The 57671-nt window shown below is 57.8% G+C and carries 46 protein-coding genes, 1 other RNA gene and 6 pseudogenes (2 of these 53 only partly in view); 29 read left to right on the plus strand and 24 right to left on the minus strand.

Annotation, left to right across the window (positions count from 1 at the left end):
- The 6 genes from carB to grpE form a co-directional block, all read right to left on the minus strand.
- Positions 1–897 carry the beginning of a carbamoyl-phosphate synthase large subunit gene (carB, locus tag AB5I78_RS24975; RefSeq protein ID WP_145162157.1) on the minus strand. It extends 2325 nt beyond the left edge of the window, so only the first 897 of its 3222 coding nucleotides appear in the window; it begins with the start codon at positions 895–897; its stop codon lies beyond the left edge, outside the window.
- Positions 898–1002: 105 nt separating this feature from the next.
- The gene (carA, locus tag AB5I78_RS24980; protein ID WP_124418491.1) at positions 1003–2139 is read right to left on the minus strand and encodes a glutamine-hydrolyzing carbamoyl-phosphate synthase small subunit; all 1137 of its coding nucleotides are present in this window, start codon (positions 2137–2139) and stop codon (positions 1003–1005) included.
- A gap of 259 nt (positions 2140–2398) precedes the next feature.
- Positions 2399–3205 (minus strand): 4-hydroxy-tetrahydrodipicolinate reductase, encoded by an 807-nt coding sequence (gene dapB / locus AB5I78_RS24985; protein ID WP_145162164.1) that lies wholly within the window; start codon positions 3203–3205, stop codon positions 2399–2401.
- A 10-nt stretch (positions 3206–3215) separates the two neighbouring features.
- Positions 3216–4340: a molecular chaperone DnaJ gene (dnaJ, locus tag AB5I78_RS24990; protein ID WP_119741042.1), complete on the minus strand. Its 1125-nt coding sequence runs from the start codon at positions 4338–4340 to the stop codon at positions 3216–3218.
- A 315-nt stretch (positions 4341–4655) separates the two neighbouring features.
- On the minus strand, positions 4656–6572 hold the full coding sequence (dnaK, locus tag AB5I78_RS24995) for a molecular chaperone DnaK (protein ID WP_106579264.1): 1917 nt from the start codon (positions 6570–6572) through the stop codon (positions 4656–4658).
- A 102-nt stretch (positions 6573–6674) separates the two neighbouring features.
- On the minus strand, positions 6675–7235 hold the full coding sequence (gene grpE, locus AB5I78_RS25000) for a nucleotide exchange factor GrpE (RefSeq protein WP_017139264.1): 561 nt from the start codon (positions 7233–7235) through the stop codon (positions 6675–6677).
- A gap of 254 nt (positions 7236–7489) precedes the next feature.
- Between grpE and recN the strand changes: the two genes are divergently transcribed.
- Positions 7490–9163: a DNA repair protein RecN gene (gene recN / locus AB5I78_RS25005; protein WP_242200396.1), complete on the plus strand. Its 1674-nt coding sequence runs from the start codon at positions 7490–7492 to the stop codon at positions 9161–9163.
- An 87-nt stretch (positions 9164–9250) separates the two neighbouring features.
- Here the strand turns inward: recN and fur are convergent, their stop codons facing one another.
- The gene (fur, locus tag AB5I78_RS25010; RefSeq protein ID WP_024077449.1) at positions 9251–9655 is read right to left on the minus strand and encodes a ferric iron uptake transcriptional regulator; all 405 of its coding nucleotides are present in this window, start codon (positions 9653–9655) and stop codon (positions 9251–9253) included.
- 98 nt (positions 9656–9753) lie between these two features.
- On the opposite strand from fur, the pseudogene AB5I78_RS25015 reads away from it, so the two are divergent.
- Positions 9754–10280: pseudogene (locus AB5I78_RS25015) on the plus strand (outer membrane protein assembly factor BamE).
- 65 nt (positions 10281–10345) lie between these two features.
- Here the strand turns inward: AB5I78_RS25015 and AB5I78_RS25020 are convergent.
- Complete coding sequence (locus AB5I78_RS25020) at positions 10346–10648, minus strand: RnfH family protein (protein ID WP_369302494.1); 303 nt, start codon at positions 10646–10648, stop codon at positions 10346–10348.
- Positions 10641–11075 carry a type II toxin-antitoxin system RatA family toxin gene (locus AB5I78_RS25025; protein WP_369302493.1) on the minus strand — a complete coding sequence of 145 codons (435 nt, stop codon included), beginning with the start codon at positions 11073–11075 and terminating at the stop codon, positions 10641–10643. Before AB5I78_RS25025 ends, AB5I78_RS25020 begins: the two co-directional genes overlap by 8 nt.
- Positions 11076–11241: 166 nt before the next feature.
- Between AB5I78_RS25025 and smpB the strand changes: the two genes are divergently transcribed.
- Positions 11242–11724, plus strand: coding sequence for an SsrA-binding protein SmpB (gene smpB / locus AB5I78_RS25030; RefSeq protein WP_003176160.1), 483 nt, complete (start codon positions 11242–11244; stop codon positions 11722–11724).
- Positions 11725–11761: 37 nt separating this feature from the next.
- Here the strand turns inward: smpB and AB5I78_RS25035 are convergent, their stop codons facing one another.
- Positions 11762–12529: an FCD domain-containing protein gene (locus AB5I78_RS25035; protein WP_369302492.1), complete on the minus strand. Its 768-nt coding sequence runs from the start codon at positions 12527–12529 to the stop codon at positions 11762–11764.
- Between the two features lie 251 nt (positions 12530–12780).
- Between AB5I78_RS25035 and AB5I78_RS25040 the strand changes: the two genes are divergently transcribed.
- The 5 genes and pseudogenes from AB5I78_RS25040 (at position 12781) to AB5I78_RS25060 (ending at position 19715) form a co-directional block, all read left to right on the plus strand.
- Positions 12781–14475 (plus strand): lactate permease LctP family transporter, encoded by a 1695-nt coding sequence (locus tag AB5I78_RS25040; RefSeq protein ID WP_369302491.1) that lies wholly within the window; start codon positions 12781–12783, stop codon positions 14473–14475.
- A gap of 70 nt (positions 14476–14545) precedes the next feature.
- The gene (locus AB5I78_RS25045; RefSeq protein WP_369302490.1) at positions 14546–17356 is read left to right on the plus strand and encodes an FAD-binding and (Fe-S)-binding domain-containing protein; all 2811 of its coding nucleotides are present in this window, start codon (positions 14546–14548) and stop codon (positions 17354–17356) included.
- A 135-nt stretch (positions 17357–17491) separates the two neighbouring features.
- Positions 17492–17773 (plus strand): hypothetical protein, encoded by a 282-nt coding sequence (locus tag AB5I78_RS25050; RefSeq protein ID WP_106579272.1) that lies wholly within the window; start codon positions 17492–17494, stop codon positions 17771–17773.
- 103 nt (positions 17774–17876) lie between these two features.
- Positions 17877–18273, plus strand: a transfer-messenger RNA (tmRNA) gene (ssrA, locus tag AB5I78_RS25055).
- A 186-nt stretch (positions 18274–18459) separates the two neighbouring features.
- Positions 18460–19715, plus strand: a pseudogene (locus AB5I78_RS25060) (integrase domain-containing protein).
- Between the two features lie 501 nt (positions 19716–20216).
- Here the strand turns inward: AB5I78_RS25060 and AB5I78_RS25065 are convergent.
- Positions 20217–20657: an Lrp/AsnC family transcriptional regulator gene (locus tag AB5I78_RS25065; RefSeq protein ID WP_369302489.1), complete on the minus strand. Its 441-nt coding sequence runs from the start codon at positions 20655–20657 to the stop codon at positions 20217–20219.
- 193 nt (positions 20658–20850) lie between these two features.
- Between AB5I78_RS25065 and AB5I78_RS25070 the strand changes: the two genes are divergently transcribed.
- From AB5I78_RS25070 to AB5I78_RS25085, 4 genes are all read left to right on the plus strand, one after another.
- Positions 20851–21567: a YitT family protein gene (locus tag AB5I78_RS25070; protein WP_369302488.1), complete on the plus strand. Its 717-nt coding sequence runs from the start codon at positions 20851–20853 to the stop codon at positions 21565–21567.
- A gap of 97 nt (positions 21568–21664) precedes the next feature.
- Positions 21665–23149 carry an AmmeMemoRadiSam system radical SAM enzyme gene (gene amrS, locus AB5I78_RS25075; RefSeq protein WP_369302487.1) on the plus strand — a complete coding sequence of 495 codons (1485 nt, stop codon included), beginning with the start codon at positions 21665–21667 and terminating at the stop codon, positions 23147–23149.
- The gene (locus AB5I78_RS25080; protein ID WP_369302486.1) at positions 23146–24291 is read left to right on the plus strand and encodes a PLP-dependent transferase; all 1146 of its coding nucleotides are present in this window, start codon (positions 23146–23148) and stop codon (positions 24289–24291) included. The genes amrS and AB5I78_RS25080 overlap by 4 nt, the downstream gene beginning before the upstream one ends.
- Positions 24292–24352: 61 nt before the next feature.
- Complete coding sequence (locus tag AB5I78_RS25085; protein ID WP_369302485.1) at positions 24353–25621, plus strand: PLP-dependent aminotransferase family protein; 1269 nt, start codon at positions 24353–24355, stop codon at positions 25619–25621.
- A gap of 29 nt (positions 25622–25650) precedes the next feature.
- Here the strand turns inward: AB5I78_RS25085 and AB5I78_RS25090 are convergent, their stop codons facing one another.
- From AB5I78_RS25090 to AB5I78_RS25100, 3 genes and pseudogenes are all read right to left on the minus strand, one after another.
- Positions 25651–26280, minus strand: a complete 630-nt coding sequence (locus AB5I78_RS25090) for a LysE/ArgO family amino acid transporter (protein ID WP_369302484.1) — start codon at positions 26278–26280, stop codon at positions 25651–25653.
- 375 nt (positions 26281–26655) lie between these two features.
- Positions 26656–26914, minus strand: a pseudogene (locus AB5I78_RS25095) (hypothetical protein).
- Positions 26911–27258, minus strand: a pseudogene (locus AB5I78_RS25100) (integrase); the annotation flags it as partial. The pseudogenes AB5I78_RS25095 and AB5I78_RS25100, both read right to left, overlap by 4 nt.
- Between AB5I78_RS25100 and AB5I78_RS25105 the strand changes: the two are divergent.
- The 6 genes and pseudogenes from AB5I78_RS25105 to AB5I78_RS25130 form a co-directional block, all read left to right on the plus strand.
- Positions 27234–27473 (plus strand): annotated as a pseudogene (locus tag AB5I78_RS25105) (tyrosine-type recombinase/integrase); the annotation flags it as partial. The pseudogenes AB5I78_RS25100 and AB5I78_RS25105 sit on opposite strands and share 25 nt — an antisense overlap.
- A gap of 991 nt (positions 27474–28464) precedes the next feature.
- Positions 28465–29520 carry an NAD(P)-dependent oxidoreductase gene (locus AB5I78_RS25110; protein WP_369302483.1) on the plus strand — a complete coding sequence of 352 codons (1056 nt, stop codon included), beginning with the start codon at positions 28465–28467 and terminating at the stop codon, positions 29518–29520.
- 95 nt (positions 29521–29615) lie between these two features.
- Positions 29616–29999, plus strand: coding sequence for an RraA family protein (locus tag AB5I78_RS25115; protein WP_369302482.1), 384 nt, complete (start codon positions 29616–29618; stop codon positions 29997–29999).
- A 277-nt stretch (positions 30000–30276) separates the two neighbouring features.
- Positions 30277–30531, plus strand: coding sequence for a DUF6124 family protein (locus AB5I78_RS25120; RefSeq protein ID WP_262208591.1), 255 nt, complete (start codon positions 30277–30279; stop codon positions 30529–30531).
- 107 nt (positions 30532–30638) lie between these two features.
- Positions 30639–31664, plus strand: a complete 1026-nt coding sequence (locus tag AB5I78_RS25125; RefSeq protein WP_369302481.1) for a hypothetical protein — start codon at positions 30639–30641, stop codon at positions 31662–31664.
- Between the two features lie 127 nt (positions 31665–31791).
- On the plus strand, positions 31792–33225 hold the full coding sequence (locus AB5I78_RS25130) for an ArnT family glycosyltransferase (RefSeq protein WP_369302480.1): 1434 nt from the start codon (positions 31792–31794) through the stop codon (positions 33223–33225).
- Between the two features lie 15 nt (positions 33226–33240).
- On the opposite strand, the gene AB5I78_RS25135 is transcribed toward AB5I78_RS25130, so the two are convergent.
- Entirely contained in the window at positions 33241–33729 is a 489-nt protein-coding gene (locus AB5I78_RS25135) for a TIGR00645 family protein (RefSeq protein WP_106579278.1), read from the minus strand.
- 165 nt (positions 33730–33894) lie between these two features.
- On the opposite strand from AB5I78_RS25135, the gene AB5I78_RS25140 reads away from it, so the two are divergent.
- Positions 33895–35715 (plus strand): hypothetical protein, encoded by a 1821-nt coding sequence (locus AB5I78_RS25140; RefSeq protein WP_369302479.1) that lies wholly within the window; start codon positions 33895–33897, stop codon positions 35713–35715.
- A 4-nt stretch (positions 35716–35719) separates the two neighbouring features.
- Here the strand turns inward: AB5I78_RS25140 and AB5I78_RS25145 are convergent, their stop codons facing one another.
- Positions 35720–36049 (minus strand): hypothetical protein, encoded by a 330-nt coding sequence (locus tag AB5I78_RS25145; protein WP_145162200.1) that lies wholly within the window; start codon positions 36047–36049, stop codon positions 35720–35722.
- Between the two features lie 334 nt (positions 36050–36383).
- Positions 36384–38822, minus strand: coding sequence for a Lon protease family protein (locus tag AB5I78_RS25150; RefSeq protein ID WP_145162203.1), 2439 nt, complete (start codon positions 38820–38822; stop codon positions 36384–36386).
- Between the two features lie 280 nt (positions 38823–39102).
- Here AB5I78_RS25150 and AB5I78_RS25155 point away from each other — a divergent pair, with 280 nt between their 5' ends.
- From AB5I78_RS25155 to AB5I78_RS25165, 3 genes are all read left to right on the plus strand, one after another.
- Entirely contained in the window at positions 39103–39591 is a 489-nt protein-coding gene (locus AB5I78_RS25155) for a DUF3015 domain-containing protein (protein ID WP_083356699.1), read from the plus strand.
- A gap of 90 nt (positions 39592–39681) precedes the next feature.
- Entirely contained in the window at positions 39682–41535 is a 1854-nt protein-coding gene (locus AB5I78_RS25160) for a DUF4105 domain-containing protein (protein WP_369302478.1), read from the plus strand.
- A gap of 843 nt (positions 41536–42378) precedes the next feature.
- Positions 42379–42684, plus strand: coding sequence for a chorismate mutase (locus tag AB5I78_RS25165; RefSeq protein WP_145162207.1), 306 nt, complete (start codon positions 42379–42381; stop codon positions 42682–42684).
- A 175-nt stretch (positions 42685–42859) separates the two neighbouring features.
- Here AB5I78_RS25165 and AB5I78_RS25170 read toward each other — a convergent pair.
- Positions 42860–42955, minus strand: a pseudogene (locus AB5I78_RS25170) (DUF3077 domain-containing protein); the annotation flags it as partial.
- A 109-nt stretch (positions 42956–43064) separates the two neighbouring features.
- On the opposite strand from AB5I78_RS25170, the gene AB5I78_RS25175 reads away from it, so the two are divergent.
- Positions 43065–43421 (plus strand): hypothetical protein, encoded by a 357-nt coding sequence (locus AB5I78_RS25175; protein WP_242200372.1) that lies wholly within the window; start codon positions 43065–43067, stop codon positions 43419–43421.
- A gap of 70 nt (positions 43422–43491) precedes the next feature.
- Positions 43492–43980, plus strand: coding sequence for a GreA/GreB family elongation factor (locus AB5I78_RS25180; RefSeq protein WP_369302477.1), 489 nt, complete (start codon positions 43492–43494; stop codon positions 43978–43980).
- On the opposite strand, the gene gdhA is transcribed toward AB5I78_RS25180, so the two are convergent.
- The 3 genes from gdhA to ettA form a co-directional block, all read right to left on the minus strand.
- Entirely contained in the window at positions 43977–45314 is a 1338-nt protein-coding gene (gene gdhA, locus AB5I78_RS25185; protein ID WP_369302476.1) for an NADP-specific glutamate dehydrogenase, read from the minus strand. The genes AB5I78_RS25180 and gdhA overlap by 4 nt on opposite strands.
- Positions 45311–45592 carry a hypothetical protein gene (locus AB5I78_RS25190; RefSeq protein WP_369302475.1) on the minus strand — a complete coding sequence of 94 codons (282 nt, stop codon included), beginning with the start codon at positions 45590–45592 and terminating at the stop codon, positions 45311–45313. The genes gdhA and AB5I78_RS25190 overlap by 4 nt, the downstream gene beginning before the upstream one ends.
- A 69-nt stretch (positions 45593–45661) precedes the next feature.
- A complete protein-coding gene (ettA, locus tag AB5I78_RS25195; RefSeq protein ID WP_053137900.1) occupies positions 45662–47326 on the minus strand; it encodes an energy-dependent translational throttle protein EttA in 1665 nt (554 codons plus the stop codon).
- Positions 47327–47610: 284 nt separating this feature from the next.
- Here ettA and AB5I78_RS25200 point away from each other — a divergent pair, with 284 nt between their 5' ends.
- Positions 47611–51462 carry an EAL domain-containing protein gene (locus AB5I78_RS25200; protein ID WP_369302474.1) on the plus strand — a complete coding sequence of 1284 codons (3852 nt, stop codon included), beginning with the start codon at positions 47611–47613 and terminating at the stop codon, positions 51460–51462.
- A 230-nt stretch (positions 51463–51692) separates the two neighbouring features.
- Positions 51693–52946, plus strand: coding sequence for a serine hydroxymethyltransferase (glyA, locus tag AB5I78_RS25205; RefSeq protein WP_145162219.1), 1254 nt, complete (start codon positions 51693–51695; stop codon positions 52944–52946).
- A gap of 185 nt (positions 52947–53131) precedes the next feature.
- Here the strand turns inward: glyA and yjiA are convergent, their stop codons facing one another.
- The 3 genes from yjiA to AB5I78_RS25220 form a co-directional block, all read right to left on the minus strand.
- Positions 53132–54091, minus strand: a complete 960-nt coding sequence (yjiA, locus tag AB5I78_RS25210; protein WP_369302473.1) for a GTPase — start codon at positions 54089–54091, stop codon at positions 53132–53134.
- Between the two features lie 156 nt (positions 54092–54247).
- Complete coding sequence (locus AB5I78_RS25215; protein WP_003194308.1) at positions 54248–54445, minus strand: YbdD/YjiX family protein; 198 nt, start codon at positions 54443–54445, stop codon at positions 54248–54250.
- A 15-nt stretch (positions 54446–54460) separates the two neighbouring features.
- Positions 54461–56527 (minus strand): carbon starvation CstA family protein, encoded by a 2067-nt coding sequence (locus AB5I78_RS25220; RefSeq protein WP_106579291.1) that lies wholly within the window; start codon positions 56525–56527, stop codon positions 54461–54463.
- A gap of 174 nt (positions 56528–56701) precedes the next feature.
- Between AB5I78_RS25220 and AB5I78_RS25225 the strand changes: the two genes are divergently transcribed.
- The 3 genes in view from AB5I78_RS25225 to AB5I78_RS25235 are tightly spaced (at most 38 nt apart) and all read left to right on the plus strand, a layout consistent with a single transcriptional unit that may run on beyond the window.
- Positions 56702–57070: a PilZ domain-containing protein gene (locus AB5I78_RS25225; RefSeq protein WP_242200367.1), complete on the plus strand. Its 369-nt coding sequence runs from the start codon at positions 56702–56704 to the stop codon at positions 57068–57070.
- 6 nt (positions 57071–57076) lie between these two features.
- A complete protein-coding gene (locus AB5I78_RS25230) occupies positions 57077–57502 on the plus strand; it encodes a hypothetical protein (protein ID WP_369302510.1) in 426 nt (141 codons plus the stop codon).
- A 38-nt stretch (positions 57503–57540) separates the two neighbouring features.
- Positions 57541–57671, plus strand: the 5' end (the start) of a protein-coding gene (locus AB5I78_RS25235; RefSeq protein WP_369302472.1) for a sulfite exporter TauE/SafE family protein. The gene runs 616 nt beyond the window's last position; only the first 131 of its 747 coding nucleotides appear in the window; its start codon is at positions 57541–57543; the stop codon falls past the right edge of the window.

Consider the following 57671-nt stretch of genomic DNA (forward strand, 5'->3'; position numbering starts at 1 on the left):
CTCGATCACGACCATACGACCGGTGTCCGGGCAGATGCCGAACTGAACGTTGGAACCGCCGGTTTCAACGCCGATCTCACGCAGTACCGCCAACGAGGCGTTACGCATGATCTGGTATTCCTTGTCCGTCAGGGTCTGTGCCGGAGCAACGGTGATCGAGTCGCCGGTGTGCACGCCCATCGGGTCGAAGTTTTCGATCGAGCAGACGATGATGCAGTTGTCCTTTTTGTCGCGGACAACTTCCATCTCGTACTCTTTCCAGCCGATCAGGGATTCGTCGATCAGCAGCTCTTTGGTCGGCGACAGGTCCAGACCACGGGCGCAGATTTCTTCGAACTCTTCACGGTTGTAGGCAATACCGCCACCGGTGCCGCCCATGGTGAAAGACGGACGGATGATGCACGGGAAGCCCAGCTTCTCGAGGACCGCATTGGCCTCTTCCATGCTATGGGCGATACCGGAACGCGGGCAATCAAGGCCGATGGACTTCATGGCCTTGTCGAAACGCGAGCGGTCTTCAGCCTTGTCGATGGTGTCGGCGTTGGCGCCGATCATCTCTACGCCGAATTTTTCCAGGACGCCTTCGCGCTCCAGGTCCAGGGCGCAGTTCAGTGCGGTCTGGCCGCCCATGGTTGGCAGCAGCGCGTCCGGACGCTCTTTCTCGATGATCTTGGCAACGGTCTGCCACTTGATCGGCTCGATGTAGGTGGCGTCGGCCATGTCCGGGTCGGTCATGATGGTGGCCGGGTTGGAGTTCACCAGGATGACGCGGTAACCCTCTTCGCGCAGGGCTTTACAGGCCTGGGCGCCGGAGTAGTCGAATTCGCAGGCCTGGCCGATCACGATCGGGCCAGCGCCGAGAATCAGGATGCTTTTTATGTCTGTACGTTTTGGCATGGGTTTGTCACTCAAATCCGCAGGTCAGTCGGCAAGCCGTCTTGAACACTCTTTGAAGAGCCTGCGGGGGCCACCGACATTCGGGGCCGCCCGCAGGCCGCTCAGTCAGCGTCGCTTGGCCATCTCATTGATGAAACGGTCGAACAGCGGCGCTACGTCGTTCGGGCCCGGGCTGGCTTCAGGGTGGCCCTGGAAGCTGAACGCGCTCTTGTCGGTGCGCTCGATGCCTTGCAGGGAACCGTCGAACAGCGACTTGTGAATAGCGCGAACGTTAGCCGGCAAAGTCGCTTCATCCACCGCAAAACCATGGTTCTGGCTGGTGATCATCACAACGCCAGTGTCCAGGTCTTGCACAGGGTGGTTGGCGCCGTGGTGGCCGTGACCCATTTTCAGGGTCTTGGCGCCGGAGGCCAGGGCCAGCAGCTGGTGACCGAGGCAGATACCGAATACCGGAATCTCGGTTTCCAGCACTTCCTTGATCGCCTTGATGGCGTAATCGCAAGGCTCGGGGTCACCCGGGCCGTTGGACAGGAACACACCGTCCGGCTGCAGGGCCAGCACGTCGCTGGCCGGGGTTTGCGCCGGCACCACGGTCACGCGGCAACCGCGCTCAACCAGCATGCGCAGGATGTTGTACTTAATCCCGTAGTCGTAGGCGACCACGTGGTATTGCAGGTCGGCAGCGGCGATGGTCTCGTGGCTGTCGGTCTTCAAGTCCCAGACAGTGGAGCGCCACTCGTACTGCTCTTTGGTGCTGACAACTTTCGCCAGGTCCATGCCTTTCAGGCCAGGGAAGCCTTGCGCTGCGGCAATCGCCGCTTCTTCGGAAATATTGTCACCCGCCATGATGCAGCCGTTCTGCGAGCCTTTTTCACGCAGGATGCGTGTCAGGCGGCGCGTGTCGATACCGGCGATTGCCACAACATTGTTGGCTTTCAGGTAATCGGACAGCGACATCGTGTTACGCCAGTTGCTCGCAACCAGCGGCAGGTCACGAATGACCAGGCCAGCCGACCAGACACGATCAGACTCGACGTCTTCCGGTGTAGTACCGGTGTTGCCGATGTGCGGATAGGTCAGGGTAACGATCTGTTGGGCGTAGGAAGGATCGGTAAGGATTTCCTGATAGCCTGTCATGGCAGTGTTAAACACTACCTCTCCAACGGTTTGACCGTCGGCTCCAATGGCTTCGCCGCGAAAAATGCTGCCATCAGCAAGGGCGAGTATGGCTGGCTTAGTCAAGAAGACCTCCCGTAAATAAAGCCTGAAAGGGCGATCGCAGGTTGTAAAAAAGCGGAGTGACGTATGGACACGTCACCCCGCTTCTTCACTGAATTATTCTGCGCGCTTTTAGTGGACACACTAAAGCTGTAGCTTACAGAAAAAGGCTTTTTTGGTCCACCGCTAATGAGCCTTAAAGGCAGGGGAATGCGACAGGAAGTCGCCTAGCGGGTAAAAACGGGGCCTCAGGATAATCCTGAGGCCCCGTTTTAGCTACTGATTAGTGCAGATCCAGCACATCACGCATATCGTACAGCCCCGCTTCACGACCTTCCAACCAAAGGGCGGCACGTACCGCACCCTTGGCGAATGTCATGCGGCTTGAGGCTTTGTGCGTGATCTCAAGGCGCTCGCCTTCGGAGGCGAACAGCACAGTGTGATCACCCACCACATCGCCACCGCGCACAGTGGCAAAACCGATGGTGTCACGCGCACGCGCCCCGGTATGACCTTCACGGCCATACACCGCGACTTTCGACAGATCACGCCCCAGCGCATCGGCGATGGCTTCGCCCATGCGCAATGCGGTACCCGACGGCGCGTCGATCTTGTGGCGATGATGGGTTTCAATGATCTCGATATCCGCCTCATCACCCAGCACACGAGCGGCCAGGTCCAGCAACTTGAGCGACAGGTTCACGCCCACACTGAAATTGGCAGCGAAGACGATTGGAATATCCTTGCCCGCCTCCACCAGCAACTGCTTCTGCTCAGCACTCAAGCCCGTGGTACCGATCACCATGGCTTTGCCCGCCTTGCGGCAGAACGCCAGGTTTTTCAGCATCACCTCCGGCAGGGTGAAATCGATCAGCACGTCGAACTCGTCAGCCACCTGCTCCAGGTTGCCTGACAACGAAACGCCGATGCGCCCCAGCGAGGCCAGCTCACCTGCATCCGCACCGATCAACGTGCTGCCCGGGCGGACAATCGCCGCCGTCAGCCCGGAGGCCGGCGAGCGCTGCTGCACCGCTTCGACCAGCGTCTTGCCCATGCGCCCAGCAGCGCCCATTACGGCTATACGTCGCATACTCACTTCCTTACAGGTCGCCGAAGAAGCGCTTCACGCCATCGAAAAATCCGGTGGTTTTCGGCGAATGGGAGTCATCACCCTCCAACGAACTGCGGAACTCTTCCAGCAGTTCGCGCTGACGACGCCCGAGGTTGACCGGTGTTTCCACCGCCACGCGACACATCAGGTCGCCAGCACCGCCACCGCGTACCGGCGCAACGCCTTTGCCACGAATACGGAACTGTTTGCCGGTCTGCGTACCTTCAGGAATCTTGAGTTTGACCCGACCGTCCAGCGTCGGAATCTCCAACTCGCCACCCAGGGCCGCATCGACAAAGCTGATCGGCACTTCACAGAACAGGTGTTTGCCATCGCGCTGGAAGATCGAGTGCTCGCGCACATTGATCACCACATACAGGTCGCCCGTAGGCCCACCTTGAGTCCCCGCCTCACCTTCGCCCGACAGACGAATGCGATCACCGGTATCGACACCCGCCGGCACTTTCACCGAGAGGGTCTTGTACTCTTCTACGCGGCCTTCGCCATGGCAGGAGTCGCACGGATCGGAAATGATCTTGCCCTGGCCATGGCAACGCGGGCAGGTCTGCTGCACCGAGAAGAAGCCCTGCTGCATACGCACCTGGCCGATACCGCCACAGGTTGGGCACGTGATCGGCGAGGAGCCTTTCTTGGCGCCCGAGCCATCGCACGGCTTGCAATTGACCAGCGTCGGCACACGGATATTGACGCTGGTGCCGCGCACGGCTTCTTCCAGGTTCAGCTCCAGGGTGTAGCGCAAATCGCTGCCACGCTGAGCGCCGCCACGCTGGCCGCCACGGCCACCGCCGAAGAAGTCGCTGAATACGTCGCCGAAAATATCGGAGAAATTCTGACCACCAAAGCCAGCACCGCCGCCGCCCATGCTTGGGTCAACACCCGCATGACCATACTGGTCGTAGGCCGCACGCTTGTTGGGATCAGACAGGCACTCGTAGGCCTCATTGGCCTCTTTGAACAGCTCTTCGGATTCTTTGCTATCCGGATTACGGTCCGGGTGGTGCTTCATCGCCAGGCGACGGTAAGCCTTTTTCAGGTCCGCCTCGCTGGAGCCACGCTCCACACCCAACACTTCGTAATAGTCACGCTTTGCCATAAGTCTTTGCACTCTTAAGGACGTTCGCCAGACCCTCCTGAGCCTTGCCAAACTCGTTGAGCCCCAATACAGGCCCGGACCCAACTCACGTCAATTCAACGATCCTGGTCATAACTGCTTTTAGCCAGGGAGCCGGCCAAAAACGCGGTGACTGTCGCCAGGAAGCAGGAGCATTCCCAGTCACACCGCCAACATCCGAACCTTGTCGCATGTTGTAAAAATTCGCATACCCCAGACACGCCAACGCGGGAGCAAGCTCCCGCGCGGCGACATCCTACCAGTCACCGCTTGATAGCGGTCAACCGGGCGACCAACTTACTTCTGGTCTTTAACTTCTTCGAACTCGGCATCGACAACATCGTCGTGCTTGGCTTCAGGCTCTGCGTGCTGCGCAGCGCCTTCTGCCGGCTGGCCTTGTTCGGCGTACATTTTCTGAGCAACCGGTGCGGAAACTTTCGACAGCTCCTCAACCTTGGCTTCGATGGCAGCCTTGTCGTCGCCTTTGATGGCGGCTTCCAGGGCAACCACAGCTGCTTCGATTGCGGTTTTCTCTTCAGCAGTCACTTTGTCGCCTGCTTCGGAGATCATTTTGCGCGTCGAGTGAACCAGGGCATCGCCTTGGTTACGGGCGCCGGCCAGCTCAGCAAACTTGGCATCTGCATCAGCGTTGGCTTCAGCATCACGAATCATCTGTTGAATTTCTTCATCAGACAGACCGGAGTTGGCCTTGATGGTGATCTTCTGCTCTTTGCCTGTGGCCTTGTCTTTAGCGCCTACGTGCAGAATGCCGTTGGCGTCGATGTCGAAGGTCACTTCAATTTGCGGCACGCCACGTGGTGCTGGTGGAATCTCAGCCAGGTCGAACTTGCCCAGAGACTTGTTCTGCGCCGCTTGCTTACGCTCACCTTGCAGCACGTGAATGGTCACAGCGCCCTGGTTGTCGTCGGCAGTCGAGAACACTTGCGATTTCTTGGTAGGAATCGTGGTGTTTTTCTCGATCAGCGCGGTCATCACGCCACCCATGGTTTCGATACCCAGAGTCAGCGGGCTGACGTCCAGCAGCAGCACGTCTTTCACGTCACCGGCCAGTACCGCACCTTGGATAGCAGCACCCATGGCAACCGCTTCGTCCGGGTTCACGTCCTTACGGGCTTCTTTGCCGAAGAACTCGGTAACCAGTTTCTGAACCAGTGGCATACGGGTCTGACCGCCAACCAGGATCACGTCGTTGATCGAGCCAACGTCGATACCGGAGTCTTTCAGCGCGATGCGGCAAGGCTCGATGGTGCGTTGAACCAGGTCTTCAACCAGTGCTTCCAGCTTGGAACGCGAGATCTTCACGTTCAAGTGCTTAGGACCGGTAGCGTCTGCAGTGATGTACGGCAGGTTCACGTCGGTCGACTGAGCGGAAGACAGCTCGATCTTGGCTTTCTCAGCGGCTTCTTTCAGGCGCTGCATGGCTAGCGGGTCACCCTTGAGGTTCATGCCGCTTTCTTTCTTGAATTCGTCAACGAGGTAGTCGATCAGACGAATGTCAAAGTCTTCGCCGCCCAGGAAGGTGTCGCCGTTGGTGGCCAACACTTCAAACTGGTGCTCGCCGTCAACTTCAGCGATCTCGATCACGGAGACGTCGAAAGTACCGCCACCCAGGTCGTAAACGATCACAGTGTGGTCGCCCTTGGCCTTGTCCATACCGTAAGCCAGAGCCGCTGCGGTAGGTTCGTTGATGATACGTTTTACGTCCAGGCCCGCGATGCGGCCGGCGTCTTTGGTCGCCTGGCGCTGGCTGTCGTTGAAGTAGGCCGGAACGGTGATCACCGCTTCAGTCACTGCTTCACCGAGGTAGTCTTCGGCGGTCTTCTTCATCTTTTTCAAGATTTCAGCCGAGATTTGCGGCGGCGACATTTTCTGGCCGTTTACTTCAACCCAGGCGTCACCGTTGTCAGCCTTGGCGATTTTGTAAGGGACCATCTTGATGTCTTTCTGTACGACTTCTTCGTCGAACTTACGACCGATCAGACGCTTCACCGCGTACAGGGTGTTGTGCGGGTTGGTCACAGCCTGACGCTTGGCCGACTGACCGACGAGGATTTCACCGTCGTTGGCGTATGCAATGATCGACGGCGTGGTACGCGCGCCTTCGGCGTTTTCGATAACTTTAGCAACGCCGTTTTCCAGCACGGAGACGCAGGAGTTGGTAGTCCCCAGGTCGATACCGATAATTTTGCCCATGATTTACTCTCCCGAAACTTTAATTTGGTTGCCGCAGCAGTGGTGGCTAACTGCGGTAGCACTTAAACGCTTGACTTATAGATGGGGCCGTTACGACTGATTTCAAGCCTGCTCATCAATAGAAGGTGCAACAGGTGCAGGAGCCTTGCTCACCACCACCATTGCCGGGCGCAACAAGCGACCGTTGAGCTGATAACCCTTCTGGAACACTTTCAATACGCTGTTGGGCTCCAGGTCATGGCTTTCCTGCATGGCCATGGCTTGGTGATGCTCCGCATTGAACGGCTCGCCGCCTTGCGGATCGATAGCTTCCAGCTGATAACGCTTGAGGGTGTCCTGGAACATTTTCAGCGTCAGCTCAATTCCTTCGCGCATCGGGCGGATGTTTTCATCGTCCGGGTTGGACAGCTCAAGGCCACGCTCCAGGCTATCGATAATCGGCAGCAGGTCATTGGCGAATTTTTCCAACGCGAATTTGTGAGCCTTCTCGACATCCTGCTCGGCACGGCGGCGGACGTTCTGCAGATCGGCGGCAACACGCAAAGACTGATCCTGCGCAGCAGCCAATTGCTCTTCGAGCACTTGCACACGAGTCGCCAGCTCATCACCGGCAGCCGAATTGGCGTCTGGAGTTTGCGTATCCTGCGTCTGTTCGTCAGCCATAGATTTCTCCTTTCAAAATCATGCGCGAACTCAACTCGCGCTTCTGTTCCGGTATATGGGGCCACAATTTCCAGGTTCAAGAGCGCAGGCGTTACCAAAAGTCTTTCGCCTGCTCTGGATCAATTCCTGCGCACTCATTCCTCATTGAGCTAAGAAACTTCTGCACTCAAGCAAATCGAGCTAAGCATCAGGATTGTCAGCCTCAAACAAAACACTGTATAAATAACCAGACCTAACGCCTCGGAGCGGCCGCCATGCTCGTGCACCTGTCTGTACATAACTACGCCATCGTTGAACATCTGGACCTCGAACTGGATCGCGGGATGAGCGTAATCACAGGCGAAACCGGTGCCGGCAAGTCGATCATGCTCGACGCCCTGGGCCTGACGCTTGGCGACCGTGCCGACAGCGGCGTGGTGCGACCCGGTGCGGACAAGGCCGATATCCTGGCGACCTTCGACCTGGCAGACATTCCAGAAGCCGAAACCTGGCTGGCCGAGCGCGACCTTAATAATGAAGGCCCGTGCATCCTGCGCCGGGTCATCACCGCGGAAGGCCGCTCGCGCGGCTACATCAATGGCACGCCCTGCCCTCTTGGCGACTTGAAAGCCCTGGGCGAGCTGCTGATCGATATCCACAGCCAGCACGAACACCAATCCCTGCTGAAAACCGATACCCATCGCCGCCTGCTCGATGAATATGCCGGCGCCACCGACCTGGCCCGACAGGTACAACTTGCCGCCCAGCGCTGGCGTCAGACTCGTCAGGAGCTGGAGCGTCTTTCCAACTCCGGCGACGAGCAGCGCGCTCGCCATCAGTTGCTTAGCTATCAGCTTGAAGAGCTCGAAAGCCTGGGCCTTGGCGAAACCGAGCTGGAGCAGCTCGAGCAGGAGCACAAGAACCTCACCAATGCCGAAACCCTGCTGGGTATCTGTCGCCAAGTGGTGGAGCAGTGCAGCGAAAGTGATTCGGGCAATGTCCTGAACGCATTGACCGCCAGCCTCAATCGACTGTCCAGCGTGAACAACGCGTCCGGTTCGCTGAGTGAAGCCACAACACTGTTGACCAGCGCACAGATCCAGGTCGAAGAGGCCGTGGGCGAACTGAATCGCTTTCTTGATCACTTCGACGCGGACCCAGCGCGCCTGCAGGAAATCGAAGAACGTCTGGACACTATTTACACCCTGGCCCGCAAACATCGAATTCAGCCAACCGAAGTAGCGACGATGCAGCAGAAGTTGCTGGATGAAATCGAAACCTTGAACGCGAATGACGAATCCATTGAGCGCCTCGGTGACGAGCTCGCCTCCTTTGCTCGCCACTACCAGGAGAAAGCTCGCGAATTAAGCGAGCTGCGCCAGCAGGCGGCCACAGGCCTGGCCGCAGCGGTAGAGCAGGAAATTCAGCGCCTCGGCATGCCGGGCGGGCGCTTCACCATCGAACTGCATGCCAACACCAGCAATGAGCTGCAACCCCACGGCCTGGAACAGGTGGAGCTGCTGGTGAGCGCCAACCCCGGTCAGCCGCTCAAGGCGTTGGCGAAAGTGGCGTCTGGCGGCGAGCTGTCGCGAATCAGCCTGGCGATCCAGGTCATTACCGCGCAAACCTCACGAGTACCCACGCTGGTATTCGATGAAGTAGACGTGGGTATCGGCGGGCCGACTGCGGAAATTGTTGGCCAATTGCTGCGCCGCCTGGGCGAACGTGGGCAGGTCTTGACCGTGACCCACTTGCCACAAGTGGCCGCTCAAGGGCATCAGCACCTGTTTGTACATAAAGTACGCGGCAGCGATGCGACCCACACGGCCGTCTCCAAACTGAACAAGTCGGAACGTGTGGAAGAGGTGGCGCGGATGCTGGGCGGGATCGACCTGACCAAAGAGTCTTTGGCCCACGCGAAGAAAATGGTCGTGGCAGCCAAGGCCTAAAACCCGGTTATTTCTTCTATTTAGAAAGCACGAAGGCGACCCTAGGGTCGCCTTCAATCGTTTTGCAGAGCAAATCTGCGTCGATTTTTACTTTTTCTTACGGATGTACAGCACCAGATTATGGTCCACCAAATCGAAACCATGCTCTTCGGCGATAGCCTTCTGGAGCTTCTCGATTTCCGGACTGGTGAACTCGATAACCTCGTTGGTATCCAGGTCAACCATGTGGTCGTGATGACCACCGTCAGCCAATTCGAACACCGCATGACCGCCGTCGAAATTATGACGAACCACCAGCCCTGCGGCTTCAAACTGGGTCAGCACACGGTAAACCGTGGCCAGGCCAACGTCCTCGTTAGACTCCATCAGCGCCTTGTAAACATCCTCGGCACTCATGTGGCGCTGCTCAGCAGAATCGAGCATTTGTAGAATCTTGACTCGTGGCAGAGTCACTTTAAGACCGGCTTTGCGTAGTTCGCTATTTTCAACCATGGTTAGCTTTCTCGCGGATGCTGCTTCGCAGCTTCTCTTAATACGGGTATGATCGGCGTTTACGTTGTCCCAGCCAAGATAGTGGAAGTCGCCCACCGATGCAAAACACCAAGCTCTTGCTAACCAGTTTCACCCTTGTGGGACTGCTCGCACTCGCCGGTTGTTCATTCCCCGGGGTTTACAAAATCGACATCCAGCAGGGCAATGTCGTCACGCAGGACATGATAGACCAGTTACGCCGGGAATGACCCGACGGCAAGTACGGTTTATTATGGGCAACCCCCTGCTGACCGACACTTTTCATGCCGATCGCTGGGATTATCTCTACAGCATCCAGCCTGGTGGCGGTGAACGCCAGCAGGAACGCGTCAGTGTCATTTTCAATGGCAGTGACCAGCTTGTCAGCCTGTCCGGTGACTTCATGCCTGGCGTAAGCCGTGATGAAGCCTTGCTGGGCAAGGACAACGGCACCAATGTGACTGCGCCCGCGCAGGAAGCAGAGAAGCCGAAGTCTGAAGTACCGGCCAAGCCAGGCTCCTTGCTGGATCAGATCCAGAAGGACGTGGACGGCGTGCAAACCGTTCCAGTCCCGACGCCTCAGCCTCTGGACACCGGCCCGCAGTAACTTTGCGGCGCTCGATAAAAAGCCCGGCATGCCGGGCTTTTTGTTGCCTGCCTTTTAGCAGGGGGTCATGAAAATTTCTGCCGGGCTCTCGCCGCCTTGGCCGCGCGCAGCCTGCGCACTTCCTTGGGGTCTGCCAGCAAGGGCCGGTAAATCTCGATACGGTCACCCGGCTGCACAGCGCGCGTATCCGCATCCGCAACTACCTTGCCGAATATGCCCAAAGGGCAATCAGCCAAGACCACTGTTGGAAAGTGCACTGCGATACCCGACGCCTGCACCGCAGCCCTCAGGCTTGTGCCCGCCGGCACCGTGACCGCCAACAAGACCTGGCGGTCTTCGGCGGCATACACCACCTCAATCTCAACCATGCAGTTGCTTGGCCCGCTGGCAGAACGCGTCCACCAGCGTATTGGCCGCCTGGTTGAACAACGGCCCCAACGTTGCCCGCACAATCGGCCCCGCATAATCAAAAGACAGGTCCAGGCTGATCTTGCAGGCCTTGTCAGTCAGCGCCTTGAACACCCATACCCCATGAAGCTGGGTGAACGGCCCCTCTTGCAAATTCATTTCGATGGATTGCCCAGGGACCAACACATTGCGCGTAACAAAATGCTGGCTAAGGCCACCTTTGGCCACACCGACACTGGCAATCATGTGCTCATCACTGCTCTCCAGTACCTCGGCGGTGTTGCACCATGGCAGGAATTCCGGGTAACGCGCCACGTCATTGACCAGGTCATAGAGCGCCTGCGCCGGATAAGGCAATAAAGCCGAACGTTGAATATGCGTCGTCATGTGAGCGTTACTTCCACTGCTGAGGCAAACATCGCGAAAGAACAGCCCAATCCGCGAGAGAAAAAAACCAAAGAACTGCCGGTATTGTCCGGGATTCGTCCAACACGCTCAAGCACGTAGGTTGACCGTAGCCGACACGCTCGCAACTCCCTATAATGCCGCCCCTATGGCTAAACAAAAGAAACACCCCACAGGGACCATCGCGCAAAATAAAAAGGCGCGACACGATTACTTCATCGAACATCGGTTCGAGGCTGGTCTGGTCCTGGCCGGCTGGGAAGTAAAAAGTCTGCGCGCCAGCAAGCTGCAACTGGTCGACAGCTACGTATTGCTCAAGGATGGCGAGGCATGGCTGCTGGGCAGTCATATCACCCCGCTGACCACCGCGAGCACCCACGTGATTGCTGACCCGGTGCGCACGCGCAAGCTGTTGCTCAACGCCCGCGAACTCGAAAAGCTCGCCGCCGCTGTACAGCAGAAGGGCTATGCCTGCATCTGCCTGTCGTGGTACTGGAGCAAGCACCTGGTCAAGTGCGAGATCGCATTGGGCAAGGGTAAAAAGGAATACGACAAGCGCGATACCGAGCGCGAGCGCGACTCCAATCGTGAGCTGCATCGCGCCGTACGTAACAAGGGCAAGGAAGAATAATCCTTGTGACGATGTAGCCCTGGGTGACTCACCCGGGCTACAGGCCTTTACGTCGCTCCGCCCGCGCCACGCGCTGGACCTCCTGACGCACCTCCTCCAACACCTCCTGCACATACAGCAGATGGTGTGTTGAAACTTCACGCGCCTGTTCGGCCCGCCCCTCGATAATCGCCAGGTACAAATCCCGGTGCTGACTGATCAGCATGTCGCGGGTTTCCGTACGCTGTTGATACATGCCACCGATGTTGGTCACCACGTTGCGCTTGAGCAGATCAAACAAGCCGCGGATGGTGTGCAGCAACACCGCATTATGGCTGGCCTCGGCGATAGCCAAGTGAAACCTCGCATCCGCCGCGCCCTCCTCCACCCGACTCACTTCATCAACGCGCGTGTAGCAATCCTGTAATGCCTCAAACGCTGCGGTCAGCCGCTCACGATCGACTTCGGTGGCGCGCTGCGCGGCGTAATAAGCACACGATGCTTCAAGCGTCTGGCGAAACTCCAGCAAATCCCGCTGGGCCTCGGGGTTATTTTCCAGCAGGTGCAGCAGCGGGTCGCTGAACGTCGACCCCAGGGAATCCGCCACATAGTTGCCGCCACCCTGGCGGCTGACCAGCAACCCCTTGGCCGCCAGCTTCTGGATCGCCTCGCGCAACGATGGGCGCGACACGCCAAATTGCTCAGCCAACGCGCGCTCGGCCGGCAAGCGCTCGCCCGACTTCAACGTGCCCTCGAGGATCATGCCCTCAAGCTGCTCGACGATATCGTCAGACAAACGGCGCTGACGCACCTGATCAAACCCCATAACTCACTCTCCACAATCCCGACCACTCGCCGGGCCCTCTATTCTGGCCTATCGCCGCGCTTGCGGCACCTATCAGAACGCCCTCGATTTACCCGAGCAGAACCTCTGCGCCGCCCAGCTACGACCAAAGTTTCGCGAGCGGCAAATTGACACACCCCATCCCAGGCTTTTACTCTAGCCAACAGCAACTGTAAATTGGTATTACCAATTATCCACGCTGACCTAACAACAACAATCAGGGGCCACCCCATATGCAAACCTGGCAACAGCTCTACAGCCCGCTCGGCAGCCTCGGCCTGTCCGCATTGGCCGCCGTCATTCCAATCGTATTTTTCTTCCTCGCCCTGGCCGTGTTTCGCCTCAAAGGCCACGTCGCCGGGAGCATCACCTTGGGGCTGTCGATCTTGGTGGCTATCTTTGCCTTCCAGATGCCCGTGGACATGGCACTGGCCGCCGCCGGTTATGGCTTTGCCTACGGCCTGTGGCCTATCGCGTGGATCATCGTCGCGGCCGTGTTCCTCTACAAACTGACGGTCAAGAGCGGCCAGTTCGAGATCATCCGCAGCTCAGTGCTGTCGATTACCGACGACCAGCGCCTGCAAGTGCTGCTGATCGGTTTCTGCTTCGGCGCGTTCCTCGAAGGCGCGGCCGGCTTCGGCGCACCTGTGGCGATCACCGCCGCCCTGCTGGTCGGCCTGGGTTTCAACCCGTTGTACGCCGCCGGTCTGTGCCTGATCGCGAACACGGCGCCGGTGGCCTTCGGCGCGCTAGGTATTCCGATCATCGTCGCAGGCCAGGTCACCGGCATTGACGCATTCAAGATCGGCGCCATGACCGGCCGCCAGCTGCCCCTGCTGTCGCTGTTCGTGCCGTTCTGGCTGGTGTTCATGATGGACGGCCTGCGTGGCGTTCGTGAAACCTGGCCGGCCGCCTTGGTGGCAGGCCTGAGCTTTGCCGTTACCCAATATTTCACTTCCAACTTCATCGGCCCGGAGCTGCCGGACATCACTTCCGCGCTGGCCGCCCTCATAGCCCTGACCTTGTTCCTGAAAGTCTGGCAGCCCAAGCGCACCGCGGGCGCGCAGATTGCCGGCGCGACGTCCAGCGCCGCAGTTACCGCCAGTGCCGGCGGCTTCGGCCAACCACGCCAAACGGTCGCTTCGCCCTACAGCCTGGGGCAGATTTTCAAAGCCTGGTCGCCGTTCCTGATCCTGACCATCCTGGTCACCATTTGGACCCTCAAACCTTTCAAGGCAATGTTCGCGGCGGGCGGTTCGATGTACAGCTGGGTCTTCAACTTCGCGATCCCGCACCTGGACCAGTTGGTGATCAAGGTCGCCCCGATCGTCACCACCCCAACAGCGATTCCAGCCGTGTTCAAACTGGACCCCATTTCAGCCACCGGCACGGCGATTTTCTTCTCCGCACTCATGTCGATGCTGGTGCTCAAGATCAACGCAAAAACTGGTCTTACCACTTTAAAAGAGACCTTCTACGAGCTGCGCTGGCCGATCCTCTCGATTGGCATGGTGCTAGCGTTTGCCTTCGTCACCAACTACTCCGGCATGTCCTCGACCATGGCACTGGTGCTGGCCGGAACCGGTGCCGCATTCCCGTTTTTCTCGCCGTTCCTTGGCTGGCTGGGCGTTTTTCTGACAGGCTCTGACACATCGTCCAATGCCCTGTTCAGCTCGCTGCAAGCCACCACTGCTCACCAGATCGGCGTCAACGACGTGCTATTGGTTGCCGCCAATACCAGCGGCGGCGTGACCGGCAAGATGATCTCGCCGCAGTCGATCGCCGTCGCCTGCGCCGCCACCGGCCTGGTGGGCAAGGAATCCGATCTGTTCCGCTTTACCCTCAAGCACAGCCTGTTTTTTGCCACCATCGTCGGGCTGATCACGCTGGCGCAGGCCTACTGGTTCACCGGTATGCTGGTGCACTGAAACCTGCACGTAATAGGGTAAGAATCGACGCCGGACACGCATGCCGGCGTCAGCTATTTCTGGAGGACCGATGAGCCTGCCTGCTGCTTTCCTGAGCGACGCCGCACAACTGATCCCGAAAGATCGTCGCTTCGACGATCCACTTTCCACCCTGGCCTTCGGCACCGACGCCAGCTTTTACCGACTAATCCCACAGCTGGTGATTCGCGTGGAGTCGGAAGACGAAGTAGTTGCACTGCTGCAATTGGCTCAGCGTGACCGCGTACCCGTGACCTTCCGCGCGGCGGGCACCAGCCTGTCAGGCCAAGCCATCAGCGACTCGGTGCTGATCGTGCTGGGTGACAACTGGAACGGTCGCGAGATTCGTGGGCAAGGCACACAGATCCGCCTGCAACCCGGCGTGATTGGCGCGCAGGCCAATGCGTGGCTTGCGCCGTTCGGACGCAAGATTGGCCCGGACCCCGCGTCGATCAATGCCTGCAAAATTGGCGGCATCGTCGCCAACAATGCCAGCGGCATGTGCTGCGGTACCGCGCAGAACACCTATCACACCCTGGCTGGCATCCGGCTGGTACTGGCCGATGGCAGCCGCCTGGATACCGAAGATGCGGTGAGCGTCGCGGCTTTTCGCAACCAACATGGCAAGCTGCTGGAACGCCTGGCGACGATGGGACGTGAGACGCGGGCAAACGCTGAACTGGCGGCCAAAATCCGCCACAAATACCGTCTGAAAAATACCACCGGCCTGTCACTCAATGCCTTGGTGGATTTCGACGAGCCACTGGATATCCTCAGCCACTTGCTGGTGGGTTCCGAAGGCACCCTGGGTTTTATCAGCGCGGTGACTTACCACACGGTGATCGATCACCCGCACAAAGCTTCGGCGCTGATCGTGTTCCCGGATGTCGAAACCTGCTGCAACGCGGTGACGGTGCTGAAAACCCAGCCGGTCTCGGCCGTCGAGTTGCTGGACCGGCGCAGCATGCGTTCGGTACAGGACAAACCGGGCATGCCTGCTTTCGTACAGCAGTTATCGGAAAATGCCTGTGCGCTACTGATCGAATCCCGCGCCGCGTCGCCGTCGTTGCTACACGAGCAGCTGTCGCTGATCATGGCGTCCCTGGCACCTTTCCCTGTGGAAAAACAGGTCGACTTCACCGAGGACCCAGTCGAAAACGCACGGCTGTGGGCCATCCGCAAAGACACCTTCCCCGCCGTGGGTGCTGTACGTAAAACCGGCACCACCGTAATCATCGAAGACGTGACCTTCCCGGTCGAGCAACTGGCCATCGGCGTGAATCGCTTGATCGAGTTGTTCGACAAACATCGCTACGACGAAGCCATCCTTTTCGGACATGCCCTGGAAGGTAATCTGCACTTTGTGTTCACCCAAGGCTTCAACAGCACAGAAGAAATCGCACGCTATCAAGGGTTCATGGACGACGTCGCGCAACTGGTGGCAGTGGAGTTTGGTGGCTCGCTGAAAGCCGAACACGGCACTGGCCGTAATATGGCGCCGTTCGTTGAGCTGGAATGGGGCAGCGATGCGTATCAGTTGATGTGGCAGCTCAAACGCCTGCTCGACCCCAACGGCATTCTCAACCCCGACGTGGTGCTCAGCCAAGACCCGCACATTCACCTCAAACACCTCAAGCCATTGCCTGCGGCCGACGAGATTGTGGATAAGTGCATCGAGTGCGGATTCTGCGAGCCGGTATGCCCCTCGAAAGGCCTGACCTTGAGCCCGCGCCAGCGCATTGTGATCTGGCGCGATATCCAGGCGAAGAAACGCGCGGGTGCAGACACCACCGAGTTGGAAGCGGCTTACCACTACCAAGGCATCGACACCTGCGCCGCCACCGGGTTATGCGCTCAACGCTGCCCTGTAGGCATCAATACCGGCGACCTGGTGAAAAAGCTGCGCGCCCGTGACGCTGACAGTCAGAAAACCGCCGAATGGCTTGCCAGCCATTTCGCCACGGCACTGCAAGGTGCGCGCTTTACCCTGCATGTCGCCAACGGCGCGCGCATGCTCTTGGGCGCGCCTCGCCTGGCCAAACTGTCCGCCACGGTGACCAAGCTGTCCAAGGGGCAAATCCCGCAGTGGAGCAGCGCCATGCCTCAGCCGGAAAAAGCCATTCGCTTCAGCCCGGCCGTGACGGATGAGCGACCGCGCGTGGTCTACCTGGCAGCCTGCGTCTCACGCGCCATGGGCCCGGCGGCGGGTGATAAAGAGCAGATGTCGCTGTACGAAAAGACCCGAGGGCTGCTGGAAAAAGCCGGTTACCAGGTAGTCTTTCCCGACAATCAGGACAGCCTGTGCTGCGGCCAGCCTTTCGCCTCCAAAGGCTATGCCGAACAAGCCGAGCACAAACGCCAGGAACTGATCGGCGCCCTGCTCCACGCCAGCCGCGGCGGCCTCGACCCGATCTATTGCGACACCAGCCCCTGCACCCTGCGCCTGGTACAAGACCTGGGCGAAACACGCCTGGACCTCTACGACCCGGTGCGTTTTATCCGCACCCACCTGATGGACCGTCTCGACTTCACGCCGCAGGAGGCGCCCATCGCCGTGCACGTCACCTGCAGCACTCAGCACCTGGGCGAGAGCCAGGCGTTGATTGATCTTGCGCGACGCTGCTCAAAAAACGTGGTGATCCCGGAAGGCATCCATTGCTGCGGTTTTGCCGGCGACAAAGGCTTTACCACGCCCGAGCTCAACGCCCACTCACTGCGGTCGCTCAAGGACGCCGTGCAACATTGCAGCGAAGGCATTTCCACCAGCCGCACCTGCGAGATCGGCCTGAGCCAGCATGGAGGCATTGATTATCACGGGTTGGTGTACCTGGTGGACCGGGTAACGCAAGCTCGAGCGCATTAAATGGCCACTAAACCGAACGCCTGTGCGTCTGCGTAGTCATTTGAATAGGCCTCGGCGTACGAGGCTTAACAGTGATGTCGCTGGCCGCCTCTGAACGCCAGCAGCGTCGAGCCCTTTTTCGCAAGGAGATACCCTATGAAGCGTTCCGCTCTTGCTGGCTTGTTCATTACCGCTGCGATGATGGCCTCCCCTGTTTTTGCTGCCGGTGAGCCTGATCTGTGCAAAATCAATCTGGACAAAATCAATAACGGCCAAGCCCTGCTCGCAACCGATACCAGTGGCAAAAAAGGCGAAATCGATACCGCTGTCTCCCAAGCCAAAGCCGCGCACGCGGCCGGTGATGACAAGAAGTGCATCGAGATCACCTCCAAAGCCCTGCAAGACCTGCAGAACAGCGACAAAGGCGGCAACCAGTAACCACGCCAGCCGCAGAGGCCAACCTTCGGGTTGGCCTTCTGTGACGGTTTGGCGTACACTGCACAGGCTTGTCACTCACTATGAAACAACGAGTTACAAGCACGGGGCCGTTTAGGATTCGACGCCGGTCGCGAAACTTTAGGTGCATGCCGAGTTGGTAACAGAACTCGTAAATCCACTGTTGCAACTTCTTATAGTTGCCAATGACGAAAACTACGGCCAGGAATTCGCTATCGCTGCGTAAGCAGCCTTAGACCTGAGCTTCTGGTACCTTCGGGTCCAGCAATCACCAGGGGATGTCTGTAAACCCAAAGTGATTGTCATATAGAACAGAATCGCCGTGCAGTACGTTGTGGACGAAGCGGCTAAAACTTACACAACTCGCCCAAAGCACCCTGCCCTTCGGGTCGCTGAGGGTTAACTTAATAGATACGGCTACGCATGTAGTACCGACAGCGGAGTACTGGCGGACGGGGGTTCAAATCCCCCCGGCTCCACCACTTCATCATCTAAAGACGTCCACGGACGTCTTTTTTTGTGCCTGAAATCCAGTAAATACGGGGGTTTCAGGGCTGCTGGAGGCTTTCCAGTTTTTTTGAGTTCCAGGCGGTTTGGTATTCCCAATGGTATTCCCGGCTACCTAGGTTAATCCTGGGAATACCAAAAGGTGTCATGGAGTACTTCTCATGTGCGCTCAAACCACCCGCCTCTCCGACCGCTAGCTCAAGGCGGTCAAACCGAAAGACAAGGATTACGTCCTCAGGGATGGGCGACGAGCTCCAGCTGCGAGTCAGGGTCAATCGCTCGATGCAGTGGAATTTCAACTACCGGCATCCCGTCACCAAGAATCGAATCAACATGGCATTCAACGCTTATCCCGAGGTTTCTCTTGCGCAAGCGAGGAGGAAAACCGTTGAGGCCAGACAGCTGCTTGCACAGGGCATCGACCCAAAAGCTCAGCGCAATGAGCTGCAGGAAGCCAAACGAGCGGAAACGGAACACACCTTCGAGAACGTGGCCACTGCCTGGTTCGAGCTGAAGAAGGATTCCGTCACGCCAGCGTATGCCGAAGATATTTGGCGCTCACTCAAACTGCATGTTTTTCCAAGCATGAAATCGACGCCGTTATCGGAAGTGAACGCCCCGATGGTCATCAAGCTGCTTCGTCCGATTGAAGCTAAAAGCAGCCTCGAGACGGTTAAGCGAGTGAGCCAGCGCCTTAACGAGATCATGACCTACGGGGTTAACTCCGGAATGATCTTTGCCAACCCCCTCAGCGGCATTCGAGCGGTGTTCAAGAAACCCAAGAAAGAGAATATGGCCGCCTTACCACCTGACGAGCTTCCGGAGCTCATGATGGAAATCGCGAACGCCAGCATCAAGCGGACGACCTGCTGCCTGATCGAATGGCAACTTCATACCATGACACGCCCTGCCGAGGCGGCCACCACTCGATGGGCAGACATCGACTTCGACAAACGCATCTGGACCATCCCTGCGGAGCGAATGAAGAATCGTCGACCACACAATCCCGCTGACCGAACATACACTCTCGTTATTAGAGACGCTTAAGCACCATAGCGGCCACAGGGAATATGTGCTCCCGTCAGATAGAAACCCGCGCCCCCACACAAATAGCCAAACAGCCAACATGGCGTTGAAACGAATGGGCTTTCAGGACCGCTTGGTCAGCCATGGAATGCGCTCCATGGCCAGCACAATCCTGAACGAACATGGATGGGGTCCGGAACTGATCGAAGTCGCGCTAGCGCATGTCGATAAAGACGAAGTTCGAAGCGCCTACAACCGGGCGGATTAGATCGAACGCCGGCGTCCGATGATGGCATGGTGGAGTGAACATATACAGAAGGCGGTCATTGGCAGCCTGTCGGCATCTGCCATCAATCAAACCAAGGGACGCAATGTCGTCCCGATACACTGAGGGATCATTGGATGACGATAGAGTTGGCGACTGTCGCCAAACCCTCGGCTTGCCTGTGCTCCGCATTCCCGCTTGCAGGAGCTCACTGGCGGCATGACGACCGCCGCTCCAATTCACGTCTCGAATACTAAAGCGCTTCCGATCCTTGACCAGCAGTCACGCAGCGGCCCGTCCGCCGTCTCCACGACCTGGCATACCGGTACATGTTCAGTCAGGCACCGGATCTAGGTGAGATAGTAGCCGACTAAAGCGGAGGTCCATTGGATATGATCGACCTCCACGACCCTGCTTTCTTCCACCACCGCAAGGACGCTCGCGACGCGCAGCAGGCTATCGGCGGCCATTGATCAGCTGGGCAGAGCTCGAGGTATGGACTGCACCTGACTGACGGACAGTCATTCTCCTGCCACCACATAAACATCGCACGCGACTAAGGATCTGGCGGCACTGGCCTAGCACTCATCTTGGCATGTAGGAGGGTATCCCCTTTGTAACCAGCTTCTATCTGTCGACGAGTACCAGTTTCCTTCTCTCGATTGGAACCGATAAAACGATGCTGGTGCGAGTTTCGCCATAGTTATTAATCTTCGCGATAACGCTCTCAATGTCCGCCATTGACTTGGCATAGATTCTAATAAGGTAAGAGTCATTACCCGTAACGTGTAGGCATTCAACGACCTCTGGGATGTCGTTGAGCGTCGCGATCAACTTGGATTTTGATGGTTTGAAGGTCGTCATGCCGACAACAGCCGATATGCCAAACCCAAGCTTTGCGGGATCAACCTGAGCACAATAGCCAGATATGACTCCCCCATCCTCAAGCTTTCGCAGACGGTCAGTTGTAGCAGGGATGGAAAGGCCCGCGTGCTTTGACAATTCGGTAATGGAAATGCGCCCCGAATCTTGCACCACGCTCAAGATCTTGATGTCTATACGATCCATGAAGGTTTTCCTTGAAAAAAGGTGAAAATTTTAATGAAACTCATACAATTTCCATTAAAAAATAATGCATCAAAAAAGTAGCGAGTGCTAGCCTATTTTCAGCCCATAAAAACTCTGCAAAAAAAAAACGACAAACTGCTTCACTTTTTAAACGCTGCCCAACTAAAGCTTTTCTCAAAGAGTGGGTAATCGTATGCGAGACGAACAGATAAAGTCAGAAAAAAAAACCGACTTCTATTTCCGGAGTTACCTAAAAGCACAAACGCTGGGGTTCCTTGACTTTAAGATTGATCAGGTCTTGATGTATTTACTGGGCGTCACGGTATTTTCACTGGGTGCAAAGTTTTTTATCGTCAGCCAGCTCGGCACCGACCCACTGGATGTTCTTATAATCTCAATCGATAAGCAGCTCGGGCTCGGGATGGGAGTATGTTCAGGAATAGTATCCTTACTCTTTTTGACGTGGTGGACGCTTTGGAACAAAAAGCTCCCACCAATCAGTCCATTTATTACAACTACCCTGACAGGATTATTAATTGACCTGTGGACATTCCTTGGAATGGGAGACTACCTGACGGCTCGACTGAATGGCTATGCAATGTTGGCGATTGGCTTGATCTTGTGCGCCTATTCTTCTGCATTGATCATCATGAGTGGAATCGGAATCAGGATCATGGACCTGGTAGTTCTGACTATGGTTTCAAAGTGGTCCTGGTCATTTACCAAAGCCAAAATGATTATTGAGATCGGTATCTTTTCGATCGGCTGGCTGTTGGGTGGCCCATTCGGAGTAGGAACGATCGCATTTCTACTGGTTATTGGTCCTCTTATCCAGCCGTTCATGAACATGAACGCCAAACGGCTTTCACTTAAGAACTATGGCTTAGCCAATACGTCTGCTGCTTATTAATGATCATTAGGGCGCGCAGCTATTAGCTGCGAAATCGTTCGCCCCGAGTATTTAGCCCGTGATGTGCATAATGTAACTTCGTGATGAGGAGTGAAACATGGAAAGTACTAATGGAAAAAACTGGATGCTGGAAAGTACCCCGGCCATGTTGGAAGAATTGCTCCCAAATGGGGCCGTGAAATGCCATTTATCACCCAGAAACTGTGTCATACAGGAAGGGAAGTTGGGGTTTTGCAAGGTCCGTGGAAACAGAGGTGGGCGGCTAGTCACTCTGAACTATGGGAAAGGCGTCCATAGCACCGAAGAAACTATAGAAACTGAAGCCGTTTTCCACTTCGCGCCAGGGGAGCGAATTCTATCTCTGGGCAATATTGGTTGCATGCTGAATTGTGGGTACTGCCACAACTGGAAAACCTCACAAGCGAAATACGTGACCGACAAGGATGTGTACTACTACACACCCGAACAAGTCGTGGAAACTGCTTTGAAACACGGCATCCGTGTTATTTCTTGGACTTATAACGATCCTGTCGTCTGGCATGAGTTCATACTGGACACTGCAAAGCTTGCAAAAGAAGCGGGGTTGATAAATTTATACAAGTCAGCTTTTTTTATCAGCGAGGAAGCCATTGATGAACTTCTGCCGGTCATCGACATATTTTCAATTTCACTAAAGTCTATCTCTCCCGAATACTATCGAAAAGTAACTACAGGGTGGGTAGAACCGGTACTGGCCGGAATCAAAAAAGTCTACGATGCGGGTAAATATGTTGAGGTGAGCACCTTGATGGTGACCGATATCAGTGACGATGAGGATACGGCACGAAAAATCAGCCAGTGGGTGCTGGATGAGCTGGGGCCGGAGGTGCCGTTGCACTTTGTCAGGTTTCATCCGGACTACAAAATGAGCAATAGCATCAGAACCCCCATAGACCGACTGCTTAAGGCACGGGACGTTGCTCGTGGCATGGGGGTTGAACACGTTTATCTTGGGAACGTCAATGATGTCGATGGCACGGATACCCGCTGCAATCAATGCAACGCTCTACTTGTTACTCGCTACGGCTTGAATGCCGAAATCATTGGATTGGACAGCAAAGGCTGCTGTACTCAGTGCGGGAAGGACGCGCATTTCAAGCTTTTGGGTACTAGTGCACACAACCGTACTGTTGAATTGCGCGAGCAAGCATTGACTGCTTACGAGAAAAGAAAATTCGAATGGCATGGTGATATTGTTTCTCTGCACGCACAAGTGCTAAATACCGAAAATTTCGAGCAGACGGTTTATTTGCGACGCAATTATCTCGCTGGGCGAGATAGCGAGTGGAAAGCGCTGACACTGCGTCCACACGAAAGTTATCGGTTCATTATCGCAAAGGCTAGGATTGATGAGACAGGTCCGGAGGTATGGCTTCCTGAAGGGGTTAACTCAAACCTGCACGAAGTCTTTGACCGGGCCCACTTTCCCACTGAATCAATTGAGGAGATTGGAATTTCCCAAAATGACACAACTCCGACTATCGGTTATTTGGGCAAGCAGAATATGTACGAGCAAGTTATCAAGCTGGTAAGCAAATCATGAATATTTCTACTGAAATGCTACATATCAGAGTCGACGATCGAGAAGCTCATCCTTCGGTAACGCCGATCTATCAATGCAGCGCTTTCAGTGCTGACTCGGCGTTCTTCTATTCCAGGAAGTCCAATCCCAACGTCACTGAGTTGGAGCAGGTGGTTGCGGCGCTAGAGAACAGTGAGTATGCACTAGCGTACGCCACAGGAATGACTGCTATTTATATGGTGCTCGAACTACTCAAGCCGGGTGGGTCGCTGGTCATAAACAAATATATCTACGGATGCTCGTATAAGTTATTTCAGAGATACGCCAAACGTATCGGTGCACAACTGACCATTTTGGACCTGACTACTGAAGATGGGTTGAAGAAGCTGCCCCCGGCAGTGGATATGGTCATCTTCGAAACACCGACCAACCCCTTTCTTAAAGACATCGACATCCATGATGTCAGCGAAGCCGTAAAGAAGATAAATCCGCAAGCGTTGGTGGTAGTTGATAACACCTGGGCAACCCCGCTGTTTCAAAAGCCGTTAATGCTTGGCGCTGACATTTCATTGTACAGTGCTACAAAGTACTTCTCTGGTCATAGTGACGTCATGGGCGGCCTGGTACTTGTCAATGATCATGAGCTTTACAATCGACTGCTTGAGGGTCGTTTCTATTCAGGCTCGATACTGACACCTCATAGCGCATGGTTACTTCGCAGAAGTATGCAGACATTTAGCTTGCGCATGGAAAAGCATAGTTCGACGACCGCCGTCATGCTGAGCTATTTACAATCGCTTCCATTTATTGAACACGTTTACTTTCCAAATATCGATGGCAAACAACTGGTCGGTTATGGCGGCATCGTATTTGTCGATATTCGATCTGATCTGGTTGACCATTACAAAGTGTTTACCAGCGCGCTGAAATGGTTTGGCACGGGAACGGGAATGGCGTGTGTCACCTCTATGGTGGCCCAACCGTTTAGTGGAAGTCATGCCTCTATGTCTGACCAGGAAAAGGCTGAGATGGGAATCGGTAAGGGCCTGGTTCGATTGTGCTTTGGGCTGGAGGACCTTGAGGACCTTAAAGAGGATTTACTTCAAGCATTTCAAACAATGGAAAGCAGGGTCGGCATTGAAAGCGTGCTTGATCCGGCGTAAGTGATATCAATCACTCGCGGCGGGCCTTCATTGGCTCGCCGCTTTTTTATGGGAAACGATCATGTCCATCGCGCTCGAACGCTCCGCCTTCGATGACCCCGTTCTGAATGTCATCAATCTTCTGAACTCTCTCTCCAGTGCGCATCCAGATGCTATTTCCCTGGCGTCTGGTCGACCGGATGATGAGCTATGCGATCCTGCTCTTATCTATAAGGGGTTTGCCAGTTACGCGCGGTATGTAACCCAGGCAGAGCAGTCGCTCTCGATACGACTTTGCCAGTACGGAAAAACCAGTGGAATTATCAATGAAATACTGGCTGAGCATATGCGTGTCGATGAGGAAATAGTCGTCTCCAACGTTGAAAATATTGTGGTCTGTATGGGCTTTCAGGAAGCAGCGACATTGGCTTTGTTATCAATTTTTGATGACGGTGGCGTACTGCTGGTGCCTGACCCCGTTTTTTCAGGGATAACGGGTATTGCGAAGCTTTTGAGAGTAAAGACTGTACCTGTTCCGATTGCGGATTTTCTGGATTCTCACGCCTTGTCCGATGCCGTGAATGCCATTGAGTCTTCCGGAGAGAAGGTCAAGGCGTTATATGCTATTTCAGATTTCAGTAACCCAACGGCGGACAGCCTCTCGTTTGAAGGGAGAAAGGCTCTGGTCGCGCTGGCAAGAGCAAAGGACTTCTTGATCTTAGAGGACAACGCTTACCGATACTTTCGGTACGAGGGGGCTCGGATACCCTTGATGAAATCGATTGATAGCAGTCGAGTCGTCCTGATGGGGTCCTTTGCGAAATCAATCTTCCCGGGCTTGCGTATGGGGTACCTGATGGGGCCGGAGGACGTTGAGGTAACTGCCCTAAGCACTAAAATATGCAAAGCCAAAAGCGTGATAACGGTCAATACTTCAGCGCTGTGCCAAGCCGTTGTCGGTGGGCTCCTGATAGAAAACGATTATTCTTTGAAGGCCTTAAATGAGCCAAAGACAATGTCCTATTTGAAAAAAAGAAACTGGATGATCAAGTGTCTTGAGGAGCACTTCCCGCTGAATGCCAACGGCCAGCGGGCCATCATCTGGAATGACCCCGAGGGCGGCTTTTTCATCAATGTACAGTTGCCGATAAGGTTTGGTTATTCTGAGATGCAGGAGTGCGCGACTCAATTCAAGGTTATTGTTTTTCCCACCTCTTTTTTCTCATTGGTGGGGACGGGCATTAATCAGGTCCGATTATCTTTTAGCAGTGCAACCGTATCAGACATCTATCTCGCGATAGGACGTTTGAAAGCCTATATAGAGTTAAAAATGCAGCCCCTAGCTCTTTAATAGGGGCCGCTGCACGCTCCATGTGGTCCTTATGTAGCAGCGGCAAGCATGACGCCGGTGACCACTTGATACGCACCAAGGACGGTGATGGTCGATCCGGAAAAGTAGTTGATCAATTTGAGTTTTGACTTGGATATTCTGGTTTTGAATGCGGACGAAAAACCGCTTAATCCAAGCCACCAAACCGCGGAACCTAGAAATATACCGGTCACCATTGGCCACACTGAATGCTGGCCTTGGTCGCCGACCATGCCATCGCTCATTGACGCGAATATGGCTATGAACGACAAGATGGTCATCGGGTTCGATAAGGTCAAAAGCAATGTTGTCGAATAGGCTTTCATCATGCCGGCCCGTTCGCCCGACAAGGCGGTTGCAGGCTCCTTTGACTTTATCGTCTGGTAGCCGATGTACGCCAGAAAAAGCCCGCCGAAAATGCACAGCCAGGGTTTGAACATAATCAGTGTTGTGATAATCGCGGTGATCCCTAACGCGCCTATAAAGCCATACATTGCGTCGGCGGTTGCTGCCCCTAACCCTGTTGCAAAACCTGACCTCCAGCCTCGCATAAGGCTCCGCTGTATACATAAAAGGCCTATTGGCCCGACTGGGGCTGCTATGCACAGTCCAATAATCATCGATTTCAAAAAGATCAACATAAATCCCCCTCCGTAATTGAGTTTATAGATTAGATGCTGAACTCGCACAAATGAATTAAATATTCAACTATTTTTGACTAGTTGATGTATATTTTTAAGGCATAAATAAAAAACAACCTTATTTATTAAGGAAAACAAAAAATCCTTCACGTAGCGAAATCATTCACTCATCGGGTCAATTGACGCCCCTCTGCTTCAGCAATAGACCTGCTGAACTCCACTCAACGAGAGCGTCAAAAAAGAAGTTCCGAGTCGATCCGTCTATTCTTGGAGCGCCCCCAGCAGAATGAACACTGCTTGATCTCACCCCTTCTTTGTGGCGAGAATTTTCGCCTAGTGAAGCATCCAATTTTAGTAAACCACCATACCTACAGCTCAACGGCATTTACGCCGAAGGCGAATCAGTGCTGCGGTTAACTCGTAGTAGTAAAGGGTCGCTGGTGCTGAGCAACGCAGATTGCTCAAAAAACCATCTCACGTGCTTTTCCCTCCAGGACCAGGGGGTCTCACAACTCCAGCGTTCACGAATCGCCTCGTGCATCCTTTCTGCTTGCCTGATGTGCCGCTGGCGCGTTGCGTAAGCACCTTTGAGCACCGGACTCAGAAACAACGCTATGTCGAACTCGGCCGTCATTTCCAGCCTCCGATATAGGCACTCACCACATCGATGCGGTTGTGTCCCAACTCGTGGCTGATCTGCTTACGGGCTTGCTGATCGAGTGCTCGATCCTCTTGATGAACACGACCACCATCAACGAGTGCAGGAAAGCCGACTAGTTGCTCATAGCGCTCACAGGCATAAGCCGCCCGCAGTTCATGAAAACCTTTCAATCCATGCTCATGCAGGATGTCCCGTGCCGGTCGTACAACTGCCTGCATAAAGTCTTTGGCGCTTCCGTCGGGCGCCAACAAATTCCGACTGCCATTGTGTGAGGTCGCGCTGGCCCAATCGAGGGCATCGCGAACTTGATCAGTTATCAGCCCAGCGCTTTGCTCGGACTCGGGATTTTGACGTACTGATCGCCAATAGCCAGACCGCCAACATGGCGTTGAAACGCATGGGTTTTCAGGACCGCTTGGTCAGCCACGGCATGCGCTCCATGGCCAGCACCATCCTGAACGAGCATGGGTGGGATCCGGAACTGATCGAGGTCGCGCTGGCGCATTTCGATAAAGACGAGGTTCGAAGCGCCAACTGGCGTGTTTAACCTCCGAGCGTCTCATTTGGATCATATAAAGGCTCGTGTAGGGGAGCGGGAGCGGGAGCGGCTGTTAGCCTCATGAAACTTTTTTCATATCCCTCTAGAAAATACCTCGCCGCTCTACCAACGCTTTTCTGGCTATTTTTTCTTTTAGCTTTTTTTCATCTCGAAAAAACAGAAGCTTAAGAAAATATCGGCGCTCAAAATTAGACCTTCATCCAACAATATTTGATAGCTCCCTATCATTTTTTCGATGCGGTTTATTCCAAAAAGGTCTTTTGTCGAGAAAACGGGGGCATGCTTTATTGCTCACAGATATAACAAGTTGTTTCAATTTTTGCCGTTTTTCGGTACCGACAAGGGGGCTTTCTGTCGGCGAACAGGTGAGTTCCGTTCCTTGCGACGCAGTCGGTTAAGCCTGGGACATCGATGATTTTGCTTGTGCCTGTTTGGCGCCATGCAAATAAGGGATTTGTAATTATCGAGGCTTGAACCCATGAATCATGTGATCAACTCCATACTGGAAAATGCATCAACTCGCCCGTCAATCGGCCATACCAACCCTGCGTTACTGCATGACGTTCTATGGCGAGCATTAGAGCACGCACTCAAGGCGAACACGGATGATGCTTCGCAAACCCCGCACACTCGCGGCTGCCTGAGGATCTACGCCGAAATCGATACGCTGTCGTATCTGGACAAGGCAGCTTGCTCAACCTGTGACCTAGTCTCAAGGCAGAGGTCTACCGCAAGGAAAAGAACCTGAGAATCTATCGGTTGTTTCTTATCTACGCCAAGAGCAATCCCGAGTTCATCCAGTCTTCATCGCTGAATGATATCTACAGCGGGTTCCTCGCGGCCGTGAGTACCGATGCAGGTCTGGTCGATCCCATCAGCGCCCGCCATTTCACCTAGTGATCAGCCCCGATACCCAGGGCAACCTGGGTATCGGCAGGCGCTACCCTCCAAGAGGATCAACTGTATGGCATTTACTACCCTGATACTCGATGCCCCCGGCCCACCGTTACTGTTTGAGGAAGTTGATCGCTTTATTGAGCTGGGTCTGGCCGTCACCCTCAACCTGCACTATTTCGCGGACAAAGAGCGCATCCGGCAGCACTACACCACGCGCATTCAGTATGCCGAGATCAACTGCCACGACGAGCCGGCCTTTATTGCCGCCGTGAGTCGGGCCGGGGGTTACAGCGTGTTCAAGACGCGCTTGAACATCCCCTTGGGCGCCAGCCTGATCCGCGCCGCGAGCTCGCCCGCGTTGGCCACGCCACTGCGCGCTATTGCCCAGGCCGGCACCGGGGTTAATCATATTGAACGACTTGAGTGCGAGCAGTGCGGTGTGACGATACTCAACACGCCAGGTTCCAACGCGGCCGCGGTTGCCGAGTACGTCGTGGCCCAGACGCTGTTTCTGTCTCGCGACCTGGATTACTACAACGCCCAAACCCACAACGGCCATTGGGCAAAAGGCAGCTTGGCACCTAGCCCCGAATACGCCGAACTCACGCTTGGGCTGGTGGGCACCGGCAGCATTGCCCGGCAGGTGGCACGCAAGGCGGCGGCGCTGGGCATCAAGGTGATCGCCACCGGGTCGGAGCGTTTCACCGAACCGGTGGCACGCAGCCTTGAGCTTGAGCGACGAGCAAACCTTGCGCAGTTACTGGCCGAGGCGCACATCGTTTCGATCCACGTCCCGCTCACCACGCTGACCCGAGGCTTGTTCGGCACTGCCGAGTTCCGGCAGATGCGCCCAGGTTCAATCCTGATCAATACCGCACGCGGCGGGATCGTCGACGAACACCAACTGGCAGCCTTCATGCGTCAGTTTCCCAAGCATATCAAGGCGGTCGCCATCGATACCTTTGCCCTGGAAAAGGACCGGTTCGACTCGCCACTGACCGGCATTCCCTGCGCGCAATTAACGCCGCATATCGCCGGCAATACCACCACGGCAATCAGGACGGCATCGCGCCAGATCGTCGACAAGATCCATGCATTCAGTAACGCCGCCAGCGTGCGTTAACCTATCGGACACAAGGAAGGCCACACCATGCAAACCTCTATTCTTACCCGTCTGAACGCCCTGAGTTGCACCGACCTCAGCGATGCGAGGTGGTGGTGATCGACAACCAGGCTTGGCTCGACACCACCGTGTGGGGCGACTTGCTGACCTCTACCGCCGCCCGTAAGCAGTTGGCCGGGACGGTGATTGACGGGATCTGCCGCGATGTCGACCGTGCGCTGGAGCGTAATTACCCGATCTTTTCCTGGGGTAACTGGACGCGCACCGGAAAGGATCGGGTGCGTGTTAAGGCGATCCAGGCGCCCGTGACGCTGGGCGGCGTGCGGGTACAACCGGATGATTGGTTGCGCGGCGATGGCGATGGCCAGGTGGTGATTCCGGCCAATTCGAAGCATCAACAGAACCCGCCCAGTGCGGGTTTGTTGTTTCTGGAGGGTGGAAAGCCCAGCCGGCGGGCCTTCGGATTTTTCCTTCAATAGGTCGCGCTGTCGGTGAACTGGCCGCGCTTGCGCCTCCCCGCTAACCTCCCCCAGTCGCTGCAAAATCAGCGACCGGGTTTAGCAGCTCGGTTAATATCAAGGCCTGCAACGCCACCACCTGCCCAGCATCTGCTGGACTGCATTATGGCGGCTGTGCGTGGGGCACTTTCGGGTGCGCTGGGTTCCTTGATTCCTGGTCTGCTAACCCGCGTACAGTCGCCACCCTTTTCGTTTAGCAGCGATGTCTGGCGACTCCATCAATCAAGGAGTTTGCGCCATGAAAAAAATCACCCCCAATCCTCCAACAACGCTCTTCACGATTACTGAAGGCGTCGATCCCGAAACCCTGCTGATCCAAGCCAGCGAAACCCTCGCCTCCCTGAACGCCATGACCACAGACCTGGCCTTCAAGCTTGAAGGCTCGCATCGCCACACGCTGCTGGCCGCTCAGCAATTGACCGTTTTGGGCGAGCTACTCATCGACCGTGTGTTGAGCACCCACCCCTTCCCCTGCCACACGCCTCAGCCCTAAGCGACGTCAAAAGGGCGAGCCGCCTCACAACGCCTCGCCCTCTGGAAACCCCTCACACTTCCCATTACCCTGACGGCCTTTATCAGACAATCGGAAGTCCGATACCCGTGCTCAAGCCTCTTGCTGTCCTCGCGCTCGCTTGCGCGCCATTGCTCACCTCTGCTGCCGACCTGGCAGGTGTCTGGAAAGGCACGCTGGGCAAGTCTTCCATTACGGCCTGTTTCAACGGGGCTCACGGGGCCAATGGCAGTTATTACTACCAGCGCATTCTCACCCCCATCCAGCTGACCCAAGCCAACGCCAGCGAGCCGTGGGCCGAAGAGGGCAATACCGGTTTCTGGCAACTGGACGAACCGCAAGGCGACACGCTGACGGGAACCTGGAGTAAAACACTGGGCGGTAAAAGCCTGGCATTGGCGCTCAAGCGGGCGGATTCGGACAGCTGCGCCAGCGACACCTATAACAACCCGCTCGAGGCGGTGCCGCCGGCGGTGACGGTCGAGAAGAAGACGTTCGGCGAGCACGCCTACCAAGTGAAAACCCAGGGTGGGCAGGTCACCTTGAAGCTCGAAGGCGACGGGCCGGCGATCGAAAAGATCAACCGCGACCTGGCGCGCCTGGCAGTCAGCCCCGACGGCCAGGCAGACTTCTACCGCGAGCGGCGCAACGCCCTGGATCAGAGCGGCAGCACCTCAACCAGTGAAATCACCGTAGAGCCCTTCTACTGGTCGTCGCAGTGGATCACCGTGCGCTTTTACCGCTGGACAGCCGGTTACGGTCGCGGCGGCATCAGTTGGGGCTTGCACAGCTGGAACCTGCAAACCGGCGACAGCGTAGACCCGTGGACCTGGCTGGGTGGGCGCGAAGAATGGGACAGCCCGTATTCCGGCCAAATCAAGCTGCCCAGCGCATTCAGCCGCTGGCTGACCACGCAAACCACCACTGATGAGGGCTGCCCGGCCATCAACCGTTATTCCTCCTTTGACCTGAGCTTCAACACCCAAGGCCTGCAACTCTCGACACCGGCCACGGGAGACGGCTGCGACAACGACCTGTCCTTCACCTGGGAGCAGTTGGAGCCGGTACTCACAGCGCAAGGCAAGGCAGCCGTGCCAAGCTTGAAACTGCCCTGAGTTGCACGTCTGCCAGCCTTACAAAAAACTGACACTCATTCATGAAATGTTCAGAAGTGCTGGCAGATACTAGCCGATCGCCACGGCCGTTCCCCCGAACGGTCCCTTGCTCCGGTAGCCAGAAACCATGACGCGTCCCGCTCCTCTGCTGCTCCTTCTCGCTGGTGTGTTGTTCTTCTTTGCCTTGGGTGGCCATGAGCTGCAAGGCTCCACCGAAGCCCGCGTCGCCGGGATCGCCATGGCCATGCACCTGGACAATGATTGGGTCATCCCGCGGCTGTTCCGCGAACCCTTCCTGGAAAAACCGCCGCTGAGCCTATGGCTGGACGCCGGCGCCATTCGCCTGTTCGGCGGCACGACGTGGGCCGTGCGCCTGGCGTCGGCATTTGCCGGCCTGTTCAGCGTGATGCTGTTTTACGCGATGCTGCGCAAGTTTGGACGGCCCAAGCCAATGGCATTCTGCGCGGCGCTGATTCTGGCAACCATGGCCAGTTACTGGGGCAACGTGCGGGGCGTGGGTGAGGACTCGTTGCTCAGCCTCGGCGTGACCACCGCGCTGCTGGCGTTCTACCAAGCGGTGCGCCCCGAGCGCCAGGGTTCGAGTACGTGGGCCTGGGCGTTGTTCACCGTCGGCATGGTCATCGCGACCCTGAGCAAAGGCGTACTGGGCCTGGCGATGCCGGGCATTGTGATCTTTGTGTACCTGGCCAGCACCAGCGTGATGGATAAGCGTGTGCGCATTGGCGACTGGCTCAAGCCGGCGCTGTTCACGCTGCTGGCCCTGGTGCCGTTGCTCATCTGGCTGGGCTTCCTGTTCCAGCGCGGCGGCATGCAGGCTGTGGCCGAAGTGCTGTGGACCAACAGCGTCGGGCGTTTCAGCGGTTCGTTTGTCGAGGCCGGGCACTACGAGCCCTTCTATTACTACATCGCCAAACTGCCCGAGGCCTTCCTGCCGTGGAACATCCTGGTGTACCTGGGCCTGTGGCACTTTCGCAAAAGCCTGGTGCGTAACCGCTACCGGCTGTTTTTCAGCGTGTGGCTGGTGGCGCAGTTCACCCTGCTGACCCTGGCTTCGAGCAAGCGCGTGGTTTACCTGATGGCACTCACACCCGCCGCCGCCGTACTGGCAGCGGAATACGCAGGGGTATTGCTGGCGTGGCTAAAAGCCAACAAACCGGCGCTGTACCGCGTGCACCGAGGCGTGATCGGTGGCGTGTTCACCTTGGCGATAGCCTGTTACCTGGCGGCGGCGTTCTGGTTTGCGCCCAAAGCCGACGTGCGCCAGTCGTTTGTGCCCGTTATCACTCAGGTTCAGGCCTACCAGGCCCAAGGCAAGGACGTGGTGCTGTTCCAGCCCAACGAACGCATCGCCGGGGCCAGCGTGTTCTATCTGCAGGCCTACTTGCCGATCCTGCAAACCGAAGCTGAGTTGCGCAGCTATCTCACGGCCAAGCCCGGCAACATCGCGTTGCTGGACCGCACGGAGCAGTTGGCAGAGAAGGTCACGGTGATCAAGGAAATCTCGATCAACCGTCAGCCTTACTACTTCGTCGAGCAGTAAGGCTGGCGCGGGGTATCAGTGCTTGGTGAGCTTGTCGAGGTAACCCATGGCGAACGCCGAGATCACAAAGGTCATGTGGATGATCACGTACCACATCAAATGCTGCGGATCGACGTTCTTGGCGTCCATGAAGATGCGCAGCAGGTGAATGGACGAGATCGCCACGATAGACGCCGCTACTTTCATCTTCAGCGATGAAGAGTCCATGGTGCCCAGCCAGTTGAGCTTTTCCTTGCTCTCATCGATATCCAACTGCGAGACGAAGTTCTCGTAGCCGGAAATCATCACCATCACCAGCAAGCCGCCGACCAGGGCCATGTCGATCAACGACAGCAGCACCAGGATCAGGTCGGACTCGGCCATCGAGAACACGCTCGGCAGCAGGTGAATCACTTCCTGGAAGAACTTCAGCGCCAGCGCCAGCAACCCCAGGGACAAGCCGAAATAAATCGGCGCCAGCAGCCATCGCGAAGCGTACATGGCATTTTCGATAAAGCGTTCCATTGAATCTCACACAGCCTGGCTAAAAATGGCCGCGAGTATACCAGCCGCTACCAAACACCTGTAACCGCGAGAAAACTGACCTGAGCGGCATCTGTAAGAGAATTTTTCTGCTAGTGTCGAGCCCATCAAATCGGCTCGATGCTGACGAACAGGAAGACTCGAATAATGGATGTGCGATCCCCTTTGGCCAGTTTCGGCCTGTGTGCGGTGTTGCTGATGGCTGGCGGCTGCTCGCCCAAAGAAGAGCAGAAGCAGGTCACCCTCGAAGAGAAAACCGCGAAGTTCGAACAATCGCTGGACAACATTCAAGACCCCAAGCTCAGAGACGCCATCGCCGACCTTGGTGGCTCGCTGCTGTTGCTGGAACGGGCGCGAGTCAAGCTCGCCAACAAGCCCATCGAAGCCGAATACGGCGAAGACACCCTGGCCCTGCTCAAGCACTACCCCACGCCCCAGGCCTTGGTGGACACCTACATCAATGGCCTGTTCGTGCTGCGCAAAGCCTCGCATTCCGACTACCTGACCGATTTGCAGCCGGTGTTCCCCTTCAACTTCAACACCCCGGACCAATTCCCTTTCCCCCACGGCCTTGAATGGCAGTCGGTGACGTTGAGCAACAACAAGGTCATTCCCTTTCAGCCCGAATGGTCGGAAACCGACCCGGGTATCCAGCTCAGCCCGAGCAGCTCCAACCTGACCAACCCCGATGACCTGACGGTGACCTACCCGTTCATCGAGGGCGTAGAGACCGAGAACAAGAGCCAGCCGCAGCCCGTCAGCCTCAAGGGCGCGGTCGAGGTGGTGGCGCCGGGCAAAGTGCTGACCTTCGATTTGTCGAAAAAAGACGTCGGCCACAAACGCACCGAGGGCAACATCACCCTCAACCTGCTGCTGCTTGAGAAAAACTACGCCGAGATCGAGCTGACCAACAGCGAGCCGCTGGCGCCGGAAGTCGGCGACGAATCGCCGAACCCATTGCTGGTGCAGGCGCGCGACAGCACCGGGCAATTTCTCACTCGCTCAGGCTCGATCAATGAAAACGCCGCGCAAGTGGCGTTTTACGAGAAACAATTGGCCGAGATGCAAAAACAGAAAGCCTGGTCGGATGCCTTTGAAAAACAGCTGACGGACGAGCAAAAAGCCTTCGAGCACAAACAAAGCAGCCACTACGCCAAGGTGTATTTCAATGGCCTGATCGACAACCTGCAGGTCGACGTCCTGGATTTTTCCAAGGCCACCGTCACCCGCAAGGACCTCGACCTGCCGGTGCTGCGTTTTGACAAGAACAGCCTGCAAAAGACCGTGCAAGCCTTGCCGATGCCGGTCACCGTGTACGACGACAGCGCTGCCAGCTGGCTCAAAGACGCGGCAATGACGGAGGACCAACTGAAAAACAGCGTGACGATCAGCCAATCAACCGAAGACGCCAGCGCTGCGAAGATCGTCTTTGACCACCCGTTCACCTTCAATGACGACCTGGTCGGTGCCGATCGCAACAACAGCGACGCACCCATCACCTTCTTTGCGGCGGACGACAAAGGTGAACGCGGCGAGCCCATCGAACTGCCGGCCGAGGCCTTCGAACTGAACGCCGCCACCGGCACGCTCACCTACGATCTCAACCTGTTTCCGGAAACCCCGGCGTTTGCGGTGGGCTCGATTCCGCTGTTTCTTGCCACCATCGAGAAAGCCACGATTGACGTTGCCAAGCTGCCCAAGGGCCTGTCGCTCAAGGACAACGCATTGATCGTCGATCAAAAGGAATTTCCCGCCGACAGCTGGCGCTTCTACGCCAAGGATGCGAGCGGCAACTACCTGAAGGAAATTCTCGGCGTCAGCCACCGTGCCGAGGAATACGGCACAGCGTTGTTTGACGTGCACTATTTCTACGGCCAGCCGACCAGCCTGGAAAGCTACCAGCGCACCGACCTCGACACCGTGCAATACGGCTTTGAGGTCAAACTGGACAAGCCCGACAGCAAATAAACGCTCAGTGGCGAGTATCGCTGAGCGTCTGGGCTCGCCCGCCATTGAGCTGTCGCAGATGTGCCTGCAGGTGCAGGCACCAGATCTGCGGGTCGTCCGCCAGCTCGTAGCCGTGCAGCGTCAAGCTTTCGACGATCGATCCCAGAATGGTTTCTGCCACGAAGGGCCCATGAAACGGGCCTTGAGACTTGATGGTGGAAGGCTGTTCGCCGGTCATTCCGGCAGCAAACAACAGCGTCCACATCCCGTTATCCCCGGCGAGAGGGCGAATGGAGCATTCGATGCGGGTGACCAGGCCCAGGCATTGGCGGGTAAGGCAAAGGTTGCGCGGCATGGCGGCGACCCTCGGTAGATCGGTGTTCAACCTCGCGCAGGGCAAGGCTGTCTCTGTCCAGCGACTCCTGTGGATATCCCTTGAAGTGAGAATAGAAGAAAACCAGTACAAACCAAGCTTGTAGGGACCAACGGGCGTTGGCCCTACACGCGAGTCAAAATTGTGGCGAACGCGCTCGTCGTGGCAGCGGGCCTGTTGTGGCGAGCGGGCTTGCCCCGCGTTGGGTGGCGAAGCAGCCCCAATAAGCCCACTGCAATCTGTCAGGCAGATTGGACTGGCTGGTTTGGGGCGGCTTCGCCACCCAACGCGGGGCAAGCCCGCTCGCTACGCACCATCAGGTCGGCTTGGCTTCCGCCAACGCCTGCTGTGCCAGCTCCTTTTCCGCTTCCTTCAAGTCGTCTTCGCTGATCATCTCGGCAATCGCGCGCAAACGCTCTACCACGCGCGCATTCACGGTGCCTTCAGGGAATTGGCCCTCCTCGTCCGGCTCACCGGCGGGCTCACCGACCAACAAGCTCAGCGCCTCGTCCGCCTGACGCACGGCATAGATATGGAACTGCCCGGCGCGCACGGCCTGCAGCACCTTCTCGTCAAGCATCAGCGTGGCGACGTTGGCCTGCGGGATGATCGCGCCCTGCTCACCGGTCAGCCCGCGTGCTTCGCAGAGGCGGAAGAAGCCTTCGATTTTCTCGTTGACCCCGCCCACCGCCTGCACTTCACCAAACTGGTTGATCGAGCCGGTGATGGCAAAGCACTGCTTGAGCGGCGTCTTCGACAGCGCCGAAATCAAGGTGCACGCCTCGCCCAACGAAGCACTGTCGCCATCCACATAACCGTAGGACTGCTCCAGCGCGATACTCGCCGAGATCGCCAGCGGGAATTCCTGGGCATAACGGCTGCCCAGGTAACCGGTGAGAATCATCACGCCCTTGGAGTGAATCGGCTGGCCGAGGTTAACTTCGCGCTCGATGTCGACGATGCCGCTGCCGCCCGGGTACACCGTGGCGGAAATCCGCGCCGGCACGCCGAACGCCGAATCGCCGACCTCCAGCACCGTCAGCCCGTTGCACTTGCCGACTGCCGCACCGGCGGTGTCGATCAGGATCACCCCGGCAAGCATGTCGTCGAGAATGCGTGCCGACACACGGCCAGTGCGCGTGGCCTTGGCCTTGAGCGCGCGCTCGATATGCCCGGCGTCGGTCATCTCGTCGCCCGCCAGGTGGCGAATGAAATCCGCCTCACTGACCAGCTGGAACAAGTCGCCAATGCGCGCCGACAACCGCCCCTGATGCTCAGCCAGGCGTGCGCTGTAAGTCGCCAGCCGCGCCACCGCGTCCGACGTCAACGGTGCCATGCCTTCTTCCGAGGTGCGGGTTTTAAGCAACTGGGCAAACTGCTCCAGGCTTTCGTCGACCATCGGGATGTCTTCGTCGAAATCCACCAGGACGCGGAACATCTCCTGGAAGTCCGGATCGGCGTCCTGCAGCGCGTAGTACAGCTGGCGCGAACCGATGATGATGACCTTGACCTGCAACGGAATCATCTGCGGGTTGAGGGTCACCGTGGCCAGACGGCCCAGCTCGCCCAGCGGCGATTCCATCTTCAGCTTGCGCGACTGCAGGGAGCGCTTGAGCGCGTCCCATACAAACGGCTCGCCGAGCATTTTTTCGGCTTCCAGAATCAGGAAACCGCCATTGGCACGGTGCAACGCACCGGGGCGCAACTGGCGATACGTGGTGTAGAGCGCGCCTTGGTCGGTGCTGTATTCGATCCGGCCAAACAGGTTGTCGTAAGTCGGGTGCGGCTCAAACACCACCGGCGCGCCGCCGTTGACCGGGTGGCCCACCACCAGGCTGGGGCAGTATTGCTCTTCGAGCAGCTTGCGGGCCTGGGCGTCGGTCTTGGCATCATCCACCAGTTGCTCGACCACGGTTTTGAGCAGGTACACCTGCATGGCTTGCAAGTAGCCGCACACCGCTGCGTTTTCTGCGTACTTTTCCGACAGCGGCGCCAGCAAAGGCTGCAGGGCCAGGGTGATGGTTTCTTCGTTGAATTGGCGCAGTTGGTTGTTGGACTCACGCTTCCACTGCGGCAGGCTGGCCAACTCTTCGTTGAGGCGCTCTTCCAGCTCGGAAATATCAGTGTGGAAGCGCTCACGATCAGCTTCCGGCAGCTGCGAAAACTCGGCCTCGTCCAGCGCCTTGCCATCAAGCATCGGCGTGAACGCGATGTTGGTGCTGTCGCGATACAGCGCCACGTCCTTTTCCAGGGCCAGACGCTCGATCACGTCCAGGGCCTTGTCGTAGCGCTGGTTGAAGGCGCGGTCGATGGCGCTTTTGCGCTGTTGATAAGTCGGGTGTTCGAACACCGCCGGGAAAGTGGCGACCAGGTTGTCGACCAGAGCGTTGATATCGGCGATGAACGCTGCTGCGCCGCCGCCCGGCAATTCCAGGGCGCGTGGCTCACGTGGCTCATCGAAATTATTGACGTAGACCCAGTCCGACGGGGTCTGCAGGCGTTTGCCTTCGGCTTTCAGGTAGCGTTTGACGAACGAAAAGCGGCCGGTACCAGGCTCGCCCATGACAAACACGTTGTAACCGGGGCGTGGCATCGCCACACCGAACTGCAACGCTTCAACTGCGCGTTCCTGGCCAAGCACACCGCGAAAGGGCTCCAAATCATTGGTGGTCGAGAAGCTGAACTGTTCAGCGGAGAAAGGGCGAGTCAGCGCTTCAGGCGCTAGACGCAAGCTGGCAGCAACAGGATCAGGCATCGGGCTTCCTTACATCAGGCGGGGCAGATGACGGCATTCTGGCTCTCGGTTGCGCGCTCTGGCAAGGCGCGCCTGTGGGAAAGCGTAGACACGGGAGGCGTCCTACAAAAAAATCGCGACAACCGTGCGCAATCACTTCGATTGTTTTATAAAAAATAACGGAACCCCAGGAACGTGCCTAAACTCCAAACTGCGCGGGTTGGACTAATAACTGGCCCCTAGGGCGCTGCAACGCGCCTGAACCCTTGTCCATTGGTTTGCACACAAAGAGAACAAAGCTATGAAACGGATCCTTCTTGGTACTCTCTTCACCGTCGTCTCCCTCAATGCAATGGCAGAAGCACCAGGTGGCCCGAACTGCGGTTGGGGCAACATGTTGTTTGAAGGCCAGCGCGGTACTCCAGCTCACTTCCTCGCTTCCACCACCAACGGCACCTCGGGTAACGCCACTTTCGGCATGACCTCGGGCACCAACGGTTGCAGCACCAACAGCGCCCTGACCTACGGCGGCAAGTCCTGGATTGCCATGAATGGCATGATGAACGAGCTGTCTGAAGACATGGCCAAGGGCAACGGCGAAGCGCTGACCACCTACGCGGTGGTACTGGGCGTTGCACCGGAAGATCGCGATCACTTCGCGGCCGTGACCCACGAGCACTTCCAGCAGATCTTCAGCAAAGCTGACGTGACCGCCGATGACGTGCACAACAACACCCTGGCTGTACTGAAAAGCGATGCCCGCCTGGCAAAATACGCTACCCAGGCTTAAGCTCGACCCGCCCGCGCCTTTCGAGGCGCGGGTTTTACTTTGGACCCGCCTCCCCTTTGGGTCTCACTATTTCCGACTTAAGTTGCCCCTATGCTCAAACGCTTTGCCTGGTTGGCACTCTTCGCCTGCGCCCCGCTGTATGCGGCCCCGCATATTGATGATCAACGTTTGCAGCAATTGGCCAACGATCCGTTCTGGCTGTCTCTGGGCCATTACGAAGCCGGCAAGCTCAAGGGCTGGCGCAGCTATGTCAGCGACAAGAAATTCTTCCTCGCCCCTGATGGCGCGCACCACCCGGACCAGGAACTCAAGGCGACCGTAGAGGCGCTGTACGCCCCGGCCAGCCTCGGCGAAAAACACGCCCAATGTGTTTACCCCGCACGTACGCGCTGGCTCAAGGAACAGTTGCAGCTGACCGACTTGCCCACCCTGGAGTGCAAAGAATTCACTCAGTGGTTCAAGGACGTCGCGCCCCACAGCGCGGTGATGATCTTCCCGGCGGCCTACCTCAACAGCCCGTCGTCGATGTTCGGCCACACGTTGCTGCGCATCGACCAGGCTGACGTGCAAAGAGACAAGACCGCCCTGCTCAGCTACGCGATCAATTTCGGTGCCTACATCGAAGGCTCCGACAACAGCATTCTCTACGCCTGGAAAGGCCTGATGGGCGGCTATCCGGGCCTGTTTGCGTTGGTGCCCTACCAGGAAAAACTCTCGGAGTACCGTAGCCTCGAGAACCGCGACCTGTGGGAATACGGCCTGAACCTCACCCAGGTCGAGACCGAACGCATGGTCCGGCACGTGTGGGAGCTCAAGCAGATCCAGTTCGACTACTTCTTTTTCGACGAAAACTGCTCGTATCGCCTGCTGGAGCTGCTGCAAGTGGCGCGCCCAAGCCTGCGCCTGACCGAGCAATTCCCGCTGACGGCGATCCCCACCGACACCGTCAAGGCGGTGAAAGAGGCTGGCCTGGTGGAGAAGATCGACTATCGCCCGTCCCGTGAACGCGAACTGCTCGAACGTGCCAAGCCGCTGGACAGTAATGAGCAGCAATGGGTACTGAACATCAGCGACGACCAGAAGCAACTGCAGGAGCCCGCCTTCAAGGCGCTGCCCCGCGACCGCCAGGCGCTGATCATCGACGCCGCCTATCGCCTGGGTCGCTACCGCGCCAATGGTCTTGAGCGCGACACCGAACGCTCGCAACGCAGCTTCGAACTGCTGCGCGCGATCAACCAGAACCCGGCGCCAGACCTGAACGTCGAGCGCCCCGGCCTGCCGGAAGACGGCCATGAGTCGCGCACCTGGCAGGCCGGCATCGGCACCCGTGGCAGCAAGACCTTCGGCGAATACGGCCTGCGCATGGCCTACCACGACCTCAACGACAACGCCGAAGGCTTCCCGTTGGGCGCGCAGATTGAAATCCTGCAGATGAAACTGCGCCAGTACGAAGGCAACCACTGGCAACTGCAGCAACTGGACCTGGCCACCATCCGCTCCCTGACCCCACGCAACGCCCTGTTGCAGCCGTGGTCATGGCAAGTGACTGGCGGCCTGGAGCGCGTGCCAGGCAAACACGACGACGAGACCCTCGTGGCCCACGTCAACGGCGGCGCCGGCGGCACCTGGCAACTCACCGACGACATGCTCGGCTTCGCCCTCGGCACCGTGCGCGTGGAACACAACAACGACTTCAGCGAAGCCATCTCCCCGGCTGCCGGGTTCAACACCGGCGTGCTGTGGAAAAACCCGCTGGGCAATTTGAGCCTGGAAGCCAAAGGGGATTTCTTCACCAATGGCGAAGTGCGGCGCAGTGTCAGCCTGAACCAGCAGTGGGAATTGTCGCGCAACCTGGGCCTGCGCCTGAGCGCCCAGCGCGAGTACAGCCACCTGTCCACGCCAGTGAATGAAGTGCTGCTCGAAGTGAAGTGGTATCACTACTGACCTGTGAGACCGGGCGAAGACCTGATGTGGAAGCGGGCTTGCCCGCGAAAGCGGTGTATCAGTAACAACCAGCCTGACTGCCCCACCGCCATCGCAGGCAAGCCAGCTCCCACACGGGCTTTGTGCCAGACCTGAATCCCTTGCCCGCCGCAGTTAAAATGTGGGAGCGGGCTTGCCCGCGAAAGCGGTGTATCAGTAACAACCATACTGACTGCCCCACCGCCATCGCAGGCAAGCCAGCTCCCACACTGGTTTTGTGCCCTGCCTGAATTCTGCGCACGCCGCAGCTCAAATGTGCGAGCGGGCTTGCCCGCGATGGCGGTGTATCAGTAACAACCAGACTGACCGCCCCACCGCCATCGCAGGCAAGCCAGCTCTCACACTGGTTTTGTGCCCCGCCTGAATTCTGCGCACGCCGCAGTTCAAATGTGGGAGCGGGCTTGCCCGCGAAAGCGGTGTATCAGTAACAACCATACTGACTGCCCCACCGCCATCGCAGGCAAGCCAGCTCCCACACTGTTTTTGTGCCTGACCTGAATCCCTTGCCCGCCGCAGCTCAAATGTGGGAGCGGGCTTGCCCGCGAAAGCGGTGTATCAGTAACAACCAGACTGACCGCCCCACCGCCATCGCAGGCAAGCCAGCTCCCATACGGGCTTTGTGCCAGACCTGAATCCCTTGCCCGCCGCAGTTCAAATGTGGGAGCGGGCTTGCCCGCGATAGCGCTCGCTCAGGCAATGATGTATTGACTGACCCACCGCATTCGCGAGCAAGCCCGCTCCCACATTTGGCTCGCGTACATTCAGGCACATCGCATTGCCCATCCCATCAGGAGTTTCATCAACATGGCCGTTAACTGCACCACCCTCGAAGAAGTCCGCGCAAACATCGACCGCCTCGACCAACACATCGTCACGCTGCTGGCCGAGCGCGGCCATTACGTCTCCCAGGCAGCGCGCTTCAAAAAAGACGCCGATGGCGTCAAGGCGCCGCAGCGGGTTGAACAGGTAATCGCCAAGGTGCGGGGTTTATCCGAGGCGGTGGGTGCCAACCCCGAGGTCACTGAGCAGGTGTATCGCGCGATGATTGCGGCGTTTATCCAGCAAGAATTGGCCGAGCATGCCGCGCTGACGACCAACCAAGCGACATAACCTCCTCTGTGGCGAGCGGGCTTGCCCCGCGTTGGGCTGCGCAGCAGCCCCAAGTCTGTGGTCGGGGAGTATCAGATACGCCGCGTTCCTGTTTATTAGGGCGGCTGCGCAGCCCAACGCAGGACAAGCCTGCTCGCCACATAGGCCGGTTCAGCACCTGTGGCGGTGTCAGGCTTTAGGTGGCGGGTGTTATCGCTTGGGTCAGGTCGTCCACGACGGCTTTGCCCATCTCGCGCAGCTAATGCGCGGTCCAGGCATATTGTTCGCCGCGTCGTAATGGCCCTTTAACCCAACACCTTTCTCACCTCTCTTTCACACCGGCCCGACAAATCCCTGACTAGACTCACCCTATCAGCCGTGAAACGGTCAGGGAGTACGCCATGTGGCGGTCTGCGGTAATGCTGTGCGCGGTAGTGTGGTTGTCAGGTTGCCAATCAACCCACCAGGATTTGCTGGCCAAAGGTTATCCACCGGCCTTTGCCGATGGCTTTGATGACGGTTGCAGCAGCGGTCGCCAGGCCGCCGGTGTGATCAGCGGGGAGTTTCGCAAGAACGTGCCGCGGTATCTGAAAGACCGCCAGTACGCCGAAGGCTGGGAAGACGGCTTTCGCCAGTGCAAGGCCATGCGCGAGAACGAAGAGTTGCGCGACTACAAGGACAACCACTGGGATGACCGCGAACGGGACTGGCAGCAGGAAAAAGACCGTGACGCCGCCAAGGCTTATCGCGCGCAGTAGGTCGCTTTCAGACATCCATCGAAACTAAAGCGCGGCGAACATGGCCCAAACTCCATTGAAGGAGATTGTCATGAGCCGAGCTTTTGTTAACGAAGACAACGCTGCCGCCCAGGCCGACCAACCGGTAGAGCGCCAGGTCAGTGAGCAACCCAACCACCTCACCGCGCAAGGGTTGGCGCAATTGCAGGCCAAGGTCGCGCAGTTGCAGCACGAATACAGCCTCGAGTCTGCCAAGGACGACAAACAGCGCCAGGCAGATCTTGAGCGGGACCTGCGCTACTTCAACCAGCGGGTGCAAAGCGCCCAAGTGGTGGCGCCGGCGACGTCCACCCACAAGGTGCAGATCGGCAGCTGGGTCACCTTTGCCAACGAACAGGACGAACACCAGCGCATTCAGTTGGTGGGTGAAGACCAGGCCGACGCCGCCGCCAATCTGATCAACTGGGGTTCGCCTCTGGGCCGCGCATTATTGGGCGCCGAGGTGGGCGACGAGGTGCTGTGGAAGCGCCCCGTCGGTGATCAAGTGATCGAAGTGCTGCGCGTCGAGCCCGAGGTTTAGACGATGCCTTGGGCCAGCATCGCGTCAGCGACTTTTACGAAGCCTGCGATATTTGCACCTTTCACGTAGTTGACCCGGCCGTTTTCTTCGCCGTAGTGCACGCAGGCGTGGTGGATCGACTGCATGATGTTGTGCAACTTGCTGTCGACCTCGCCTGCGGTCCACAGCAGGCGCATGGCGTTCTGCGACATTTCCAGGCCGCTGACGGCCACACCGCCGGCGTTGGAGGCTTTGCCCGGGGCGAACAGAATGCCGGCTTCGATAAAGATATCCACAGCCGCAAGCGTGGTCGGCATGTTGGCACCTTCTGCGACGCACAGGCAGCCGTTGCGCAATAGGGTGCGCGCCGCGTCGGCGTCGAGTTCGTTTTGGGTCGCGCATGGCAGGGCAATGTCGCAGGCCAGTTCCCAGGGCGTTTTACCGGCGCGAAATTCCAGTCCGTAACGGGTAGCCAGTTCGCTGATGCGCCCGCGCTGCACGTTTTTCAGCTCCAGCAGGGCCGACCATTGCGCCTCGGTCAACCCGCTTTCGGCGTACAGGGTGCCTTCGGAGTCAGACAAAGAAATCACCTTGCCGCCCAGGTCCATAACCTTGCGCGCCGCGTACTGCGCGACGTTGCCGGAACCAGAGATCGCCACGCGCTTGCCTTCAACCCGCTGACCGTCGCGCTTGAGCATTGCTTCGGCGAAATACACGCAGCCAAAGCCGGTAGCCTCGGGGCGGATCAGGCTGCCGCCGTACGTCATACCTTTGCCGGTCAGCACCGAGGTGAACTGGTTGCTGAGGCGTTTGTACTGGCCAAACAGGAAGCCGATTTCGCGCGCGCCCACGCCGATATCGCCGGCCGGCACATCCACGTCGGCGCCGATGTGGCGGTACAGCTCGCTCATGAACGCCTGGCAGAAACGCATCACTTCGGCGTCGCTCTTGCCCTTGGGGTCAAAGTCCGAACCGCCTTTGCCGCCGCCCATGGGCAGCGAGGTCAGGGAGTTTTTGAACGTCTGCTCGAAGGCGAGGAATTTCAGTACGCCCAGGTTCACCGAGGGGTGAAAGCGCAAGCCGCCTTTGTAGGGGCCGATGGCGCTGTTCATCTGGATACGAAAGCCGCGATTGACCTGGACCTTGCCGTGATCATCCACCCACGACACCCGGAAGGTGATCGCGCGTTCCGGCTCGCAGATGCGCTCCAGAATGCCCGAGGTCAGGTAGTGGGGGTTGGCTTCGAGAAACGGCCACAAGCTGCGCAGGACTTCTTCTACGGCTTGGTGGAATTCTGGCTGGTCGGGGTCGCGTTTCTTGAGGCGGGCGAGGAAGGACTCAACGGATTCGATCATGAAGAAGTCTCGGCAAATTGATTGTTTTTAAAGGAGATTGAGCCGGACCTTAGCAATTCATGTTGCACCTGAAAAGCGCAAAATGTCGCCTTTGTGAATTTAAATGGTGCATTGGATATAAATAACTGGGCTTTTTTGCACCAGAAAAGGGATTTCAAATCAGAGAATGCACCAGCAGTTAAACCGCTTTCGCAGGCAAGCCAGTTCCCACATTTGATCGGGTTTCCAATTTGAAATGCGGTCAAAGGTGGGAGCTGGCTTGCCTGCGATAAATCCACCTCGTGCACCTGAATCACACGCAAAAAAAAACGGAGCCCGAAGGCTCCGTTTTTTCCAACCAGCCCAAATCAGGCCAGTTTTTTGTGGCGCACGCGGTGCGGCTGGGCAGCAGCTTCGCCCAAGCGCTTTTTACGGTCCGCTTCGTACTCGGTGTAGTTACCTTCGAAGAACACCGCTTGGGAGTCGTCTTCGTACGCCAGGATGTGGGTCGCGACGCGGTCAAGGAACCACCGATCGTGAGAGATCACAATGGCGGCGCCCGGGAAGTCCAGCAGGGCTTCTTCCAGCGAACGCAGGGTTTCAACGTCGAGGTCGTTTGACGGTTCGTCGAGCAGCAACACGTTGCCGCCTTCTTTCAAGGTCAGGGCCAGGTGCAAGCGGCCGCGCTCACCACCGGACAGGTCCTTGACGAACTTCTGCTGGTCGCCGCCCTTGAAGTTGAAACGGCCGACGTAGGTGCGCGACGGGATTTCATAGTTGCCGATGCGGATCTGGTCGGAACCGTCGGAGATTTGCTGGAACACAGTCTTGCTGCCATCCAGGTCTTCGCGGCTCTGGTCGACACAGGCCAGCTGCACGGTTTCGCCGACTTCGATAGTGCCCGAATCCGGGGTTTCCTTGCCCATCAGCATGCGGAACAGGGTGGATTTACCCGCACCGTTACCGCCGATAACGCCGACGATCGCGCCTTTTGGCATGGAGAACGACAGGTTGTCGATCAGCACGCGGTCGCCATAGCCTTTGGTGACGTTCTTGAACTCGATGACCTTGTCACCCAGGCGCGGGCCGGCCGGGATGTAGATCTCGTTGGTTTCGCTGCGCTTCTGGAATTCCTGCGACTGCATTTCTTCAAAGCGTTGCAGACGAGCCTTGGATTTGGACTGGCGGGCCTTGGCGCCTTTGCGCACCCACTCCAGTTCTTCCTTCATGGCTTTTTCGTGGGCCGATTGCTGCTTGGATTCGGCGGCCAGACGGTCGGACTTGGCTTCCAGCCAACCGGAGTAGTTGCCCTCGTAAGGGATACCGGCGCCACGGTCGAGTTCCAGAATCCAGCCGGCGACGTTGTCCAGGAAGTACCGGTCGTGCGTGATCGCAACCACGGTGCCCGGGAAATCGTGAAGGAAGTGTTCCAGCCAGGCGACGGAATCGGCGTCCAAGTGGTTGGTCGGTTCGTCGAGCAACAGCATGTCGGGGGCCGACAGCAGCAGGCGGCACAGGGCCACGCGACGCTTTTCACCACCGGAGAGGAATTCGACCTTGGCGTCCCACGCCGGCAGGCGCAGCGCATCGGCGGCGACTTCCAGCTGGCGCTCCAGGTTGTGACCGTCGCCGGCCTGCAGGATGGCTTCGAGCTTGGCCTGTTCGGCGGCCAGTTTGTCGAAGTCGGCATCCGGTTCGGCGTAGGCGGCGTAGACCTCATCCAGACGCGCCTGGGCGTCCTTGATCACGCTCACGGCCTCTTCGACCACTTCGCGCACGGTCTTGGTCGGGTCCAGGATCGGCTCTTGCGGCAGGTAGCCGATGTTCAGCTCGGGCATCGGGCGGGCTTCGCCTTCGAACTCGGTGTCGACACCGGCCATGATTTTCAGCAGCGTGGACTTACCCGAACCGTTAAGGCCAAGCACGCCGATCTTGGCGCCAGGGAAGAAGGACAGCGAAATGTTTTTCAGGATTTCCCGCTTCGGCGGAACAACTTTTCCCAGCCGATGCATGGTGAAGACGTATTGAGCCATGGTGAACCTAGCGTCAGTGACTGATGAATTGAGCGGGCGAAGCCCGTGCAGGCCATGCGCCGCGCGGGCCGTTGACGGTGGTCAATGCCTTCGTGCGCAAAAAGCCTGAATGTCTGGGGCTGGAACGCCCCCGCGTAACCGGCAAAGCTACCTGAATGCGCTTGGTCAGTCCAGCCAGGCAGGGCTGGCACTTTGCCACAAGTCAAGGCATGCTAGCCGCCCTCCGGGCGTCCGGCTTATAGTGCACGTCGCGCGCCAGTCTAGCCAAACCGCAGGATCACAGCTTGTCCAAAGTCACGCCGCCCACTCCCCTGCGCGCCGCTCATATAGCGCCGGGAGCGCCCCTGCACGGCACCCTCAAAGGCGCATTGGCGACGCTTGTCCTGCTGCTGCTCGCGTTATTGTTCTGGCAACTGCTGGACCAACTGCAGCAAAACCAGAAAAACCAACAGCAATACACCATCGACTACAGCGCCGACCTGGCTGAACAGATCAGCTTGAACATGGCCCTGAGCGCCAAAATCGCCCTGAATTTGCTGCCGATGGTCGAGCCGCCGCGCAATGACGAACAGCAACAGGCGCTGGTGCGCACCTTGCAACGTTCGCTGCCGGAACTGCGCAGTGTCGCCCTGCTCGCCCCCAGCGGCGCGATGATCAGCGACAGCGCCAAAGACAGCCAGGACAGCGCCTGGCTTGAAGAGCTGGTACAGCGCAGTCACTCGCAACCTTATTACCTGAGCAATAATCCCGACGGCACGATCATCTATTTATTGCTGCACCAGCCCAGCGGCGGCTCGCGGATGTATTGGGCGCTGCGCCTGGCGCCCAACTACCTGGTCAACCTGACCCGCCAGGACGGCCAGGGCCAGCGCCCGATGTGGGCCATCGAGAACCGCCTCAACCACCGCGTGGTCAGCCGTGACAGCGGCATGCCGGCGCAATGGGCCTCTGCGCTGACCCCGGACGAATTGAACAAAAGCGTACTGGTCACGCCACTGAGCAAAAGTGACTGGCAGTTGCGCGGGCTGTTCGACCGCAGCGCCGTGCTGGAGCAACTGCTGCCGGCCTTCATCGGCAAATGCCTGCTGGGCCTGGCCTTTTCGCTGATCCCGGTGATCGTGCTGCTGAACATGCGTCGTCGCCAGCGCCAGGTGCATGAGGGCCGGCGCCGCTATCAGGATATTTTCGAAGGCACCGGCGTGGCGCTTTGTGTGCTCGATCTGTCGGGGTTGAAGGCCTTTTTCGACAAAACCAACATGCGCACCCGCGAGCAATCACAGGCCTGGCTGCACACCCACGTCCAAGAACGCCAGCAACTGCTCAAGGAGTTACGCGTCACCGAGGTCAACCAGGTGGCTGTGCGCCTGTTGAACGTCAGTTCTTGCGAGCAAGCCTGGGAGCGTCTGATCGATGACTGCCCGCGCAACGCCACGGCCATCGGCTATCAGGTTCTGGAAGCCGTACTGACCCAGCAAAAACAGCTGGAGCTGGAAATTCAGCTCAACGACCTCGCCGGCAACGACCAGTACCTGTGGCTAGTGATGCGCCTGCCCGAGCAGCAGGACGACTTCAAGGCGGTCATCCTCAGTATCAGTGACATCACCAGCCGCAAGCTGATCGAGCTGTCGCTGGTGGAGCGTGAGCGTTTCTGGTCAGACGTGGTGCGCACCGTGCCGGATCACCTGTATGTGCAGGACGTGATCAGCCAGCGGATGATTTTCAGCAACCACCATTTGGGCCACACCCTTGGCTATAACAGAGCCGAACTGGCGCAAATGGGCGAGTACTTCTGGGAAATCCTGCTGCACCCCGACGATGCCCAGTATTACCACGACCTGCGCCAGCAACAACGTGAAGTCGGCTACACCACGCAGCTACATTGCCAACTGCGCTTTCGGCACCGCAACAACCAATGGCGCCGCTTCGATATCCGCGAGCAAGCCCTGGCCCGCGACAAGACGGCGGTGGTCACGCGCATTATCGGCGTGGCCAAAGACATTACCGATCAGATAGAAGCCAGCGAGTCCCTGCGCGACAGCGAGCAGCGCTACCGCATGCTGGCTGAAAGCATCAGCGACGTGATTTGCTCCACCGACAGCCAGTTGGCCCTCAACTACATCAGCCCATCGGTCAATGCCGTGCTGGGTTATGACGTGGATTGGGTGTTCAAGAATGGCTGGCAGTCGATCATCGCCAACCCGCAACAACTGTCCGGCATTTACAGCCTGATGGAGCAGGTCAGCCGCTCGCTGGGCGACACTGCGGCGCTGAACAAGCTGCGCGATGACGTACAAACCCAGCTGTTCCTGTTCGACTGCCTGCGCGCCGATGGCCGCAAGGTGCCGATCGAGCTGCGCCTGGTGCTGGTGTGGGACGAACACGGCGCGTTTGAAGGCATCCTCGGCGTGGGCCGCGATATCAGCCAGCAACGCCGCGCCGAAAAAGACCTGCGCATGGCGGCCACGGTATTCGAACACTCCACTTCAGCGATCCTGATCACCGACCCGGCCGGTTATATCGTGCAGGCCAACGAGGCCTTCAGCCGGGTCAGCGGCTATGCCGTCGCGGATGTGCTCGACCAGTTGCCGAACATGCTCACCGTTGACGAACAACAGGAAGCCCACCTGCGTTATGTGCTCAAGCAACTGCACCAGCACAGCACCTGGGAAGGCGAAGTGTGGCTCAAGCGCCGCAACGGCGAGCATTACCCGGCGTGGGTGGGCATTACCGCCGTGTTCGATGATGAAGGCGACCTGGCCAGCTACGTGTGCTTCTTCAGTGACATCAGCGAGCGCAAGGCCAGCGAGCAGCGCATCCACCGCCTGGCGTATTACGACGCCCTGACCCACCTGCCCAACCGCACGCTGTTCCAGGACCGCCTGCACACGGCCCTGCAGGCAGCGGAACGGCAGAAGTCGTGGGTGGTGTTGATGTTCCTCGACCTCGACCGTTTCAAGCCGATCAACGACTCCCTGGGCCACGCCGCCGGCGACCGCATGCTCAAGGAAATGGCCACGCGCCTGCTGGGCTGCGTGGCTGAAGACGACACCGTGGCGCGCATGGGCGGCGACGAGTTCACCTTGCTCTTGCAACCACGGGTGAGCCGCGACATGGCGCTGAACCGCGCGATTCACGTGGCCGAGCAGATCCTGGCCAGCCTGGTGAGGCCGTTTGTGCTCGAAGGCCGCGAGTTCTTTGTGACCGCCAGTATCGGTATCGCCTTGAGCCCGCAGGACGGCAACGAACTGAGCCAGCTGATGAAGAACGCCGACACCGCGATGTACCACGCCAAGGAACGCGGCAAAAACAACTTCCAGTTCTATCAGGCGGACATGAACGCCAGCGCCCTGGAGCGTCTGGAGCTGGAAAGCGACCTGCGCCACGCGCTGGATCAGAACGAATTCGTGCTGTATTACCAGCCGCAGTTCAGTGGCGATGGCAAACGCTTGACCGGCGCCGAAGCCCTGCTGCGCTGGCGCCACCCACGTCGCGGGCTGGTGCCGCCAGGTGATTTCATTCCGGTGCTGGAAGAGTTGGGACTGGTGGTGGACGTGGGCGACTGGGTGCTCAGCGAGGCCTGTCGCCAGCTCAAGACCTGGCACCAGAACAAGGTGCGGGTGCCGAAAGTCTCGGTGAACATCTCGGCGCGGCAGTTCTCCGATGGCCAACTGGGCGAGCGCATCGCCGCCATTCTCAGGGACACCGGCCTGCCGCCGGCGTGCCTGGAGCTGGAGCTGACCGAAAGTATCCTGATGCGCGAAGTCAACGAAGCGATGCAGATCCTCGCCAGCCTGAAAAACCTCGGGCTGAGCATCGCGGTCGACGACTTTGGCACGGGTTATTCGTCGCTCAACTACCTCAAGCAATTCCCCATCGACGTGTTGAAGATCGACCGCACTTTTGTCGATGGCCTGCCCTCCGGCGAGCAAGACGCGCAAATCGCCCGCGCCATTATCGCCATGGCCCACAGCCTGAACCTGGCGGTAATCGCCGAGGGTGTGGAAACCCATGAGCAGCTGGACTTCCTGCGCGAGCATGGCTGCGATGAAGTGCAGGGGTATCTGTTTGGGCGGCCGATGCCGGCGAATCGGTTTGAGGCGCAGTTCAGTAACGACGCGCTGTTCATGTTCGACTGAGATCTTGCGGTGCGGCTGATGGCCTCATCGCGGGCAAGCCCGCTCCCACATTTTGATCCGTGAACCCATTCAAGTGTGGGAGGGGGCTTGCCCCCGATAGGGCCAGCACAGTCACCGCTTATCCCCAGATGAGCCCCACTTGTCCGCGACATGATGTCCTTTCATATGCCATCTAAAACCCATTGGGTTAGAATGCCCTCCTTTTCTGCCCCCGATCCTTGAGGACCGCCATGTTCAGCCGTGATTTGACTATTGCCAAGTACGACGCCGATCTCTTTGCCGCCATGGAGCAAGAAGCCGTGCGCCAGGAAGAGCACATTGAGCTGATCGCTTCGGAAAACTACACCAGCCCAGCGGTCATGGAGGCTCAAGGTTCGGTTCTGACCAACAAGTACGCCGAAGGCTACCCAGGCAAGCGCTACTACGGTGGTTGCGAGTACGTCGACGTGGTTGAGCAGTTGGCCATTGACCGTGCCAAGGAACTGTTCGGCGCCGATTACGCCAACGTCCAGCCGCACGCCGGCTCCCAAGCCAACAGCGCCGTGTACCTGGCCCTGCTGCAAGGCGGCGACACCATCCTGGGCATGAGCCTGGCTCACGGCGGTCACCTGACCCACGGCGCCAGCGTTTCCTCCTCCGGCAAGCTGTACAACGCCGTTCAGTACGGTATCGATGCCAACGGCCTGATCGACTACGACGAAGTCGAGCGTCTGGCGGTTGAACACAAGCCTAAAATGATCGTGGCCGGTTTCTCTGCCTACTCGCAGATTCTGGACTTCCCACGTTTCCGCGCCATCGCTGACAAAGTCGGCGCCTACCTGTTCGTTGACATGGCTCACGTAGCCGGTCTGGTCGCCGCTGGCGTCTACCCGAACCCGGTGCCTTACGCTGACGTGGTCACCACCACTACGCACAAAACCCTGCGCGGCCCACGTGGCGGCCTGATCCTGGCGCGCGCCAACGCCGAGATCGAGAAGAAGCTGAACTCCGCCGTATTCCCAGGCGCCCAAGGTGGCCCGCTGGAGCACGTCATCGCCGCCAAAGCGATCTGCTTCAAAGAAGCCTTGCAGCCTGAGTTCAAGACTTACCAGCAACAAGTGGTCAAGAACGCCAAGGCCATGGCCGGCGTGTTCATCGAACGCGGCTACGACGTGGTGTCCGGCGGTACTGAAAACCACCTGTTCCTGCTGTCGCTGATCAAGCAGGACATTTCCGGTAAAGATGCTGACGCTGCCCTGGGCAAAGCCTTCATCACCGTGAACAAAAACTCCGTGCCGAACGACCCACGTTCGCCGTTCGTCACCTCCGGCCTGCGCTTCGGCACCCCGGCTGTGACCACGCGCGGCTTCAAGGAAGCAGAGTGCAAAGAACTGGCTGGCTGGATCTGCGACATCCTGGCTGACCTGAACAACGAAGCCGTGATCGACGCGGTGCGTGAGAAGGTCAAGGCCATCTGCAAAAAGCTGCCGGTGTACGGCGCTTGATTGCAATAGCTTGAATAAAAAGCCCGGCCTTAGCGCCGGGCTTTTTTATGGCCAAATTTCAACTTGAAATGCAATCACCTGTGGGAGCTGGCTTGCCTGCGATAGCGGCCTGTCAACGGGCACATCATTGCCTGACCCACCGCAATCGCAGGCAAGCCAGCGCCCACAGTGGACCGTGTTTCAAGTCAGGATTGGTAGACCTTGGCAAAGCCGTCGCGGATTTTGTCTTCCGGTAACTCATCAGCAATAAACACAATCACACTTTCGCGCGCCTCGCCCTCGGCCCATTCGGTGTCCCAATCGAACCCGTAAAGCTTGAGCACGCCCTGGAACACCATGCGCCGGTCTTCGCCGTCAATGTTCAGTACGCCCTTGTAGCGCAGCAGTTGCTTGCCGTGGTCTTCCAGCAGCTCGTTCATGAACTCGCTGAGGCGGTCGATATCCAGCGGCTGGTCGGTGCGCAGCACCAGGCTGGAAATGCGGTCGATGGCCGGCGCCGCGCTGACCGGGCGCAGGCTCATGCCGGCGTTGAGGTTGAAGCCGCGCACATCGAGCAATTCCGCCAGGTCGATGGCGCCGTGGTCGACCACACGGATCAGCGCGCGCCGGTTGATGCGGGTCAGGCGCTGGCTGAGGGCGTCGAAGGTCGCTGCGTCCACCAGGTCGCGCTTGCTCACCAGCAGGCGGTCGGCAAAACCGATCTGGGCCTGGGCGATCGTCTGGGTCAGGTGGTGTTCGGCGTGGGCCGCGTCCACCAAGGTGATGATGCCGTCGAGGAGGTAGCGCTCGCGCAGTTCTTCGTCGATGAAAAAGGTCTGGGCCACCGGTGCCGGGTCGGCCAGGCCGGTGCACTCGATCACCAGGCGGTCGAAGGCAATCTCGCCGCTGTCCAGGCGCTCGAGCAGCAGGTACAGGGCTTTGGTCAGGTCGGTGTGGATGGTGCAGCACACGCACCCGTTGGACAGGGTCATGACCTGCACCGGTTCTGCGCCCAGCAGCTGGGTGTCGATACCGGCGTCACTGAATTCGTTTTCGATCACGGCGATTTTCAAGCCGTGCTCGGCCTTGAGCAGGTGGCGCAGCAAGGTGGTTTTGCCGGCGCCGAGAAAGCCGCTGAGGATGGTGACGGGGATGGGAGAGGACAAAGACAGTTCTCCTAATAACTGAAGGAACACAAAACAAATGTGGGAGCGGGCTTGCTCGCGAAGGCGGTGTATCAGTCGAAGTCAGCATCAACTGACAGACCGCCTTCGCGAGCAAGCCCGCTCCCACAGAGGATCACTGCAAACCCGAGAACCGGGCTAGCAGCACTTGGGCCCACCCTTGCCACCGTAACGGGCTTCCTGGCGCTCCCGGAAGAACGCCTTGTAGTCCATCACCGGTTTGTCCGGGTGTTTGGTTTGCATATGCTCGACGTAGGTGTCGTAGTCGGGCATGCCGACCATCAGGCGCGCGGCCTGACCGAGGTATTTACCGAGGCGACTGATGTCATTGAACATGGTTGCAATCCTCGATTACGCGTCCGGAACCGCCTGGAACGGGGCTTCTTTATCCGTACGTTCTTTGTTGCCCCAGGCGGCGACGCCGACCTTGAGCGCATAGAACAGGATGCTGAACACCACGAACAGGAACAGCGCCGTGAGCGTTGCGTTGGTGTAGGCGTTCCAGATCACGTGTTGCATCTGGTCGATGTTCTTGGCCGGCGCCAGGATCTGGCCACCAGCCAGGGCATCGCTGTACTTCTTGGCCAGCGACAGGAAGCCAATCGCAGGGTTCGCGTCGAACAACTTGATGAAGCCCGCCGTGGTGGTGCAGATCAGCAGCCAGACCGCCGGCAGCATGGTCACCCAGATGTAGCGCTGGCGTTTCATTTTGATCAGCACAACCGTGGCGAGCATCAGCGCGATCCCGGCCAGCATCTGGTTGGAGATACCGAACAGCGGCCACAAGGTGTTGATGCCGCCCAGTGGGTCGATCACGCCTTGGTACAGCAGGTAACCCCACATTGCCACGCAACCTGCGGTTGCAATGAGGTTGGCGGTCCAGGATTCGGTGCGCTTGAGCGACGGCACGAAGGAGCCGAGCAAGTCCTGAAGCATGAAGCGACCGGCACGGGTACCGGCGTCAACTGCCGTCAGGATGAACAGCGCTTCGAACAGGATCGCAAAGTGGTACCAGAACGCCATGGTGTTTTCACCCGGCAACACACTGTGCAGGATCTGCGCGATACCTACCGCGAGGGTCGGCGCACCGCCGGCACGTGCCAGGATGGTGGTTTCGCCAATGTCATGGGCCACTGCTTGCAGCGCTTCCGGCGTAATCGCAAAACCCCAGCTGCTGACGGTTTGTGCCACGGCCATCACATCACCGCCGACCACGGCGGCCGGGCTGTTCATGGCGAAGTACACGCCAGGCTCGATCACCGACGCGGCAACCATTGCCATGATGGCCACGAACGATTCCATCAGCATCGCGCCGTAACCGATGTACCGGGCGTTGACTTCGTTATCCAGCAGCTTGGGCGTGGTGCCCGAGGAAATCAGCGCGTGGAACCCCGAAACCGCGCCACAGGCGATGGTGATGAACAGGAACGGGAACAGGCCGCCCTTCCACACCGGACCGGTGCCGTCGATGAACTGGGTCAGCGCCGGCATTTTCAGCTCTGGCATGGTGACCAGAATGCCGATCGCCAGGGCAATGATGGTGCCGATTTTGAGGAAGGTGGAGAGGTAGTCACGCGGCGCCAGGATCAGCCACACCGGCAGTACTGCGGCAACGAAGCCGTAGCCGATCAGCATCCAGGTGATTTGGATCCCGGTGAAGGAGAACGCCTTGGCCCATACCGGGTCAGCGGCAATCTGCCCGCCCAGCCAGATCGAACCGAGCAGCAACAGCACGCCGATCACCGAGATTTCACCAATGCGGCCCGGGCGGATGTAGCGCATGTACACGCCCATGAACATCGCAATCGGGATGGTCGCCATTACGGTGAAGATGCCCCATGGGCTCTCGGCCAGGGCCTTGACCACGATCAGCGCCAGCACCGCGAGGATGATGATCATGATCAGGAAGCAGCCAAACAGCGCGATGGTCCCCGGGATGCGGCCCATCTCTTCGCGAACCATGTCGCCAAGGGAACGGCCATTGCGACGGGTGGACAGGAACAGGACCATGAAGTCTTGCACTGCACCGGCCAGCACCACGCCGGCAATCAGCCACAGGGTGCCGGGCAGGTAGCCCATTTGCGCCGCCAGTACCGGGCCGACCAGCGGGCCTGCACCGGCAATCGCCGCAAAGTGGTGACCGAAAAGAATGTGTTTGTTGGTCGGCACATAGTCCAGACCGTCATTGTTGAGCACTGCGGGGGTGGCCCGCCGTGGATCGAGTTGCATCACGTTGTTAGCGATGAACAGGCTGTAGTAACGGTACGCAACCAGGTAGATGGCCACAGCAGCGACCACAATCCACAAGGCGTTGATCGCCTCGCCGCGGCGCAAGGCCACTACGCCAAGGGCGCACGCTCCTACGATTGCCAGCACCAGCCAGGGTAGGTGGCGTAGCAGGCTATTATTATTTTTCATTTTTATATTCCAGCCAGGGTGGACAGAAAGGACAGCGAATCCGAGTTTAGCGCTGTTGGCTTTAAAGACCACCCCCCTACATTGGTCTAGAGCCTTGCACGGGCAAAAAAAGCACAAATAAAAGCTAGATGATGGCGCAGGGCTACAATCCTTCTATCCACAGAGGATTTGAGCATGAACGAACAGTCGTCCGATCGACGCCATTTTCGGCGTATCGCCTTCGATGCACGAACCACCATTGCGCAGAACGGCTGGAATTGGCCGGTGCAATTGGTGGACGTGTCGCTCAAAGGTTTGCTGGTGCAACGCCCGGATGACTGGCAGGGCAATCGCACGGAGTCGTTCGACGTGGACATCCGCCTTGACCCGCAGGCGCATATAAAGATGCAGGTGAAGCTGGCCCATGACGATCACGGGCAATTGGGGTTTGTGTGCGAGCACATCGACCTGGACTCGATCAGCCATTTACGCCGGCTGATCGAACTGAACCTCGGCGATCAGGAAGAACTGGAGCGTGAGCTGGGCGCATTGTTAGAGATTTGAAAACCCATCTGTGAGCCTTTCAAGGTTCGATCCACAGTTCAGCTGATTAAACAGGCATTACCCAACGTTGACTTAGAAGTGCATTTCCATGATGACAGAGGTTTGGCAATGGCCAATACACTGGCATCCATCGAAGCAGGCGCTACCTTTGTGTCGTGCACCGTGAATGGCATCGGCGAACGCTGCGGTATCACTGAGACATGTCTACTGATTACAAATCTTCATTTCAATTCAATATTGTGCAGCGGCAGAAGCCAAAAAGTATTAAAACTCAGTAGTCTTGTTTCAAAAGCGATGGGCGACACCTTTGATCGCCGTCGTCCGATCATTGGTGAATATAGCTTTGTGCACACCGCAAAACTGCATCTAACCGCTAATAGCAGGGACCGCAATTGCTACCATTGGGTAGACCCCCTCTATTTGAACGAATAACAATTAATGCACGTCATCAGGGATGCAGGTCTTTCAATATGATTGAGCATGAGTGGCTGATAGGCGCAGGGTTGGTCGTACTGGGTATTATGACGGGTTTTATCGGCACCAACACCGGCGGCAGTGTATTTCTAACAGTGCCGGTGATGATCTGGCTCGGAATATCCCC

The organism is Pseudomonas sp. N2-3-1-14 (genome assembly GCF_041228395.1).
Lineage (GTDB): Bacteria > Pseudomonadota > Gammaproteobacteria > Pseudomonadales > Pseudomonadaceae > Aquipseudomonas.

What these genes read in the sequence shown, in the direction of transcription:
- AB5I78_RS25160 (WP_369302478.1), top strand. Translation starts at nt 39,682, where the DNA reads ATGCTCAAACGCTTTGCCTGGTTGGCACTCTTCGCCTGCGCCCCGCTG.
- AB5I78_RS25040 (WP_369302491.1), top strand. Translation starts at nt 12,781, where the DNA reads ATGCAAACCTGGCAACAGCTCTACAGCCCGCTCGGCAGCCTCGGCCTG.
- smpB (WP_003176160.1), top strand. Translation starts at nt 11,242, where the DNA reads ATGGCTAAACAAAAGAAACACCCCACAGGGACCATCGCGCAAAATAAA.
- AB5I78_RS25140 (WP_369302479.1), top strand. Translation starts at nt 33,895, where the DNA reads ATGGATGTGCGATCCCCTTTGGCCAGTTTCGGCCTGTGTGCGGTGTTG.
- AB5I78_RS25065 (WP_369302489.1), bottom strand. Translation starts at nt 20,657, where the DNA reads ATGGATCGTATAGACATCAAGATCTTGAGCGTGGTGCAAGATTCGGGG.
- AB5I78_RS25050 (WP_106579272.1), top strand. Translation starts at nt 17,492, where the DNA reads ATGAAGCGTTCCGCTCTTGCTGGCTTGTTCATTACCGCTGCGATGATG.
- grpE (WP_017139264.1), bottom strand. Translation starts at nt 7,235, where the DNA reads ATGGCTGACGAACAGACGCAGGATACGCAAACTCCAGACGCCAATTCG.
- fur (WP_024077449.1), bottom strand. Translation starts at nt 9,655, where the DNA reads ATGGTTGAAAATAGCGAACTACGCAAAGCCGGTCTTAAAGTGACTCTG.
- AB5I78_RS25225 (WP_242200367.1), top strand. Translation starts at nt 56,702, where the DNA reads ATGAACGAACAGTCGTCCGATCGACGCCATTTTCGGCGTATCGCCTTC.
- AB5I78_RS25165 (WP_145162207.1), top strand. Translation starts at nt 42,379, where the DNA reads ATGGCCGTTAACTGCACCACCCTCGAAGAAGTCCGCGCAAACATCGAC.
- AB5I78_RS25025 (WP_369302493.1), bottom strand. Translation starts at nt 11,075, where the DNA reads ATGACGACGCATATTCAACGTTCGGCTTTATTGCCTTATCCGGCGCAG.
- AB5I78_RS25085 (WP_369302485.1), top strand. Translation starts at nt 24,353, where the DNA reads ATGTCCATCGCGCTCGAACGCTCCGCCTTCGATGACCCCGTTCTGAAT.
- AB5I78_RS25070 (WP_369302488.1), top strand. Translation starts at nt 20,851, where the DNA reads ATGCGAGACGAACAGATAAAGTCAGAAAAAAAAACCGACTTCTATTTC.
- AB5I78_RS25150 (WP_145162203.1), bottom strand. Translation starts at nt 38,822, where the DNA reads ATGCCTGATCCTGTTGCTGCCAGCTTGCGTCTAGCGCCTGAAGCGCTG.
- recN (WP_242200396.1), top strand. Translation starts at nt 7,490, where the DNA reads ATGCTCGTGCACCTGTCTGTACATAACTACGCCATCGTTGAACATCTG.
- AB5I78_RS25120 (WP_262208591.1), top strand. Translation starts at nt 30,277, where the DNA reads ATGAAAAAAATCACCCCCAATCCTCCAACAACGCTCTTCACGATTACT.
- AB5I78_RS25215 (WP_003194308.1), bottom strand. Translation starts at nt 54,445, where the DNA reads ATGTTCAATGACATCAGTCGCCTCGGTAAATACCTCGGTCAGGCCGCG.
- ettA (WP_053137900.1), bottom strand. Translation starts at nt 47,326, where the DNA reads ATGGCTCAATACGTCTTCACCATGCATCGGCTGGGAAAAGTTGTTCCG.
- gdhA (WP_369302476.1), bottom strand. Translation starts at nt 45,314, where the DNA reads ATGATCGAATCCGTTGAGTCCTTCCTCGCCCGCCTCAAGAAACGCGAC.
- AB5I78_RS25035 (WP_369302492.1), bottom strand. Translation starts at nt 12,529, where the DNA reads ATGGGGTTTGATCAGGTGCGTCAGCGCCGTTTGTCTGACGATATCGTC.
- AB5I78_RS25045 (WP_369302490.1), top strand. Translation starts at nt 14,546, where the DNA reads ATGAGCCTGCCTGCTGCTTTCCTGAGCGACGCCGCACAACTGATCCCG.
- AB5I78_RS25090 (WP_369302484.1), bottom strand. Translation starts at nt 26,280, where the DNA reads ATGTTGATCTTTTTGAAATCGATGATTATTGGACTGTGCATAGCAGCC.
- amrS (WP_369302487.1), top strand. Translation starts at nt 21,665, where the DNA reads ATGGAAAGTACTAATGGAAAAAACTGGATGCTGGAAAGTACCCCGGCC.
- AB5I78_RS25130 (WP_369302480.1), top strand. Translation starts at nt 31,792, where the DNA reads ATGACGCGTCCCGCTCCTCTGCTGCTCCTTCTCGCTGGTGTGTTGTTC.
- dnaK (WP_106579264.1), bottom strand. Translation starts at nt 6,572, where the DNA reads ATGGGCAAAATTATCGGTATCGACCTGGGGACTACCAACTCCTGCGTC.
- dapB (WP_145162164.1), bottom strand. Translation starts at nt 3,205, where the DNA reads ATGCGACGTATAGCCGTAATGGGCGCTGCTGGGCGCATGGGCAAGACG.
- AB5I78_RS25220 (WP_106579291.1), bottom strand. Translation starts at nt 56,527, where the DNA reads ATGAAAAATAATAATAGCCTGCTACGCCACCTACCCTGGCTGGTGCTG.
- AB5I78_RS25155 (WP_083356699.1), top strand. Translation starts at nt 39,103, where the DNA reads ATGAAACGGATCCTTCTTGGTACTCTCTTCACCGTCGTCTCCCTCAAT.
- AB5I78_RS25135 (WP_106579278.1), bottom strand. Translation starts at nt 33,729, where the DNA reads ATGGAACGCTTTATCGAAAATGCCATGTACGCTTCGCGATGGCTGCTG.
- AB5I78_RS25175 (WP_242200372.1), top strand. Translation starts at nt 43,065, where the DNA reads ATGTGGCGGTCTGCGGTAATGCTGTGCGCGGTAGTGTGGTTGTCAGGT.
- AB5I78_RS25110 (WP_369302483.1), top strand. Translation starts at nt 28,465, where the DNA reads ATGGCATTTACTACCCTGATACTCGATGCCCCCGGCCCACCGTTACTG.
- AB5I78_RS25080 (WP_369302486.1), top strand. Translation starts at nt 23,146, where the DNA reads ATGAATATTTCTACTGAAATGCTACATATCAGAGTCGACGATCGAGAA.
- dnaJ (WP_119741042.1), bottom strand. Translation starts at nt 4,340, where the DNA reads ATGGCAAAGCGTGACTATTACGAAGTGTTGGGTGTGGAGCGTGGCTCC.
- AB5I78_RS25180 (WP_369302477.1), top strand. Translation starts at nt 43,492, where the DNA reads ATGAGCCGAGCTTTTGTTAACGAAGACAACGCTGCCGCCCAGGCCGAC.
- glyA (WP_145162219.1), top strand. Translation starts at nt 51,693, where the DNA reads ATGTTCAGCCGTGATTTGACTATTGCCAAGTACGACGCCGATCTCTTT.
- AB5I78_RS25145 (WP_145162200.1), bottom strand. Translation starts at nt 36,049, where the DNA reads ATGCCGCGCAACCTTTGCCTTACCCGCCAATGCCTGGGCCTGGTCACC.
- AB5I78_RS25020 (WP_369302494.1), bottom strand. Translation starts at nt 10,648, where the DNA reads ATGGTTGAGATTGAGGTGGTGTATGCCGCCGAAGACCGCCAGGTCTTG.